51 protein-coding genes and 7 pseudogenes are annotated in these 55,208 nt (G+C 68.4%); 33 read left to right on the top strand and 25 right to left on the bottom strand.

Annotated elements, in window-relative coordinates:
- Positions 1–124: 124 nt before the first annotated feature.
- The gene (locus ACIF83_RS41605) at positions 125–949 is read left to right on the top strand and encodes a hypothetical protein (protein ID WP_399735320.1); all 825 of its coding nucleotides are present in this window, start codon (positions 125–127) and stop codon (positions 947–949) included.
- A 349-nt stretch (positions 950–1,298) separates the two neighbouring features.
- Here ACIF83_RS41605 and ACIF83_RS41600 read toward each other — a convergent pair whose 3' ends face one another.
- Positions 1,299–2,378: an alkene reductase gene (locus ACIF83_RS41600; RefSeq protein ID WP_399735342.1), complete on the bottom strand. Its 1,080-nt coding sequence runs from the start codon at positions 2,376–2,378 to the stop codon at positions 1,299–1,301.
- A gap of 344 nt (positions 2,379–2,722) precedes the next feature.
- On the opposite strand from ACIF83_RS41600, the gene ACIF83_RS41595 reads away from it, so the two are divergent.
- Positions 2,723–2,857 (top strand): hypothetical protein, encoded by a 135-nt coding sequence (locus ACIF83_RS41595; protein ID WP_399735317.1) that lies wholly within the window; start codon positions 2,723–2,725, stop codon positions 2,855–2,857.
- A gap of 221 nt (positions 2,858–3,078) precedes the next feature.
- On the opposite strand, the gene ACIF83_RS41590 is transcribed toward ACIF83_RS41595, so the two are convergent.
- A complete protein-coding gene (locus ACIF83_RS41590) occupies positions 3,079–3,585 on the bottom strand; it encodes a MarR family winged helix-turn-helix transcriptional regulator (RefSeq protein ID WP_393484875.1) in 507 nt (168 codons plus the stop codon).
- 119 nt (positions 3,586–3,704) lie between these two features.
- On the opposite strand from ACIF83_RS41590, the gene ACIF83_RS41585 reads away from it, so the two are divergent.
- Both ACIF83_RS41585 and ACIF83_RS41580 read left to right on the top strand, forming a co-directional pair.
- Positions 3,705–3,899, top strand: a complete 195-nt coding sequence (locus ACIF83_RS41585) for a hypothetical protein (protein ID WP_399735314.1) — start codon at positions 3,705–3,707, stop codon at positions 3,897–3,899.
- 115 nt (positions 3,900–4,014) lie between these two features.
- A pseudogene (locus tag ACIF83_RS41580) lies at positions 4,015–4,531 on the top strand (LLM class flavin-dependent oxidoreductase); the annotation flags it as partial.
- A gap of 221 nt (positions 4,532–4,752) precedes the next feature.
- On the opposite strand, the gene ACIF83_RS41575 reads toward ACIF83_RS41580, so the two are convergent.
- The 3 genes from ACIF83_RS41575 to ACIF83_RS41565 all read right to left on the bottom strand — a co-directional run bounded on the left by ACIF83_RS41575 (position 4,753) and on the right by ACIF83_RS41565 (position 7,755).
- Positions 4,753–5,268, bottom strand: coding sequence for a MarR family winged helix-turn-helix transcriptional regulator (locus ACIF83_RS41575; RefSeq protein WP_399735311.1), 516 nt, complete (start codon positions 5,266–5,268; stop codon positions 4,753–4,755).
- A 691-nt stretch (positions 5,269–5,959) separates the two neighbouring features.
- The gene (locus tag ACIF83_RS41570) at positions 5,960–6,130 is read right to left on the bottom strand and encodes a hypothetical protein (RefSeq protein WP_393484872.1); all 171 of its coding nucleotides are present in this window, start codon (positions 6,128–6,130) and stop codon (positions 5,960–5,962) included.
- Positions 6,131–6,531: 401 nt separating this feature from the next.
- Positions 6,532–7,755, bottom strand: coding sequence for a PP2C family protein-serine/threonine phosphatase (locus tag ACIF83_RS41565; protein ID WP_399735308.1), 1,224 nt, complete (start codon positions 7,753–7,755; stop codon positions 6,532–6,534).
- Positions 7,756–8,464: 709 nt separating this feature from the next.
- Here ACIF83_RS41565 and ACIF83_RS41560 point away from each other — a divergent pair.
- Complete coding sequence (locus tag ACIF83_RS41560) at positions 8,465–9,637, top strand: site-2 protease family protein (protein WP_399735305.1); 1,173 nt, start codon at positions 8,465–8,467, stop codon at positions 9,635–9,637.
- A 283-nt stretch (positions 9,638–9,920) separates the two neighbouring features.
- On the opposite strand, the gene ACIF83_RS41555 is transcribed toward ACIF83_RS41560, so the two are convergent.
- On the bottom strand, positions 9,921–10,715 hold the full coding sequence (locus tag ACIF83_RS41555) for a YqjF family protein (protein ID WP_399735302.1): 795 nt from the start codon (positions 10,713–10,715) through the stop codon (positions 9,921–9,923).
- Positions 10,716–11,010: 295 nt separating this feature from the next.
- Here ACIF83_RS41555 and ACIF83_RS41550 point away from each other — a divergent pair, with 295 nt between their 5' ends.
- The 3 genes from ACIF83_RS41550 (at position 11,011) to ACIF83_RS41540 (ending at position 14,857) form a co-directional block, all read left to right on the top strand.
- The gene (locus ACIF83_RS41550) at positions 11,011–11,808 is read left to right on the top strand and encodes a MerR family transcriptional regulator (RefSeq protein ID WP_399735299.1); all 798 of its coding nucleotides are present in this window, start codon (positions 11,011–11,013) and stop codon (positions 11,806–11,808) included.
- Complete coding sequence (locus ACIF83_RS41545) at positions 11,808–13,022, top strand: glycosyltransferase (protein WP_399735296.1); 1,215 nt, start codon at positions 11,808–11,810, stop codon at positions 13,020–13,022. Before ACIF83_RS41550 ends, ACIF83_RS41545 begins: the two co-directional genes overlap by 1 nt.
- A gap of 326 nt (positions 13,023–13,348) precedes the next feature.
- Positions 13,349–14,857 carry a M81 family metallopeptidase gene (locus ACIF83_RS41540; protein WP_399735294.1) on the top strand — a complete coding sequence of 503 codons (1,509 nt, stop codon included), beginning with the start codon at positions 13,349–13,351 and terminating at the stop codon, positions 14,855–14,857.
- Between the two features lie 206 nt (positions 14,858–15,063).
- Here the strand turns inward: ACIF83_RS41540 and ACIF83_RS41535 are convergent, their stop codons facing one another.
- Together ACIF83_RS41535 and ACIF83_RS41530 are read right to left on the bottom strand one after the other, a co-directional pair.
- A complete protein-coding gene (locus ACIF83_RS41535) occupies positions 15,064–17,196 on the bottom strand; it encodes a SpoIIE family protein phosphatase (protein ID WP_399735291.1) in 2,133 nt (710 codons plus the stop codon).
- Between the two features lie 45 nt (positions 17,197–17,241).
- On the bottom strand, positions 17,242–17,526 hold the full coding sequence (locus tag ACIF83_RS41530) for a hypothetical protein (protein WP_399735288.1): 285 nt from the start codon (positions 17,524–17,526) through the stop codon (positions 17,242–17,244).
- A 71-nt stretch (positions 17,527–17,597) separates the two neighbouring features.
- Here ACIF83_RS41530 and ACIF83_RS41525 point away from each other — a divergent pair.
- From ACIF83_RS41525 to ACIF83_RS41515, 3 genes and pseudogenes are all read left to right on the top strand, one after another.
- Positions 17,598–18,117 (top strand): annotated as a pseudogene (locus tag ACIF83_RS41525) (glutathione-dependent formaldehyde dehydrogenase); the annotation flags it as partial.
- A 205-nt stretch (positions 18,118–18,322) separates the two neighbouring features.
- Positions 18,323–19,483, top strand: coding sequence for an esterase-like activity of phytase family protein (locus tag ACIF83_RS41520; RefSeq protein ID WP_399735285.1), 1,161 nt, complete (start codon positions 18,323–18,325; stop codon positions 19,481–19,483).
- Positions 19,484–20,167: 684 nt separating this feature from the next.
- Positions 20,168–21,910, top strand: coding sequence for a carboxylesterase family protein (locus tag ACIF83_RS41515; protein WP_399735282.1), 1,743 nt, complete (start codon positions 20,168–20,170; stop codon positions 21,908–21,910).
- Between the two features lie 910 nt (positions 21,911–22,820).
- Here the strand turns inward: ACIF83_RS41515 and ACIF83_RS41510 are convergent.
- Positions 22,821–23,429: a TetR/AcrR family transcriptional regulator gene (locus tag ACIF83_RS41510; protein WP_393484860.1), complete on the bottom strand. Its 609-nt coding sequence runs from the start codon at positions 23,427–23,429 to the stop codon at positions 22,821–22,823.
- Positions 23,430–23,475: 46 nt separating this feature from the next.
- On the opposite strand from ACIF83_RS41510, the gene ACIF83_RS41505 reads away from it, so the two are divergent.
- The gene (locus tag ACIF83_RS41505; protein ID WP_399735279.1) at positions 23,476–23,940 is read left to right on the top strand and encodes an SRPBCC family protein; all 465 of its coding nucleotides are present in this window, start codon (positions 23,476–23,478) and stop codon (positions 23,938–23,940) included.
- Positions 23,941–24,033: 93 nt separating this feature from the next.
- On the opposite strand, the gene ACIF83_RS41500 is transcribed toward ACIF83_RS41505, so the two are convergent.
- On the bottom strand, positions 24,034–24,489 hold the full coding sequence (locus ACIF83_RS41500; protein ID WP_399735276.1) for a GNAT family N-acetyltransferase: 456 nt from the start codon (positions 24,487–24,489) through the stop codon (positions 24,034–24,036).
- 1 nt (position 24,490) lies between these two features.
- The gene (locus tag ACIF83_RS41495) at positions 24,491–24,988 is read right to left on the bottom strand and encodes an aminoacyl-tRNA deacylase (protein ID WP_393484857.1); all 498 of its coding nucleotides are present in this window, start codon (positions 24,986–24,988) and stop codon (positions 24,491–24,493) included.
- Between the two features lie 270 nt (positions 24,989–25,258).
- Here ACIF83_RS41495 and ACIF83_RS41490 point away from each other — a divergent pair, with 270 nt between their 5' ends.
- The gene (locus tag ACIF83_RS41490; protein WP_399735273.1) at positions 25,259–26,002 is read left to right on the top strand and encodes a class I SAM-dependent methyltransferase; all 744 of its coding nucleotides are present in this window, start codon (positions 25,259–25,261) and stop codon (positions 26,000–26,002) included.
- 91 nt (positions 26,003–26,093) lie between these two features.
- On the opposite strand, the gene ACIF83_RS41485 is transcribed toward ACIF83_RS41490, so the two are convergent.
- On the bottom strand, positions 26,094–26,972 hold the full coding sequence (locus tag ACIF83_RS41485; RefSeq protein ID WP_399735270.1) for a GNAT family N-acetyltransferase: 879 nt from the start codon (positions 26,970–26,972) through the stop codon (positions 26,094–26,096).
- A 501-nt stretch (positions 26,973–27,473) separates the two neighbouring features.
- On the opposite strand from ACIF83_RS41485, the gene ACIF83_RS41480 reads away from it, so the two are divergent.
- Both ACIF83_RS41480 and ACIF83_RS41475 read left to right on the top strand, forming a co-directional pair.
- Positions 27,474–28,586: an ABC transporter substrate-binding protein gene (locus tag ACIF83_RS41480; RefSeq protein WP_399735267.1), complete on the top strand. Its 1,113-nt coding sequence runs from the start codon at positions 27,474–27,476 to the stop codon at positions 28,584–28,586.
- A 298-nt stretch (positions 28,587–28,884) separates the two neighbouring features.
- On the top strand, positions 28,885–29,667 hold the full coding sequence (locus ACIF83_RS41475; protein WP_393484853.1) for a DUF899 domain-containing protein: 783 nt from the start codon (positions 28,885–28,887) through the stop codon (positions 29,665–29,667).
- A 261-nt stretch (positions 29,668–29,928) separates the two neighbouring features.
- Here the strand turns inward: ACIF83_RS41475 and ACIF83_RS41470 are convergent, their stop codons facing one another.
- On the bottom strand, positions 29,929–30,771 hold the full coding sequence (locus ACIF83_RS41470; protein WP_393484852.1) for a hypothetical protein: 843 nt from the start codon (positions 30,769–30,771) through the stop codon (positions 29,929–29,931).
- A 496-nt stretch (positions 30,772–31,267) separates the two neighbouring features.
- Between ACIF83_RS41470 and ACIF83_RS41465 the strand changes: the two genes are divergently transcribed.
- The 3 genes and pseudogenes from ACIF83_RS41465 (at position 31,268) to ACIF83_RS41455 (ending at position 34,831) form a co-directional block, all read left to right on the top strand.
- Positions 31,268–31,936 (top strand): TOPRIM nucleotidyl transferase/hydrolase domain-containing protein, encoded by a 669-nt coding sequence (locus ACIF83_RS41465; protein ID WP_393484851.1) that lies wholly within the window; start codon positions 31,268–31,270, stop codon positions 31,934–31,936.
- A gap of 1,599 nt (positions 31,937–33,535) precedes the next feature.
- Positions 33,536–34,277: pseudogene (locus ACIF83_RS41460) on the top strand (VOC family protein).
- 263 nt (positions 34,278–34,540) lie between these two features.
- On the top strand, positions 34,541–34,831 hold the full coding sequence (locus tag ACIF83_RS41455; protein ID WP_399735262.1) for a CPCC family cysteine-rich protein: 291 nt from the start codon (positions 34,541–34,543) through the stop codon (positions 34,829–34,831).
- Between the two features lie 315 nt (positions 34,832–35,146).
- Here ACIF83_RS41455 and ACIF83_RS41450 read toward each other — a convergent pair whose 3' ends face one another.
- Both ACIF83_RS41450 and ACIF83_RS41445 read right to left on the bottom strand, forming a co-directional pair.
- Positions 35,147–35,368, bottom strand: coding sequence for a helix-turn-helix transcriptional regulator (locus tag ACIF83_RS41450; RefSeq protein WP_010981499.1), 222 nt, complete (start codon positions 35,366–35,368; stop codon positions 35,147–35,149).
- Positions 35,368–35,859 (bottom strand): DUF2975 domain-containing protein, encoded by a 492-nt coding sequence (locus ACIF83_RS41445; RefSeq protein WP_399735259.1) that lies wholly within the window; start codon positions 35,857–35,859, stop codon positions 35,368–35,370. Before ACIF83_RS41445 ends, ACIF83_RS41450 begins: the two co-directional genes overlap by 1 nt.
- 306 nt (positions 35,860–36,165) lie before the next feature.
- Between ACIF83_RS41445 and ACIF83_RS41440 the strand changes: the two genes are divergently transcribed.
- Positions 36,166–36,519, top strand: coding sequence for a hypothetical protein (locus ACIF83_RS41440; protein WP_393484847.1), 354 nt, complete (start codon positions 36,166–36,168; stop codon positions 36,517–36,519).
- A gap of 419 nt (positions 36,520–36,938) precedes the next feature.
- A complete protein-coding gene (locus ACIF83_RS41435) occupies positions 36,939–37,277 on the top strand; it encodes a transposase (RefSeq protein ID WP_399735339.1) in 339 nt (112 codons plus the stop codon).
- Between the two features lie 128 nt (positions 37,278–37,405).
- On the opposite strand, the gene ACIF83_RS41430 is transcribed toward ACIF83_RS41435, so the two are convergent.
- Positions 37,406–38,038 (bottom strand): DUF6368 family protein, encoded by a 633-nt coding sequence (locus ACIF83_RS41430; protein ID WP_399735256.1) that lies wholly within the window; start codon positions 38,036–38,038, stop codon positions 37,406–37,408.
- Between the two features lie 702 nt (positions 38,039–38,740).
- On the opposite strand from ACIF83_RS41430, the gene ACIF83_RS41425 reads away from it, so the two are divergent.
- The gene (locus ACIF83_RS41425; protein ID WP_393483967.1) at positions 38,741–39,094 is read left to right on the top strand and encodes a VOC family protein; all 354 of its coding nucleotides are present in this window, start codon (positions 38,741–38,743) and stop codon (positions 39,092–39,094) included.
- Between the two features lie 791 nt (positions 39,095–39,885).
- Here the strand turns inward: ACIF83_RS41425 and ACIF83_RS41420 are convergent.
- The gene (locus ACIF83_RS41420; RefSeq protein WP_399735254.1) at positions 39,886–40,200 is read right to left on the bottom strand and encodes a DUF6980 family protein; all 315 of its coding nucleotides are present in this window, start codon (positions 40,198–40,200) and stop codon (positions 39,886–39,888) included.
- A gap of 147 nt (positions 40,201–40,347) precedes the next feature.
- Here ACIF83_RS41420 and ACIF83_RS41415 point away from each other — a divergent pair.
- Positions 40,348–40,860, top strand: a pseudogene (locus tag ACIF83_RS41415) (transposase); the annotation flags it as partial.
- Positions 40,861–40,939: 79 nt separating this feature from the next.
- Here ACIF83_RS41415 and ACIF83_RS41410 read toward each other — a convergent pair.
- Positions 40,940–41,374 carry a VOC family protein gene (locus ACIF83_RS41410; protein WP_399735251.1) on the bottom strand — a complete coding sequence of 145 codons (435 nt, stop codon included), beginning with the start codon at positions 41,372–41,374 and terminating at the stop codon, positions 40,940–40,942.
- Positions 41,375–41,598: 224 nt separating this feature from the next.
- On the opposite strand from ACIF83_RS41410, the gene ACIF83_RS41405 reads away from it, so the two are divergent.
- Positions 41,599–42,096 (top strand): N-acetyltransferase, encoded by a 498-nt coding sequence (locus tag ACIF83_RS41405; RefSeq protein WP_393483958.1) that lies wholly within the window; start codon positions 41,599–41,601, stop codon positions 42,094–42,096.
- Between the two features lie 307 nt (positions 42,097–42,403).
- Here ACIF83_RS41405 and ACIF83_RS41400 read toward each other — a convergent pair.
- Positions 42,404–42,646 (bottom strand): annotated as a pseudogene (locus ACIF83_RS41400) (ISAs1 family transposase); the annotation flags it as partial.
- 520 nt (positions 42,647–43,166) lie between these two features.
- Between ACIF83_RS41400 and ACIF83_RS41395 the strand changes: the two are divergent.
- The 4 genes and pseudogenes from ACIF83_RS41395 to ACIF83_RS41380 all read left to right on the top strand — a co-directional run bounded on the left by ACIF83_RS41395 (position 43,167) and on the right by ACIF83_RS41380 (position 45,280).
- Positions 43,167–44,336, top strand: a complete 1,170-nt coding sequence (locus ACIF83_RS41395) for a chaplin family protein (protein ID WP_399735248.1) — start codon at positions 43,167–43,169, stop codon at positions 44,334–44,336.
- Between the two features lie 91 nt (positions 44,337–44,427).
- Positions 44,428–44,727 (top strand): annotated as a pseudogene (locus ACIF83_RS41390) (transposase family protein); the annotation flags it as partial.
- Between the two features lie 74 nt (positions 44,728–44,801).
- Entirely contained in the window at positions 44,802–44,999 is a 198-nt protein-coding gene (locus tag ACIF83_RS41385; protein WP_399735245.1) for a hypothetical protein, read from the top strand.
- Entirely contained in the window at positions 44,996–45,280 is a 285-nt protein-coding gene (locus tag ACIF83_RS41380; protein ID WP_399735242.1) for a hypothetical protein, read from the top strand. The genes ACIF83_RS41385 and ACIF83_RS41380 overlap by 4 nt, the downstream gene beginning before the upstream one ends.
- Before the next feature lie 604 nt (positions 45,281–45,884).
- Here ACIF83_RS41380 and ACIF83_RS41375 read toward each other — a convergent pair.
- Positions 45,885–47,489 carry an FAD-binding oxidoreductase gene (locus ACIF83_RS41375; protein WP_399735239.1) on the bottom strand — a complete coding sequence of 535 codons (1,605 nt, stop codon included), beginning with the start codon at positions 47,487–47,489 and terminating at the stop codon, positions 45,885–45,887.
- A gap of 68 nt (positions 47,490–47,557) precedes the next feature.
- On the opposite strand from ACIF83_RS41375, the gene ACIF83_RS41370 reads away from it, so the two are divergent.
- The 3 genes from ACIF83_RS41370 to ACIF83_RS41360 all read left to right on the top strand — a co-directional run bounded on the left by ACIF83_RS41370 (position 47,558) and on the right by ACIF83_RS41360 (position 50,538).
- Positions 47,558–48,196, top strand: a complete 639-nt coding sequence (locus ACIF83_RS41370) for a TetR/AcrR family transcriptional regulator (protein ID WP_393483945.1) — start codon at positions 47,558–47,560, stop codon at positions 48,194–48,196.
- A gap of 585 nt (positions 48,197–48,781) precedes the next feature.
- The gene (locus tag ACIF83_RS41365) at positions 48,782–49,282 is read left to right on the top strand and encodes a VOC family protein (protein ID WP_399735236.1); all 501 of its coding nucleotides are present in this window, start codon (positions 48,782–48,784) and stop codon (positions 49,280–49,282) included.
- Between the two features lie 461 nt (positions 49,283–49,743).
- Positions 49,744–50,538, top strand: coding sequence for an SDR family NAD(P)-dependent oxidoreductase (locus tag ACIF83_RS41360; protein WP_399735233.1), 795 nt, complete (start codon positions 49,744–49,746; stop codon positions 50,536–50,538).
- A gap of 438 nt (positions 50,539–50,976) precedes the next feature.
- On the opposite strand, the gene ACIF83_RS41355 is transcribed toward ACIF83_RS41360, so the two are convergent.
- Together ACIF83_RS41355 and ACIF83_RS41350 are read right to left on the bottom strand one after the other, a co-directional pair.
- Positions 50,977–51,549, bottom strand: coding sequence for a dihydrofolate reductase family protein (locus tag ACIF83_RS41355; RefSeq protein ID WP_399735230.1), 573 nt, complete (start codon positions 51,547–51,549; stop codon positions 50,977–50,979).
- A gap of 239 nt (positions 51,550–51,788) precedes the next feature.
- On the bottom strand, positions 51,789–52,007 hold the full coding sequence (locus ACIF83_RS41350; protein WP_399735227.1) for a hypothetical protein: 219 nt from the start codon (positions 52,005–52,007) through the stop codon (positions 51,789–51,791).
- Between the two features lie 58 nt (positions 52,008–52,065).
- On the opposite strand from ACIF83_RS41350, the gene ACIF83_RS41345 reads away from it, so the two are divergent.
- On the top strand, positions 52,066–52,263 hold the full coding sequence (locus ACIF83_RS41345) for a hypothetical protein (protein ID WP_399735224.1): 198 nt from the start codon (positions 52,066–52,068) through the stop codon (positions 52,261–52,263).
- Positions 52,264–52,274: 11 nt separating this feature from the next.
- Here the strand turns inward: ACIF83_RS41345 and ACIF83_RS41340 are convergent, their stop codons facing one another.
- A complete protein-coding gene (locus tag ACIF83_RS41340; RefSeq protein ID WP_393483928.1) occupies positions 52,275–52,724 on the bottom strand; it encodes an Lrp/AsnC family transcriptional regulator in 450 nt (149 codons plus the stop codon).
- A gap of 120 nt (positions 52,725–52,844) precedes the next feature.
- Between ACIF83_RS41340 and ACIF83_RS41335 the strand changes: the two genes are divergently transcribed.
- Positions 52,845–53,537, top strand: coding sequence for a hypothetical protein (locus ACIF83_RS41335; RefSeq protein WP_399735220.1), 693 nt, complete (start codon positions 52,845–52,847; stop codon positions 53,535–53,537).
- A gap of 383 nt (positions 53,538–53,920) precedes the next feature.
- On the opposite strand, the gene ACIF83_RS41330 is transcribed toward ACIF83_RS41335, so the two are convergent.
- Positions 53,921–54,445 (bottom strand): NUDIX domain-containing protein, encoded by a 525-nt coding sequence (locus tag ACIF83_RS41330; RefSeq protein ID WP_399735217.1) that lies wholly within the window; start codon positions 54,443–54,445, stop codon positions 53,921–53,923.
- A 275-nt stretch (positions 54,446–54,720) separates the two neighbouring features.
- Between ACIF83_RS41330 and ACIF83_RS41325 the strand changes: the two genes are divergently transcribed.
- Positions 54,721–55,062 carry a hypothetical protein gene (locus tag ACIF83_RS41325; RefSeq protein WP_399735215.1) on the top strand — a complete coding sequence of 114 codons (342 nt, stop codon included), beginning with the start codon at positions 54,721–54,723 and terminating at the stop codon, positions 55,060–55,062.
- Here the strand turns inward: ACIF83_RS41325 and ACIF83_RS41320 are convergent.
- Positions 55,043–55,159: pseudogene (locus ACIF83_RS41320) on the bottom strand (IS5/IS1182 family transposase); the annotation flags it as partial. The gene ACIF83_RS41325 and the pseudogene ACIF83_RS41320 overlap by 20 nt on opposite strands.
- Positions 55,160–55,208: the final 49 nt, after the last annotated feature.

The raw sequence follows: 55,208 nt of genomic DNA, 5'->3' as shown, positions 1-55,208 counted from the left end.
TCCCTCGTTCGGCCCCTTGGGGGCATTTTTCCGATATGTGCGACAGGGTGGCCATGGAGATAGTGAGTGCGTTGAGTCCCGTGCCGACTGCCCCGGCCGACCCTTCTCAGACAGGAGAAGTTGCATGCGCAAGACCCGGTCCACCGCTGTCACCGCGGCCGCCGTGGCCCTGGCCGCGGGCGGCATCACCTACGCCTCGGCCTACTCCGGGCCGACAGCCCATGCGCCGGCAGCCCACGCGCCAGGCGCCCACGCTTCGATCGCCCATGCGCCGGCGGCCCCGCAACCGAATGCCACCGGCGATTCTTTCCTCGGCACGGGCACGGGCACGGGCGCCGACACCGACACTGGTGCCGGCGGCGTTCCCGGGCCCGACACCGGCACTGGCGGGGCTCCCGGTACCGGCGGCGCTCCCGGCACCGGCGGTGGCACCGGCACCGGCACTGGCGGCGGCAACGTTGGTGGCAACGGCGTTATCGGTGGCACTGGCGTCATTGGTGGCACCGGTGTCATCGGTGGCACCGGCGTCGTTGGCGGGACCAGTGCCGGAAAGGGCAATGAGGGCGTCATCGGTGTCGGGGGGATTTCCGGCAACGTGGGTAACGTGCGCCGTAACAACGAGGGCAACAGGGGCCACGAGGAGAGGGAGGAGGAAGGCCGGATCCAGATCAACGAGCGGACGTACAGCAGCCACCCGGGTGACTGCATCGCCGTGGTCCTCCTGAACGACGCCACGTCCTTGAACGTCCGCAACGACAGCCGTCGTGCCGTCGAGGTGTTCGACGGGCCCGTCTGCGACAGCGGTGCTCCCGTCGCCGTGGTTGGGCCCCATGACGAAGCCTTCGGCGTGCCCGTGACACCCCCCGCCCCCGGCACCTTGGCCAGCTTCTGGGTGATCGACGAGCGTCGTCGTGGTCGGGATGATCGGGACAAGGGGGATGACTGGTGAGCCGGTGCAGGAGGCCGAACGGGCCTGGTGCGCGCTGTCCGCGGACGGGAGCCCGTTCGCCGGTGAACGCCACCGGATGAGCCGGATGTGATGCCTGTACCTCACTGCTGCCAGGCACCCAGCCGGCTACGCAGACGCTGTCCCGCGCATGTATGACGAGCGAATGTCACGCAGCACCCGGCACCTGCCCGCGCCTCCACCCCTGGGCGACGGGTCTTGTCCCACACCGGGCCGACAAGCGCCGACACAACCGCCCAGTCACCTCTTCCCGTTCCGAAGGACGCCGCGACGCCCCGGGCCGTAGGCCGTTGGGCGTCGCGGTGTGCCAGTCGTCGTTTCCGGCCGGGTGTCAGTCGAGGGTGGGGTAGTCGGTGTAGCCGGTGTGGTCGCCGCCGAAGGAGGTGGCGCGGTCCGGGGTGTTGAAGGGGCCGCCCTGCTTGAGGCGGGTGGGGAGGTCGGGGTTGGCGAGGAAGAGGCCGCCGTAGGCGATGAGGTCGGCGGTGCCGTCGTCGATCAGCTTCAGTTCCTCGGGACCGGTGGGTTCCATGCCGGTGAAGGGGTTGAGGATGAAGGTGGTGGGCCAGGCCTTGCGCAGGCGCAGGGTGAGGTCGCGGACTTCGGGGGCTTCCATCTGGTGGAGGTAGGCCAGGCCGAGGGGGGCGAGGGCGTCGACGAGGGCGGTGTAGGTGGCGTCGACGTCGGTGCGGTCGGTTTCGGCGATGTCGTTGTAGGGATTGGCGGGGGAGATACGGAAGCCCGTCTTGTCGGCTCCGATCGCCTCGGCGACGGCTTTGGCGGTCTCCACCGCGAAGCGGATGCGGTTCTCGGGGGCGCCGCCCCACGCGTCGGTGCGGGTGTTGGAGTTGGGGGCGAGGAACTGGTGGATGAGGTAGCCGTTGGCGCCGTGGAGTTCCACGCCGTCGAAGCCGGCCTCCACCGCATTACGGGCGGCCGTGGCGTAGTCGGCGATCGTGGCCTGGATCTCGTCCTCGGTGAGTTCCTGCGGGGTGACGAAGTCCTGAGGGCCGGTGTGGGTGTAGACCTGGCCCTTGGCCTTGACGGGGGAGGGGCCGACGGGGGTGAGGCCCATCAGGGAAGGGTGTCCGACGCGGCCGGTGTGCATGAGCTGCAGGTAGATCACGCCGCCCTTGGCGTGGACGGCGTCGGTGACCTTGCGCCAGGCGGTGATCTGCTCCTCGGAGTGGATGCCCGGGGTGTCGGGGTAGCCCTGGCCGATCACCGAGGGCTGGGTGCCTTCCGTGATGATCAGGCCGGCGCTCGCGCGCTGGGCGTAGTACTCGGCCATCAGTTCGGTCGCCGACTGGCCGGGGCCGTAGGCGCGGCTGCGGGTCATCGGTGCCATCACGATGCGGTTCGCCAGACGCTGGCCGCCCAGCTCGGTCGCTTCGAACGCCTTCGACACGATCATCATCCTTGCTCGCGAAACATGGGTCGCGTCGAGGGCGACCCCTTGTCGACAGACCCGGGCGCGTACAGCACCCGAGCTATTTACTGTCCGAACAAGTAAACCTCGGAATCTCATCCTGGCGCGCATGTGATCCCGATCACATGAGGATGGGGCTGGGCGTAAGCAGCAAGGGTTTTCGGTGTGAAGCTCAGCAATTGATGACGGGCCGCTCACTAGTTGGTCGACCATGGGATGGGATCTGATGGCAGATCTGTTGGTCGGCATCCGAGGTGGCACCGTAGGTGCGGGTGAACACCGGGCGAAGTGGGGCCGGTCCGCGCAGCCGATGTCGTCGGCCGCCGAAGATGGCGCTGCGCCTTCGCGCCACGCTGACCCTGGTCGCGTGGGGCCTCGGCTGCCTCACGCTGCAGTACGTGCTCGACCGCGTTGCCGCGCACGCCGGAGCCACCCCGCCGATGGCGGTACGGGACAACGGGTGACCAAGTAGGCGTTTCTCCCAGGCGGCTCGCGTTGTCTACAAGGGATCTGTGGTGTGCTGGCTGACCAGCGAGCGCGACCGCGGGATTCGGCAAGTGAGCGTACGGCAGCGGCTTCTGACGGAAGGGCTGCGTTCGTGACGGGAAGACGCCCGTGCGTCGGGGCGTCGACCTGGGTCAACCGCTCCTGCGCAGTTATCCGGGCGAATGGGCCGGCCAGGCGATCAGCAGAGGACCGAGGAATCGTCGGCGTCGGAGGACGTCGCGGTGAGGTTTGCCTCGATCCGGGTCAGCACCCGCATGGCCTGTTCGTGCTCCTCGGCCGAGAACCCGGCGGCGGTGATCGACTCCAGGTCGCGCCAGGCCTGCAGGACCCGGTCACGCAGCGCCTGGCCGGCGCGGGTGGCGTTCACGACGACGGCCCGGCGGTCGATGGGGGAGGGGCTACGGGTGACGAACCCGGACTGCTCCAGGCGCTGCAGCATCTTGGTGACGGTGGAGGGATCGAGGCCCAGCGTCTTGATCAGATCGGCCTGCCGTTGTTCGCCCTGTTCCCACAGCTGCATCATCAGCAGCTCCTGCCCGGGGTACAGGCCGGTCGCTCGCAGCAGATTGCCCGCCATGATCCGGTGTACCCGGGCGGCGCGGAAGATGGCCTCGCTCATCGGAGCGTCGGCGACGGTCGGTACCGCCTCGTCTTTGCCCTGGACCGATTCGGACGCCGGCGGCATGGTTGCTGTTCCTCCTGCAGGGCAGAGCGAGTTGCTTGCCTGAAATCATCTCACTCATACTAATTGGTCGGCCAATAGAGTGCTGCGTGGCGACAAGCCCTGGCCAGTGGAGTGAACCCATGACCCTGCCTGTGCTCTTTGGTGCGCACGTCGATCCGGTGTGGGGAGAGGGGGATCAGCCCCTGCGGTACACCCTGCAGGCGGACCGCGCCGGCCTCGACCTCGTCACCATTCAGGATCACCCCTATCAGCAGGCGTTCCACGACACGTGGACCTTGATGGCGTTCCTCGCGGCCCGTACCGAACACGGGTGACCTTCGTCCCCACGGTGGCCAACCTGTCGCTGAGGCCGCCGGCGATGCTGGCCGAGGCCGCCGCCGGCGACCTGCTGTCGGGCGGGCGGGCGCCTCCAGTTGTGTCTGGGTGCCGGTGCCTTCTGGGAGCCGATCGCGGCCATGGGCGGTCCCCGCCGGGGCAACCGGCAGGCCGCCGACCGAGCGGGAGTGGCTGAAGGCGATGGTCGCGATCGCGGTCAAGGTCGAAGAGGTCGGACTCGACGTCTTCGCGACCGGCGAGCACCACAACCCGCCGTTCGTCTCCTCCTCGCCGACCACCCTGCTGTCCCGCATAGCCGCGAAGACCAGTCGGATCATCCTGTCCACGTCGACGACGCCGATCACCACCAACGACCCGGTCAAGGTCGCCGAGGACTACGCGGTCCTCCAGCACCTCGCCGACGGCCGCCTCGACCTGATGCTGGGCCGCGGCAACACCGGCCCGGTCTACCCCTGGTTCGGCAAGGACGTCCGCCTCGGCATCCCGCTCGCCATCGAGAACTATGCGCTGCTGCACCAGTTGTGGCGCGAGGAGTACGTCGACTGGAAAGGGGACCTTCCGTACTTTGCTGCAGTCCTTCACCTCGGTCCCCAGGCCGCTGGACGGCATCGCCTATCGGCCCCTCGGTGTCGCTGCCGCCGTCGGGGTCGTGCTCTTCTTCGTCGGAGCGGTCGGCGCGCGTCTGCGCGTCAAGGGCGGGAAGGGGGCCGCGTTCCCGATGATCCCGGTCGCGGTGTCGGCGGTGCCGGTCCTCTTCGGCTTCGCGTCGGTCTGACGGCGCGTCCTCGGGAACCTCGCGTACTGCCGCAGGAGGCGCCTGACCGCGACCGCTCAGGTGTCCTGCGAGGTGGCGCGGGCGAGGCTCTCCTCGATTCGGCCCAGAACTTCGATGGCCTCGGCCTGCTGGGTCGGCGTCATGTCTTCGGCGACGCTGCGTTCGAGGTCCATCCAGACCTGCTCCACCTCGTCGCGTAGGGCGTTGCTGGCCGCAGTGGGCTCGACGATGGTGACCCGCTTGTCGGTGGGGGAGGGCTGACGGCGGACGAAGCCCGCGTTCTCCAGGCGCCGGATGGTGCGCGTCATGGTGGCGGCGTCGGAGCCGAGCAGGCGGACCAGGTCGGTCTGTCGTTGGGGTCCGCGATCCCACAACTGCATCATGACCAGTTCCTGGCTGGGGTGGAGGCCGACCCGGCGAAGTAGCTGGCCGGCGAGCATGCGGTGCAGGCGGGCCACGCGGAGGATGGCGTGATTGATGGCGCCGGCCGCAACGGAGTCCGGCAAGTCCGCCAGCCCCGTGCTGTCGGTTGTCGTCGACCGACGGGCGTCCGTGCTCTCCGGCTGGCTCATGGGTTCCTCGGGTGGCCTGTGCAGTTGCTTGAACAAGTAAAGGGTACAGCGCTGACGGTTATGTAGGATTTGTTGGGTTCACTTGTTCGGACAGTAAATGGCTTGCCTCCGGCCGGCCGCCGGGCCGGAAGCACACACCAGGCGGTCAGGGCATGAAGAGAGGGGCGGCGCCGGCGAAGACCTGTATCTCGACAACGCCGTCGAGTGATCGATCCGCGCGGTGTTCACCAACTCGGGCCAGGCCCCCACGGTGGGCACCGGCAAGGACCAGAAGGCCCGGCGCCCCCGCGAGGAGATCTTCGACCCCTTCGTCGTGGTGATCCGGTTCGTCACCTAGGCCGAGGCGATCGAACTGGCCAACTACACGGCATACGACCTCAACGCGATGCTGTTCACGGAGATCCTGTGCTGCGCACACCGGGACGCGGTGGCGCCGCGGGCGGGGACGGTGTGGGGCAACTGGAGTTGCCCGTGCGGGTGGTGTGCTGCGGTGCAACGCCGCCCTGGCTCGCGGCCCCGCTCGCGACCGGAACCGGGCACGCGGGGTCCGGGATCCGCGGGGCGGGGCTGCGGTCGTTCCCCGGACAGGGAGTCGCGGGGTGGTGAGGCCTATACCCCGGCGGGATCTCGTCGTCCTCGGGGTGTGTCACTCGCTGGGCTTCATTCAGCTCTCTTAACGCCCTTAAGTGACTTACCGGACAATACGTGCGACCGCCCCGTGCTCCGGGTCCCCGTACTTGGAGATCAGCTGCTCGTCGCTCATGCGGTCGACTTCTTCGCTTCGTGCGACGGGAAAGATCACGTGGGTGTCCTTGTCCGTCCAGTACTCGACGACGCGGACTGTCGCGGTGGCTCGGCTCATGCTGTGCTCCCTTGCGGCGCGTGGGACTCAGGGTGCGTCTGTGCATGTCGAGGGTCAAGAGAGAAAGGGTCTTCCGTTTCAGCCATCGGAAGCGTAGGTTCCGTTTACCCCGCGTCGGTGCCCTCCGGGACACCGGCCCGCCGATCCCGGGAAGGCGGGCCCGCGGGGGCCAATCGCCTGGCCCTGGCCGCGTGCTTCAGCCCGTTGAGGGTGGACGCTCCGGCCGCGCACCGGCCGTAACTGAAGAATCGCGGATCCCTGCACATGACAGGGAGCGGCGGTTATGTCGACGCCGGAAGCCGGGGCCTGCTTCGAGCGGGAGGCCTACGGCCGGTTCCTCCCCGCGGTGTATACCCGCCGGAGGCCCTGGGGCGCTGACTCTCAGGTCGGCGTCGAGGCGTTCAGTCGAGGGTCGTGAGGTGGTCGGCGGCGCCGCCGAGCCACTCGATCATGAACAGGGTGGCGTCGTCGCTGGTACGCCCGCTTCGTTCCATTTTCAACGTGTGGGAGAGTCGGCGCAGATCCGCCCGCACTTTCTCCTTCGGTTCCGCCCCCAGACGGTTGACGCAGTCGATGAGGCGTTCCTCGCCGAACGTCTCGCCGTCGGCGACACGCTCCTCGATGATGCCGTCGGTGTAGCACAGCACCCGGTCGCCCCGCTGGAGCGTGTGTTGTCTGATCCGGGGCTCTTCACCGCCGAAGCCGACGGGCAGTGTCGTCGCGCTGTCCAGCTGCTGCTCGACCCGGCCGTTGCGGATCAGCAGCGGCGCGGGGTGGCCCGCGTTGACCAGTTCCATCTCGCCGGTGGCGATGTTCACGTGCATCAGCTGCGCCGTGACGAAGTGGTCGGGGCCGAACTGCCGGGAGATGGCGTCGTCCATGTAGGCGTACTTCTCGGACAGGCTGACCAACACGCGTCGGGCGTGACGGTAGGCGCCGATGGCCACGGTCGCCATCGTGGCGGCGTCCAGACCGTGACCCATGGCGTCGATGACAGCCACGTGCAGGATGTTGTCGTTGAGGGCGTAGTCGAAGCTGTCGCCGGCGACGCGGTAGGCGGGTTCCAGTATGCCCGCCACCTCAACCTGCGGCACGGACATGGCCAGCGGCGGCAGCAGGCTCCACTGGATCTCGGCGGACACGCTCATCGGCTCCCGGCGCCGGGCCTGGAAGAACTGGTCGGTGTAGGCGTTCTTGGTGACCAGCATGTCGGCGACCAGCGCGGCGAGCCGGCGCAGCAGGCGCCGGTCGTCGTTGCTGACAGCGTCCAGGGTCAAGGCCATCACACCCACCTGATCGCTCCCGTCCAGCAGGGGCAGATACATGCGGACGCCCTCGGCCTGTGGCACCTCGACGACGTCCGCCCGCAGGAAGGCCTTGCCCGCCGGGGAGTCGGCCATCGGCTCGGGCTGGCCCACGTGCAGCTTCCCGCCCGGAAGCGGCACCAGCACCTCCTGCGCATAGTCCTGGAGCAGGATGGAGACGTCTCGGCCGCCGATTCTGGCCACCTCCTCCGCGATCAGCGGGGCGATCATCTGCGGCGGCATCAGCCGCGCCTTGTCCAGCAGCAGGCCGAGCAGCCGCTCGCCGAAACCTTCCGCGCGGTCCAGGCTCTCCTCGCCCATGACCCGGTTCGCACCTCCTCGCTGCTACCCACGCCGGTCATCGCCTCCGCACAAAGTGACCTGGGAAGCCACGTGTGCGGCTCATTACGCCATGCGCGGCATGTCGGCCCGAGCGGGCCGCGGCCGTGCGACAGCCCCATCGGTACGGCCGACGTGGGCAGGAGAACCAACGCGGCCGAGGCGCGTCGGAACCCGGCAGCTTCGACCAGCGGGCCCAGGACGGGGACACGCACTCACACCCTGCGGGCCGATCACGGTCCGCTGCACCACCCTGGCGTGTTCGCCATGACGGGCGCTCCCTCACAGGAGGGAAGCCCGCAGCTGATGCCCCTAAGCGTTGAGCACCGGGCAGCCCTGGGCCGAGAGGGGCGGGGAACGAGCAGGGGAGACAACCAGTGCGTGCATTCGGCCGGTACACGCCCGCAGTATCGGATCCACCGAACGGGCCCGTGCCATCGCTGGGCTACGCCTTGTTCGCGACCCGATGGCTTCAGGCCCCCTCGTCCTTCCGCTGCGACTCCTTCGCCGGGAAACAAGGAGCTGTCCCGGAAGGTTTCCGCCGCATTCGTCCCGGGCTCCCTTCCCCACGCGGACGGGGCTGCCCGCACCGGCGGAGATCGTTTCCGTTTGGAGGGGTGTCGGACGGACCATGGAAGGGGCGGACCACGGCCGTCGGGTCGCGTGCCCCGCCCGGTCGGTGGTGAGGGCGATGAGGGGTTCGATCAGGATCGGGAGTGTGTGGGGGGTGGCAGTGCGGGCGCACTGGAGCGTGCCGTTGACCATGCTGCTCTTCGCGTACGGTCTGGCCGACCGGACGCTGCCTGCGTACACCCCTGGTCTGGCGTCGGTCGCGTACGCGACGGCCGGGGTCGTCGGCGCACTTCTGCTGCTCGTGAGCCTGGTGGTGCATGAGGGAGCACACGCCCTGATGGCCCGCCGGGCGGGGGTACCGGTGCGGGACATGACGCTGTGGGCGCTCGGCGGGATGACCCGGATGGATCGGCCGACGACGGCACGGACGGCATTCGCTGTCGCCGTCAGCGGACCGCTCGCCAGCCTGTTGCTCGGCGGGGCCGCCATCGGAGCCGCAGCCGGCGTGCACACGACGCTCGGCTGGCGACTCCCTGTTGCCGTACTGGGCTGGCTCGGCGCCACCAATGTGCTGCTCGGCGTCTTCAATCTGCTGCCCGCCGCACCGCTGGACGGGGGGCGGGTGCTCCAGGCCGCGCTGTGGTGGCGTACCGGCGACCGCGAACGGGCCCAGCGGGCGGCCGGGCGCAGCGGACAGATCATCGGCATCGCCCTGGCCGTGGTGGGGTGGCTGACGCTCGCCAGGGGGGTGACGGGCGGGCTGTGGCTGATGATCGTGGCCCTGTTCGTGGCCACCGCCGCAGCAGCCGAACGGCGGTGGGCCCAGCTGGCGCTGGCTCTGCGCGGGGTACGGGTCGCGGAGGCCATGACCAGCCCGGTGGTCACCGGGCCCGACTGGCTGACCGTGGACCGCTTCCTCTCCGACGTGGCCGCCCGGACACGGCATTCGGTCCTGCCGCTGCTGGACTTCGAAGGCCGCCCCAGCGGTGTTGTGCAGCTGCGCCGGCTGATGGCCGTGCCACCCGGGCAGCAACAGGCGCTGCCTGTACGGCGCCTGGCGACCCCCGTCTCTCGGTGCACACTCGCCGCACCGGACGAATTGCTGACCGCGGTCCTGGAACGCCTCGGCGCCGGCGGCGGGCTGCCCGTCCTGGTCATGGACGGCGCCCACCTCCACGGCATTGTCACCGCGCACGACATCCAACGGTTGTTCCAGCGCCACACGACGTGCAAGAACCATGGGACAGCAGCGAATGGTGGGGGAGCGGGCCGCCAAGGGATCGCTGCATAGCTGCCGGGCCGGCGAGCACACACAGGTGCGGAGGTCAGGACCTCGGGGCCGTCGAGCCGGTCGAACTGATCGTGTCCGGGGCCCTGATACCACTGGCGCAAGGAATGCCGCCGCCTCGCTCCCGCCGCGAACCAGCACCGCCCCACACGTAGTTCGTCCGCCGCGGGTGAGGGGCAGGAGCTGCGGCAGCTGGTGAGTGCCATCGGTGCCGACATGCATGCGAGAGTGGCCGGCGACGTTGAAACGCGTCTGCCATCGCAGACCCGCCACCTGAGATGAGTTCTCAGGTGGCCCGGTGGTGGGTTCGGGGGGTGGGGACGCAGGTCGGTGTGCGGGGCGGGCGCGTGAACCGGACCGGGACTCCAGGGGAGTAGAGCACGCTTGCGGGTGCTCCTACGGGTGCGGGCAAGCCTGCCGTGGTGACGAGGTTTTCGTCGCAGTGGAGGAGTTCGGCGCGGTGGAGCGGCCAGCGAGGGTGAGCGTTGGGCAGGTACAAGGGGCGGCCGAAGAAGGCACTGTGCATGCCCCAGCGGGCGGTGAGGAAGTGTTCGAGTTCGGTCGGTGCCTCGACCCGTTCGCCGACCTGTATCGCGAGGCTGCTGTACACGTTGCGTGGGCCGGGTCGGCGACGGCTGCTGGTGTAGGTGATCGTGGTGCCCTGCTGGTGGATCTTCATCCGCGACCAGACGTAGGGAAGCCGGAAGGCGATTCGTCCGATGGCGACGGGGATCAGGCGAGAAGCGTCGAGCGAGCGGAAGACGACGCCGCGTCGGCCGTGGGCGTCCACGGAGTACAGACGCACATTGGTCTCGGGGAAGGAGCCGAGGTAGGGGATGCCGGGGAGGCGGAACCATCCGACGCGGTGCATCCGGAAGGCGACGAGTCCGATGTAGGTGATGCCGTGGAGCGTGTCCGGTCGGGTGCCGGCCGGCAGGAGCGGCGCGACGTCTGCCGGGTCGGCGGGCCAGTGGAGGAAGGCGAGGTCGAGCCAGGACTGGGTGAGCAGAGGGCGGTCTGCGCAATGAGGCGGGTCGACGGTTATCGGTTCGGGTTCCACGCTGAGCGAGGGCTGTGGCATCGGGCCAGTATCCCGAAGCGCCCTGCACGGCAGCCCACGGCGTCGCCCCGTTCCGGCGTGCCCCTGTCGTTCACCGAGTCGTCAGTGGTGGGTGCTGTGCCGGTCGGCCGTCATCCGAGCTCAGCACAGAGGCGCGCCCCGCCGCCGTACAGCACTTGCCCTTACGCACGCGCCGGGGCTTGCGTGTGCCGGCCGTCCGGGTGTCCGCGAACGGACTCCCAGAAGCAGGGCGGGAGCGAGTTGACCCTCCCCTTACGTCAGGCTCAAGGCTGTGAGCCGACGAAAGGACAGGTGGATGAGCTACTCCGTGGGACAGGTCTCTGTCTTCGCCGGGGTGACGGTGCGTACGCTGCATCACTACGACAAGGCGGGGCTGCTCTCGCCCAGCGGCCGCAGCCGCACCGGCTACCGCCTGTACAGCGACGCGGACCTGGCCCGACTCCAGCAGATCCTCTTCTACCGCGAACTCGGCTTCACACTCGACGAGATCACCGAGATACTGAACGATCCGGATGCGAACGCCCTGGAGTATCTGACGGCCCGGCAGCGGCAGTTGAGTCAGGAGATCGCCAGGCTGCAGCAGTTGTCCGAGGTGGCGGAACGGGCCATCGAGGTCCAGCGGACCGGGGTGTCCCTGACCCCACAGGAACGCTTCGACGTCTTCGGCGAGATCACCTTCGACCTGAGCTACGCCACCGATGCGGAGCTGAAGTGGGCGGACTCGGAGGGACAGCGCGAGTCGATGGCGCGCGCGGCCGCTCACACCAAGGAGGACTGGCGGCAGCTCATGGGCGAGGCCGGCGCTTGGCGCGCGGAGCTGCTCGCGGCCTTCGACGAGGGCGAGCCTGCCGACGGTCAGCGGGCCAGGGACCTCGCCGAGGAACACCGCTTGCACATCTCCCGCTGGTTCACCTCCTGTCCGCCCGACATGCACCGGCGCATCGCGGACGACTTCGTCGCCGATCCGCGCGCCTTCGCGCTGGTCGTACCGCCGTCGCAGCAACGCCCGGGTCTGGCCGCCTACCTGCGCAAGGCGGCGCACGCCAACGCGGCCCGCCACGCAGGCGGCCGTACCGACTCCGAGGAGAAGTGATGAGGATCCTGATCGCCGCGGCCGGATCGCGTGGTGACGTCGCGCCTTACACGGGCCTGGGCGCGGAACTGCGCCGGGCCGGGTATGACGTCGCCCTCGCAACCACGGACGCCTTCGCGCCCCTTGTGCGCGACGCCGGGCTGCAGTTCCGCGCCCTGCCCGCCGACCCGCGGATGCGCGGCGAGGGGACGGGGCGACGCGAACTGATGCGTACGGCGGCCGCGTTCGTCACCGAACTGGGTCAGGGATTCGCTGACGCGGTGTCCGAGGGCACGGACCTGCTCCTGCTGTCGACCACCACGGCCCCGCTCGGCTGGCAACTCGCCGAGGCGACAGGCATACCGAGCCTCGGCGTGTACCTCCAGCCCACCGCACCGACCGGTGACTTCCCGGCCACCGTCATGAGCACCCGCTCCCTGGGCCGCGCCGTCAATCGCGCGACCGGGCGCTTCGCTCTCCGCATGGCCGACCGCGTCTGCGAGCAGGCGGTCGCCGAGCTGCGCCACCGCCTCCAGCTGCCCCCGGCTTCCGCCACCGCGACACGCCGACGTAAGGAACAGGCGAACTGGCCCATCCTGCACGGCTTCAGCACGGCACTGGTGCCACGCCCCGCCGACTGGCGCTCCGGCCTGAAGGTCGTCGGGAACTGGTGGCCCCACCACGACCCGGCCGCACGACTGCCCGGGGACCTGGAGGACTTCCTGCGGGCCGGACCTCGGCCCGTCCTCATCGGCTTCGGGAGCATGGCGGCCGGGGACGGCGAGCGGCTGAGCGAGGTCGCCGTACGAGCCCTGCGCCGCACCGGGCTGCGCGGCATCCTCCAGGCCGGCAGCGCCGGACTCGCGGCCGACGGCGACGACGTCATCACCGTCGGGGACCTGCCGCACACCCTGCTGTTTCCTCGGCTGGCCGCCGTGGTCCACCACGCCGGAGCCGGCACCTCGGCCGCCGCGCTGCGCGCCGGGGTTCCCGCGGTCACGGTACCGGTGACGGCGGACCAACCGTTCTGGGCGGGACGACTCGCCGCGCTCGGCGCCGCCCCCGCCCCGATCCCCTATCGATCCCTCACCGCCGAACGGCTGGCCGACGCGCTCGACCAGGTCGTGAAGCAGCAGACATACGCACGAGCCGCCGCGAAAGCGGCACACCACATGGCGACCGAGGACGGAACAGGCCAGACCCTCAAGGCCATTGAGCAGCTGACCCGCGAATGACACTTCGATCATGTACGACTCCAGCTCGGTGGGCATCTCGATGTCCTCGCCGTCGCCATCGCCATCGCCGTCGCCGATCCGCCTGACCGCCGCGTCCCGTCGTGCCTGCGCGGCCGGGCCGCCCCGAAACGGTACACGCGTACCCCGTACAGTCCTGGCCCCTGCAGCACCAGCCACTGTTCTTCAGGCCCTCCCCGCACCTCCTGGTCCGACAGCGGCCTACGACTTGGGTAGCGGAACGCGCAGACCGGGAACACCAACCGGGGCGTCAGGGCGGACACTCGCCCTGCCCCCCGGCCACCACCCCGTCAGCTCGCGGAGGAGCCATGTCAGCCCCCCGTCCCGTGATCGCCATTGCCGGTCTGGGCGTGGAGTCGTCCACGTTCTCCCCGGCCCGCACCGAGGCGCCCGCCTTCCATCCGCAGCGCGGCGCCGACGTTCTCGGTCGCTATCCGTTCCTGGCGCCCGGACGGCCCCTGCGCGCTGCCGCCGACTGGCGCGGGGTCCTGGTGGGCAAAGCCCTGCCCGGCGGCACGGTGACAGCATCCGCGTACGCCGACCTGTCCGGTGAACTCATTGCGAGGCTTGAGGAGTTAGGGCCGATAGACGGCCTCTGGTACGACATCCACGGTGCCATGGCCGTCGAGGGCATGGAGGACGCGGAGGCGGAGCTGCTGGCCCGTATCCGCGAAACCGTCGGCTCGGAGGTTATCGTCTCGACCTCCATGGACCTGCACGGCAACGTCTCCCGCGCCCTGGTCCACCTGACCGACCTGATCACCTGCTACCGCATGGCCCCGCACGAGGACGCCATGGAGACCAAGGAGCGCGCCGCCCGCAACCTCGTCGGCCAATTGGCGGGCGGCGGACCTCGTCCTGTGAAGGCGTGGATCCCGGTGCCGGTGCTGCTGGCCGGCGAGCAGACCTCGACGCGCATCGAGCCCGCCAAGAGCCTGTATGCGGCCGTCGAAGAGGTAGAGACGGCCGAAGGGGTGACGGACGCGGCGATCTGGGTCGGCTACGCGTGGGCGGACGAGCCGCGCAACCGGGCTGCCGTGGTTGTCACCGGTCCCGACGAGCGTGTCGTCACCGTCGGAGCCGAGCGTCTGGCCCGCGCTTTCTGGGACGCCCGGCACGACTTCGCCTTCGTCGCGCCCACGGGCACCCTCTACGACTGCCTCGACACGGCGCTCGCCTCCACGGCGCGGCCCTACTTCGTCAGCGACACCGGCGACAATCCGACGGCGGGCGGAGCGGGTGACGTGACGTGGAGCCTCCGAAACGTATTGGCCCGCCCGGAGTTCCAGGGGTCGTCCGGCCCCACGGTGCTGTACGCCTCCCTGCCGGGGCCGGCCGCGGTCGACACGGCCGTGCGTGCGGGTGTCGGCGCTACGGTCACTGTCACCGCAGGCGCGGAGGTCGACGACCGGCACGCCGCGCCCCTCATCATCACGGGCGTGGTGCATGCGGTGCGCCACGGCGACCGGGACGCAGGGACGGAGGTTGTACTGCGTGTCGGCAGCGTCTATGTGATCCTGACCCGGCTGCGCAAGCCGTACCACCACGAACACGACTTCACCGACCTTGAGTTGAATCCGCGCACGGCCGACATCGTCATCGTGAAGATCGGCTACCTGGAACCGGAGCTCTTCGCCATGGCCGCGGACTGGAAGATGGCACTCACTCCCGGTGGTGTCGACCAGGACCTGCAGCGACTCGGCCACCACCGTATCCGCCGGCCGATGTTCCCGTTCGACCCGCGGATGGCTGAGCCGGACCTCAGGGCCCGGATCATCGCCCCCTCGAGCCGGCCGCTTGGCGGGTCGGGTGAGTGACATCACGAGGGCCCGGGAGTGCCACCGCCGAGAGGCCGACGCTGCCCCGGTACAGGTAGGAGGCCGTGTTGCACGCGCCGGCCAGACGCGAACGTGATGCCGACCAGGCCTTGCGCGTGCTGTAGTCAGCCGCACCCTGAATCGGGCAAGAAATCCGACAGGTGGTCGAGGGTCGGAGGACCGCCGCTCGAGACCGGCACGGCCCTCTAGGCGCTCGAACCGGCCGACTTGTCGCTGCGCGGTCGACGGCCTGAGCCGCAGGCAGCCGGCATGGGCTCTGCGTGGGCGAAGAGGAGGGCGACGTCGTCATGACCAGAGGGATCTCGGAGCCGTCGCAGGAGGCGTTCGCAGGTCTCCTCCGCGGATTGGTACGGCGGTGCCAGCAGATGCAGGAGGTCTTCCAGTCGTTCGTCGATGGGGTCGTTGCGGGTTTCTACCAGTCCGTCGGTGTACAGGAGGAGTTGATCGCCGGGATTCAGTTCGATGGTGGTGTCCTCAAAGGGGACGCCGCCGACTCCCAGCGGGATGCCGGTGGGCAGATCGAGTAGTTCGGGCGGCTTGCCGGACCGCACCAGGACCGGAGGCAGATGACCGGCGGAGGCCACGCGCAAGCGGCAGTGGTGCGGGTCGTAGATCGCGTACACGCACGTGGCGAAGTAGGGCTCCAGACTGCGGGTGATCTTGTCGAGATGGGTGAGGATGCGGGCTGGACCGAGGCCGAGATCGGCGAGGGTCGAGGTCGCCGTGCGGAGGCGACCCATGGCGGTGGCGGCCGGGATACCGCTGCCCATGACGTCGCCCACGGTGAGGGCGGTCCGGTCGTTGTCGAGTGGGATGACGTCGTACCAGTCGCCGCCGACCTCGCTGAATGTCTGAGCGGGCCGGTACAAGGCGGCGACCTCAAGACCGGGATGGCTGGGCGAGAGCTGCGGAAGCAGGCTGCGCTGAAGTGTCTCGGCGGCGCTGCGGATGTGCTGGTGCAGGACGGCGTTGTCGATGCTCAGCGCGGCGCACGAGGCCAGCTCGCAGGCGAGGGTGAGGTCGTCCTCGTCGAACGGCAGAGGGTTGCGGGCGCGAGCGAGGCCCATGACACCGATGACCTGTTCACGGGCGATGAGCGGGACTGCCATGTCGGTGTGGATTCCGGCCTGGGCGAACAGACGGGCAGCCTCGGAGTCCGCCGCGATCCGGGTGAGGTCACCGCCTTGCAGGTGTGTGATCAGAAGGGGGCGGCGGGTCCGGATGCAATGGGCCGCCGGGTGATCTGCATGGTAGGTCGTGAGACGGCCCGGCATGACGATCCCCTCAGCGGCATCGGTGGGGTAGGCGGTCTTCACCGCCAGCGCGCGGAACAACGCCGGGCCCTCACCGACGTCCGTACGGCCCGTCTGCAGGACGGAGTCCAGGAGGTCCACCGCGACCATGTCGGCCAGGTCGGGCACCACGACGTCAGCCAGTTCCCGTGCGGTCCGCTCCACCTCCAGGGTGGTGCCGATGCGGGCCGAGCCGTTGGCCACCAGGCGCAGGCGCTCCTGGGCCCGGTCGGCCTTGCGGGCTGCCCGGTACCGCTCGGTCACGTCCACCACCACGTTGGCGATGCCCAGAACCTGACCGTGATGGTCCTCCAGCCGGTACAATGACACCGTCCAGGCACGATCGTGGTCCGGGTCGGCCGGAGTACGGCCCACCACCCGCCGCCCCAGTACGGGGACGCCGGTCTCCAGGACCTTCCGCATCGCGAACTCCGCATCCGGAAATGACGGACCGGGCAGGACCTCCCGGAAACTCCGGCCGACGTGGTCGGCCTCGGAGACGCCGTGGATGGACGCCAGGGCCGGGTTGACGACCACGTACCGCAGATCCGTGTCCAGGATGGCCAGCCCGATCGGGGCCTGAGTGATCAATCGGGTGGACAGAGCCACCTGGCGCTCCACCTGCCGCAATGTGGACCGGTCGGTGGCCAGCCCCAGCGCGTAGTGGTCGCCGAGGCTGTCGGTCAGCCGCATGTTGCGGAATTCGACCACCCGCGTGCTGCCGTCCTTGTGCCGGACGGGGAACGCACCCGCCCAGCCCCGGCCGGTCTCCATCAGCTCGGCGAACTGCACGATCGCCGCATCCCGGTGTTCGGGGTGAAGGAGCAGCGGCGCCGCGTACTGCCCGACCGCCTCGCTCCGGGTGTAGCCGAACAGCTCCTCGGCCTGCGGACTCCACATGTCGATCCGGCCGTCCGCCTCCAGCAGCACTGCGGCGACACCCAGCAGATCCATCAAACCGCTCGGGCCCGACGCCCCGTCCTCCGGACGATCCGCCTGCTCAGGACGCTGATTCGCTCGGCTCATTGCCCTCGCTCCACGAGCCTGCCATTGTCGTCGTACTGGAATTCGCTAGGCACTGCGAGGACGGCGGCCGGACAGGCTTTTCGCAGTGACCTCTTTGGCAGGCTGCCTTTTCGCGGCCGCCTTCTTCGTAGGCTTCGGCAGCTCATGCACCTCGGCCGACCCACAGCGGGAGACCTTCGCCTGCTCAGCGCTCGCGTTCAGGGCAGCAGCCATCAGGGCGGGCACCTGTCCCGGCTGCTCCGGCTCCGGCGCCTCCGGCAGCACCGGCACGCCCTCCCGTACCCGCGGCAGACCGGGCCGCTCCCTGCCGGACCAGCTGGTTCGGGGCATGTCAGACCTCCGCAGTAGCCCCGAGCACCACCAGCGTATGAGTGTCACAGGTTGGGCACCAGGCAGGACATGGCCAGTCGGTGTCCAGGGCAGGCGCGCCGCCGGCGCTCAGGACGGCTCGCGTTGCTACGAGCGGGACTGCAGGTGAGCGGGTGTTCGTTGTCGACCTGGTGCCCGAACGGCTGGCCAGGGCCGGCCTCCGCGCGGCGTGCGGACGTACGACCTCAGGGCCTTCGACGACGAGAGGGCGCTTGTCACCGCGAACCGCGACGCGACCGTCGGCCGGGGTCCGGACTCCGTGATCGATGCCGTCGGCACCGAGGCCCACGGCAGCGCCGCCGCCAAACTCACCCAGACGGCCTCAGCGCTCCTGCCCCGCAGGCTCAGCGGGCCGCTCGCGGAACGTTTCGGCATCGACCACCTCGGAGCCCTACCCATGGCCATCGATCACATGGCCGTCGATCTGGTCCGGCGCGGCGGCACGGTCTCGCTCAGCGGCGTGTACGGCGGCACGGCCGACCCGCGATGCCCCTGCCCATCCTCTTCGGCAAGCAGATCCAGCTACGGATGGCGCAGGCGGCAACGCCCCGGCCGTTGACGGTTCGTCAAAAGTCGTCAGTGGGGCAGCATTCGTCAGACCAGAGCTGCCCGCAGGTGCAGAGGCCGGAGCGGGGGACCGGCAGAGCGGACATCCGCAGGTCGTGGTGGGGCAAACTGCTCTCCCGCCCTGCTCCATGACGGCATTACCCGGATGGGTGACTGCGCTTGGTGTGCATGCCGGGCCAAGATCGAATACATGAAATCCTCCTTGATCCGCCGCGTAGGTGCGGCAGCCCTGGTGCTGGCGACGACCATGACCCCCGCGGTGGCTGCCCAGTCGCACGACACCGTCACACGGTCCGGCTTTGGTGTGCGGGTTCGGTTGCTGGGCGAGAAGATCGTTCCGCACAAACTCTCCTTTCAGGACACGACTGTTGGTGGGCTGTCCGGCATCGACCGCAATCCGTGCACCGGCGAATACGTCTTGATCAGCGACGACCGCTCGTACCTGCAGCCCGCCCGCTTCTACACCGCGAGGATCAAGGTGGACGGCGCCGGAGTGCACTCCGTCGACTTCACCGGCACCCACCCGTTCCTGCAGCCGGACGGCTCGGTCTACCCGCCGCCGAGCGCCGGCGACGGCAAGGCTGTGGACCCGGAAGAACTGCGGGTCGACCCGTTGAGCTGCGAGTTCTGGTGGGCGCAAGAGGGTGACCGGCCGGCGTCATCGAGTGGCCCGGTGATCCAGCCGTCGATCCAGTTCGCCGCCCGTTCCGGCGCCTACCGTGGCCAGCTGCCGCTGCCGCCCAACTACGAGGTCACCCTGGGCGATCGGGGCCCGCGGCGGAACAAGGCTGTGGAAGCGATCACCTTCGGAGCCAGGAGCAGGGTGCTCACCAGTGCTGTCGAGGGTCCGCTGCTCCAGGACGGCCCGGAGCCCGACCTGGAGCACGGCGCGCTGATTCGCGTCACCCAGCAGAGCCGGAAGGGCGACGTGCTCTCGCAGTTCGCCTACCCCCTCGAGAAGATCTTCACCGAGCCCGACCCGTCCAGCCCGTGGCCCCCCGACACCGGCGTGCCCTCGATCCTCGCCTTCCCCGACGACTCCAGCCGCTACCTCGTACTCGAACGTACCTGGGTGGCAGGGGCGGGCTACAAGATCCGCATCTACGACGCCACCACCCGAGGCGCGACCGAGGTGCACAACATGGACTCCCTGGCCGGACAGAAGATCGTACCGATGCGCAAGAAGCTGGTCGCGGACTTCCACGACCTGGGCTTGTCCACGGTCGACAACACAGAAGGCATGACCTGGGGTCCGACCCTGCCGGGCGGCGAACGAACACTGCTGCTGGTCAGTGATGACAACTTCGCCCAGGACGAGGTCACCCAGATCGTCGCACTCGGCATCCGCTGAGAGGCCGGTCACGGCAACCCGCAACGGCAACTGCCCCGAACGGGCTGAGGTTTGGCTCCACAGCCCGTTCGGCCCATGCGCCGCAGCAAGCTCCGCGCACTCGGGCACACCCGCTGACCGGCGAATGGGCGCAAGCGGGTGCCCGTCTTCGGCGGTGTCCGGGCAGAACGTCGGAACGCGCTGTACGAGGTTGTTGGCGAAGCCGACTTGACTCCAGGACGGTGTCAGTGGCTGGGTGTTCTCCGCCTCGTCCGTGGCGCGGACGCTCACGACGTGGTTGCCGGGGACGGCGGACCACATGAGGGAACACCGGACCACACGGGATTGCGCACGGCTGTGGCACGCAGCGTTCCGTCGTGGAACAGCGGTGCCGCGCGACGCATCGTGGTGCACTCCGAGACGCCCGGGACGCGGCCGACCGTGCGCCGCTAGGAGCGCGACGAGACGCGCGGGGAGGCCGGCATCGCGGCGGCGATTCGGCGGCCTTCTTCATTCAGAGAATGGCTCAATTTCTCCATATTCCTAGATTGCATGTCCTCTATTCATGCCTCAAGGTATTCCTTCTGGCTCAGATAGATGCTCCCGGGACGCAGAGCAGCCGAGACGAGAGAGGCGAATACGGCCGCGTCGCCGGTCGATGAGCTGCGTTTCGCGCCGCCACAGCCGTACCCGCGATGTACCGGCGTGAGGGAGGCGGTGCAGGCCGGACCGGCTGTCCCGCAGGCGGCATCCCGGCTGGAACAGGTGATGGGGACCCGCGTGCCGGACTGGTACGACGGGGGCAAGCTGGCCGCACTGGGCGACATCGTGGTGGTGACCGCCAACTACCGGGTGGGCCCGCTCGGTTACCTGTACCTGCCGGAGATCGGCGCCGCCAACCTCGGCCCCCAGGACCAGGCCGCCGTGCTGCGCTGGGTGCGGGACAACGTCGCCTCGTTCGGCGGTGATCCGCGCAATGTGACGGTCGGCGGGCAGTCGGCCGGAGCATACTCGGCCCTGTCACTGGCGCTCGATCCGCAGACGACGGGCCTCGTCACCCGGGTGCTGCTGCAGAGCGGCCGCTTTGGCCTGCCGCCTCAGGACCCGCAGAACGCGGCCGAGAACGCCGAGGCATACCTGCGGCTGCTCGATGTACCGGCCGGAGCGGACACCGCAAAGGCACTGCGCGCACTGCCCGTTGAACAGCTGCTGTCCGCCTACGGCCGGCTCGCGGGGCTCCTCGCGCGTCCGGGCAACGCTGCCCCGCCGATGTATCCGGTGCTCGGCGGCCCCGGTCTCCCATGCGCCTGGCAGCGGGCGCTCGCGGACGGCGCCCTGGAGGACAAGGCGCTGCTGATCGGTACCACCCGGGACGAGGCGACGGCCTTCTTCGCCTTCGGCCCGCGCATCCAGCACCTCACCTCCGTCGGCGCGCTGGACATCCTGACCGGCCAGATGGGCGAACAGGCCCACGAGGTCTACCAGCGGCATGCCGCCCGGCTTCCACAGGCCACTCCGGCGCAGATCTTCACCGCGGTGCAGACCGGTGAACTGTTCCGCAACGGCTCACTGCAGATCGCCGACCACCATGCGGTCGGCGGCAACGCGACGTACCTCTACCAGTTCGGCTACCAGCCGGCCGAGGACGAACACGCCCTGGGCGCAACCCACTGCGTCGAACTGCCCTTCCTCTTCAACACCTTCGACGCCTACCCCCACAGCCGATGCTGGGCACGCCCACAGACGTCGAGCGGGCCCTGGGACGCACTTTCGCCACCGCGGTCGCCGAATTCGTCACGACCGGCTCGGTGTACGGCTGGCCGCCCTACGCGCCCACAACGACTACCCGCATCCGGTACGTCGGCTGAGGGAGGAGACAAGCGCGAAACGCATGTTCCGCCGTGCGGCGCGACGCGCACCCGGGGGACGGCGCTGTGCCCCACAGCGAAGGACCGTGGGACGGGCCTGACCGTACGCCGGTCAGGTCAGCCCGGCAAGCGGGTCGGTGGGCTTCCAGACAGCCGGGAGCACTACATCGACACCGTCCCGGCGGGCCAAAGGCAACAGTTGGTCCATGGCCGTGTCGAACCGGTCGGCGAAGTAGCGCATCGGCCGCAGCGGTCGGTCCAGACTGGTGAAGAAATCGTCCCAGTGCACCAGGACGACCCGGCGTGCTCCGGTCGCGCCCACGACCTCGTCCCAGTATGTGCGCACGAACTCGGGCGATTGTCTACCGAGAATCCCTACGCCGAGGTAGACGACGTCAGCCTGGTGGTCGGCGAGCATTCCGGGCCGGTGATTCGCGCTGGCGTGCAGCAGCACGTTGCCCCGCGGGTGGGAGACGTGCACGGAGAAAGCCGTGCCGGTCTTCCAGGTACGCGCCCGGGCGGGCGGCACCAGTGGTTGGTCGACCGTGCCCGGGTAGTGGTCGCCGGGGCTGTGCACTGAGTCCAGGAAGGTCAACTCGAAGTGGCCGTAGGTGAGCACGTCGCCGCCCCGGACCACCTTCAGCGATGATTCGGGCACGCCCACACCGCGTCCGACGTTGGCCGTCGACTCCGAACCGACGAGATCAGCACCCGTCTCCAGACACCACACCGGAGCGTCGAGAGCGTGGTCGTAGTGAGTGTGCGCGCAGAACACCGCCGCGAGTGAGTGGGCGTCCGACCGCTCGATCGCGTCCCTGACCAGCGCCCGATCAGGTGTGATCCGGCTCAGCAGGACGCGCAACAACCCGGGCCTGGTGACGAATCCGTCACAGAGCAGTGTGGTGTCCCCATCGGAGAGCAACAGCGAACTGGTTCCCAGGAAGCGCGCGGTCAGACCATCAGGAGTGAGCACCGAACGCTGCATGTACTTCTGGTAGGGGCGCAGGCTCGGACGCCCGATAGGCAGTCTCATGGCGCTGTCACCACCACCCACACGGCTGGACCGAGACGAGCTGCGGCCCTTCGAGGCGGACGTGGCTGGTGCGCGGCCGCACGTCGGGCCACGGCTCCGGGCGCACCGGTAGTGGCTGCGAGCACCACAACCCCAGTGGGCCGGCGCTGTCCGTCATCGTTGTCTCCGCAAGGTTCGGTGTGAGGCTGGAGACGATATCGGCCCAGGGCGCGGTTCGATCAACCATGGCTGACACTGCCGCAGTGTGTCGATGGGCGATGAGGCGGCGCAGGCGAGAGCTGCGGTCCGCCGTTCATGGGCCCCCAAACGGGGCACGTGGCAGTTGGCGTCCTCCCGCTCGAGGCCCCCGTCGAGGTCGAAATCCACTGCGACCTCGCTGATTCAGTCGACTTCGGTGGCCCGGGGGATGTCCGGCTGCCGCGTCTGGTGCACCGGCTCGTCCCGATCGGCGGCACTGTCACTCCGAGCCGTAGTACAGCCGGAGGAACTCCTCCATCGCCGCGTCGACGCCGGCGCGGTCCCCGGTGGCGAGCAGGTCGAGCAACAGACCGCGGACGGTGGCAAGTCCCAGCCTGGCGCGGTTGTGGGCCGTGCCAGGATCCGCCCCTGTGGCCATCTCGGCGGCCGCCAGCGGCTCGAGCCAGTCCGTCACGAGCCCTTCGAGGACCGGGACGGCCTCGGGGCGGCCCCGTAGTGCCTGGCCGCAGATCTCGAAGAAGAGCCGCTCCTGACCGGCCAGTCCAGGGTCTGTGAGTTGCTGCCACAGCCGCCGCGCGGCATCGGCGGGTGAGAGACCGGGTTCCAGCTGGAGCCGGGACAACAGATCGCGCTGGCGTCGCTCCGAAGTCCTGACGATCTCGACGAGCAGCTGTTCCTTTGAACCGAAGTAATGGATCAGCATGCGGTGACTGACGCCGATCGCGGCGCCCAGGCGGCGCAGGCTCAGGTCCGCGATGCCGTGTGCTGAGACGTGATCGACGGCCGCGTCCACCAACTGTGCGCGCCGGTCCCCGACCGTGCCATGCGCGGCCTCGCCCTCTGGGCGCGAGTCATCCGTATTCACCACGTCGCGAGTGTACCAATCGGTACATGGGGCATGTACCTTGTGGTACATGCAGTCTGTCACCGTGTCCGTCGACGTACCGCAGACGCCCGAGCAGGTCTACGACTTCCTCGATGTCATGGCTCACCACGAGCGATTCACCAGCCACTACCTGACCCACTGGCGCTACAGCGGCCCCAGCCGCGGCGTCGGATCGGGTGCCACGGTCACCGCCGCGTTGGCCGGCACGAAGACCGACGTCATCATCGAGGTCGTCGAAGCCGACGCGCCGCTGCGCATCGTCGAACGCAACGTCAGCGCGGCCGGTCGGCGCCTGGCACACGGCACCTACACGATCGAACCGCTGCGAACCGGTGGGAGCCGCGTCTCGTTCACATACGCCTGGGTGCGCGCCCCTCTCGCCGACCGTCTGCTGGCACCTGTCGTCCGGGCCACGATGCGGCGCGCCAACCGCACGGTCATGCAACGGCTGGCCACCGAGTTGGCCCGCCACGTCTCCAGCGTCGGCTCCTGACAACGGTGCAGCCCGACATTTCCGCCCGACCAAGCATCCGAGCCCCGCTGCGGAGCAGCCCGGGCAGCCCGATGTGAACCGGCTGACTGTCAGTCAGGATCCAGGAGTCGTTGACCAGCACGTAGTGGACCACTTGAGATGAACGGCGGTCTCGTGGAACCCCAGACCGCGATAGAAGTCGGCCGCCCTGCGGGTCGGCACGGTCACCTCGACGTCCTCTGCCTCCCGGGCCCTTGCCTGTGCGGCCCGGATCAGCGCGGAACCCGTACCGCGCCCACGCGCGGGCGCATCCACGGTGAGCTCCAGCAGTTCGAGGATCGTTCCGCCGGCGAAAAGGGTGGGCATGCGCAGCCCGAGCAGGTACCCGACCACGCTCGAGTCCTGCTCGGCGACGAGGAACTCGGCTCTGCCGTCGGCGGCGGCCACGATGATCCGGGGGAACGTGACGTCGTCGAAGACCGCTCGGTCGGGCGCGTAGCTCGTCACGAAGCCGCTGAGCAGACGGTAGATGTCATCGGAGTCCGAGGGTGTGGCGTCGCGGATGGTCATGTCACGCCGGTTCGTCCGCCGGGAGGTCGGCGATCGATGCCGTCATGGCTGCCGGAACGGCGGCCATGAGCTTCGCCGCTTCGATCTCGATACTGCTGTCGGGCCGGCCGCTGCCGCAGTGCACACGTCCCAGGCTGCCGACGGACTCGTCGAACACCACCACCGCAGCCCGGTCCGCGGACACCGGGCACACCCCGCCCGGCTGCATCCCTGCCCGCGCCAGCCGCCCGGCGTCGGCGGGGGACAGGTCGCCCCGGCGGATCCCGGCCGCTCGGGCGAGGGCGCTGTACCGCAGCCGTGCATGTCCGGGCAGCGCAGCCAGCAGCAGGCGGTCCTCGGAGGTGACGAACGCCAACGTCTTGACGGTCCGCTCCAGCGGAACGCCCAACGCAGTGCACACCTCCACGGGGCTGACCACGTCAGGGTGTTCCCGCAGTCGGAAGGGCACGCCGAGCGCTGCGAGGACCTCCGGCGGACCAATGGGGGTGGGAGCGTTCACCGTGTCGAGACTACCGTGCAAGGAGGAGAGTTGATCCCCTTGCGTGGAGCAGAAGCCGGCACCATGTGTGCTGCGCTCGTCACCGAGCAGATCGCCTTCGAGGGTATCCCGGCCGCTTTCAAGAACAGGCTCGAAGGCAAGGGCAGACGTCTACCGCGAGAAGATCCGCGTCCGCGGCACCGTCGCGGCCATCGACCGCCGTGACACCCCGGATTCAAGTGACATCTTCGAACTTCCCTGGACGGAAGGCGACTTCGCATACTGATCGACATGGCCATCTATGACTCGATCGGTGCAACGTATCCCCGGACACGACAGCCTGATCCGCGGATAGCCGCGCAGGTCCACGCCGCACTCGGGAACGTCACCGACGTGATCAACGTCGGGGCCGGCACCGGCTCCTACGAACCACCGCAGACGGCCCTCGCGGTCGAACCCAGCCAGGTCATGATCGCCCAGCGCCCTTCGGGTTCCGCGCCTGCGCTGCGGGCGGTCGCAGAACACCTCCCACTGCGTGACAACGCCGCCGACGCCGTGATGGCCCTGCTGACCGTCCACCACTGGTCCGACCTCGCAGCCGGAATCGGCGAACTGCGCAGGGTCGCCCGCCGCCGCATCGTCATCCTGACATGGGACCAGCAGATCTTCCGTGAACGCTTCTGGCTCGTCCGGGACTATCTCCCGGAGGCAGCCGCGTTCGACGACACCCGCGCCACCCCGACCGACCAGCTGGTTGACCTGCTCGGCGGGGTGCGCCAAGAGCCGGTCTGGATCCCTCATGACTGCACGGACGGATTCGGCGCCGCCTATTGGCGCCGTCCCCGGGCCTACCTCGACCCGCAGGTGCGCGCGGGTATCTCCATGCTCGCCCAGACCGGCGAAGACGCCCTCGAGCCCGGCCTGACCCGCCTCGCCGAGGACCTGGTGACCGGCCGTTGGCACACACAGCAGGCTGAGCTGCTCGCGCTCGACACCATCGACGTCGGGTACCGGCTGCTCGTGGCCGACCACTGACCCACGTACGTGGCCCCAGGAACGACTGCCGAAGAAGCCTCAATCTGTCAGCGGCGGCAAGTGCGTTTCGTGCCGGCCGTCGGTCGTGTTCCTAACCGGCTTCCGGACCACTGTCGGAGAGGTTGTACCCGGTGAAGTAGGTGACCGGGACGTATCCGATGCGCTGGTAGAGGGCGTTGCTGGTGGCGTTGTCCGGGTTCGTGAACAGGACTACGTCCGTCGCGCCCGCGGTCAGCGCGGCCCGGGTCACCTCGACCGTCACGGCGCCCGCGTAGCCGCGACCCCGGAGATGAGCCGGGGTGTAGACGGGGTCCACCCGGATCATGCCGCCGACCATCGAAGTCGAGCCTGCCATGGAGACGGGAGTGCCGTCCGGGGTCTCCCAGAACGTGAAGTGCTTGTCGGCGAAGCGTGACCTGGCAAAGGATTCGGTGTCCAGGGTGGGGGCCTCTCCGACGTCGGCGGCGAACTCGTTGCACCACTGGACGAGTTGCTCATGGTCCTGCGCGCCCAGGACGCGACCCCGGCCGTCTGGGCGCGGCTCCGGCGGGGTGAGCGTGCCGAGTCGGTAGAGACGCCCCCGCCAGTCGCGGACCGGCGCTGTGCCTGTGCGCCGATGCCATGCCTCGGCGAAAGCGGCGGCGGTGTCGTGGTCCGCGGTGACGCCGGAGAAGGAGTGGCCGAGGTCGGCCAGGTGGGCGGCGAGGGTGTCGGCCTGCTCGGGGGAGAGGGGGGTGAGGGTCAGGCGGCGGGTCGCAAGGCGGTAGAAGATGGCGCGGACCTCGCCCGAGTGCTCGAGGTGGCCGAAGAGTGTGGCTTCGGCGCCGTATGCGCCCGTCCCACCCCTTCGCAGTCTCTCGATCGTCGTCAGGGGCGTGTTGTGCAGGGCGGGGCGCGAACGCAGGAAGTCTCCGGCGCGGGCGAGAAAGCCGTCGATGCCTTCGGTGAGGTGCCAGTCATCAGGGCGCATGCTTCATGCTCCCTGATGCCCTCGACTCGGCGAAGCGCTTTCCCGGAGGGGGCCGCACCATGAGCATGGGGTTGAGGCTCGGCTCTACGCGATGTCGTCGGCAGCAGACGGCCAACCGATGACCTCGTCCAGTTGGACGTTGCGCAGGATCGCTCCCTTGAGGCGCACTCCGGTGACGTTGTCAGGCCGTACGGTCGTCTGCCGCTGTGCACCCGGCCGAACTTGGCCTCGATGAGATCAGCATCGCGGAGGTCGGCATCACGGAGATCTCGCAGCCCGACAGTCACACACCGCGAAGCAACAGACGTGGTCTCCTGAAGTCTGGCAGCTCAGTGAACAAATAATCGGTTGCCTGTTGGCGATGGGGGTGGATGCAATGTCCGGCATGGTCACCCAGGTGCGCCCGCCACGGCGAGATGAGATGAACGCGTACCACCGGGCCTTGCCACTCTGCGATCCGGGCAAACCGCATCCGAATCGCCACACGGGAGACGCCCACGCATGAATACGCCACCATCGCCACCTGGGGCGGAGCGGACTGACGGATCATCTGTCCGTATCGGCGTTCTCGTCCCGCTGTCTCGGCCTGGCTGGGTCGAGGCGGGCCGACACCTGCTCGCCGGACTCGAGCTGGCCGTTCGCGAAGTCAACGACGCCGGCGGGATCGACGCAAGACCACTCGAGCTGGTGGTCCGTGACACCGCGGCTGATCCTCGGAGGGCCGCGGCGGCCGTAGACGAATTGGCTCGCCTGGGCGTGGCTGCCTTGGCGGGGGAGTATCACAGCGTCGTCGCTCGCGCCGCTGCCGCCAGGGCCGACGCCCTCGGTCTGCCGTTCCTCTGCTCGTCGGCGGTTCTCGACGCGCTCACCGAACAACCGACGGATTGGGTCGCGCGCCTCGCCCCGGCGCAGTCTCACGGCTGGCAGATCTACGCGGAATTCCTCCTCAGCGCGGGCCACAGCCGTATCGCAGTAGCAACCGAGCCGAGTGTCTACTGGGCGTCTGGGGCCCGCATTCTGCGGGACTACCTCGCTCCACGCGGCGGCACCGTCATCGAACTCGACATGCGCGCGCTCCCTCCCACAGCCGTGTGCGACGAACTCGTCGACCATCGCGCGACAGCCCTCCTTCTTCTGGTCGGCCACCCGGAGCCGGCCGTGCCGATCGTCAAGTCTGTCCGCCGCGACCAGCGCCTCACCGAGATCATGATCGGCGCTCCGGCCGGGCAACCGGAGTTCGCCGAATGGGCGACGTTGCTGGGCGACGACGGCGCCGCGATCCCGTTCTTGCGCTACCTGCCCCAGCGCCTCAGCCCACTCGGTGCACGAGTCGCGACGGCCCTGAGCGAGCGGCTCGCCGAAGCGCCCTCCTTCGTCGCCTTCGAGGGCTACGACACGGTCGCCGTCCTCGCCGATGTGCTGCGTTCCCACGGCGCGGACCGGGCGCGCACTGCCGAATCCTGGCCGCGCGTTGCAGTCGAGGGAACCCGCGGGCAGATCCAGTTCTCCCGCACGCCAGGCATCAGCGTGTGGCAATGGGCGTGGACGCCGGTCCAAGTCGTTGACCGAGACCCGGCGGAACCCGGCCGCTTTCGGATCCTCCACGCCGGCTGAGAGAGCACGGAGGTCCGACCGCCCAGACGTGTCCGAACTCGAGGCTGTCTACCCATCCAAGTGTTGATACGGGCTCTCAGCTTCTCCACGTGTTAATACGGGCTCTCAGCTTTGCGGCGGGGGCCCTGACCGCATTCTCGGAGCGTGTCCGTGAACTCGTCAGTCCGACGGGGTCCGTGCAGGCTCGGCCGAGGGCGCCCCAGCCGCGATGAGTTCCGGCCGGGTCGCGAGTCTGTTCTGGTGACCGTCGTAGGACGGCGTACGACGCTGCCCGGCACGAGACACCACGGAGGACACCATGACGACCACACCGAGTGACCCGACCACCGCGCTGCCCGGCCGCCCGCCCGTCGTCGACCTGGCCACCTGGCAGGCCGCCCGTGACGAGCTCCTGGTCCGCGAGAAGGCATACACCCACGAGGGCGACGCCCTCGCCGCGGCCCGCCGCCGACTGCCGATGGTGGAGTTCGACGGAACGGTCGAGGTGGTCGGACCCGACGGCCCGGTCCCGTTCCTGGACCTGTTCCAGGGCCGCGACGAGCTCGTGGTCTACAAGCACATGTGGTACGACGGCACGCCGCACCAGGGGCAGTGCGAGGGCTGCACCACCACGGCCTGGCACCTGAAGGACGCCGTCTACCTCAACGCCCGGGGCGTCTCGTTCGCCATCCTGACCACGGGCCAGTGGGACGAGGTGGCCTCCTACGTCGAGTTCATGGGCTACACCCAGCCCTGGTACTCGGTGCGCGACGTGGAGGAGCCGGTCGGCGGCGACATGGGTTACATCACCTGCTTCCTGCGCGCGGGCGACCGCGTGTTCCTCACCTACTCCACGACGGGCCGTGGCAACGAGCGGGTCAACGGGTCCCTGGGCCTGCTCGACATGACGCCCTACGGCCGCGGCGAGGCGTGGGAGGACAACCCCGAAGGCTGGCCCGAAGGCGGCAACCCGTGCTGGTACTGGCGCTCGGACTACGACGGGAACGCCACCTGGGGCCCCACCAGCCGCCCCGTACCGCAGTGGACCCGCCCCGGCGCGACCCCCGTGGAGACCCTCGGCCGACACGGCCACCACCACTGACGCGCCTCCGTCGGCGGCGTAGGCGAAGGTGTCAGGTGCCGGGCGGAGCCTCCGGACGCTGCGCACGGCCCCACGCGCTCGATCGCTGGGCGGTACGCCCGGCAGTTCAAGGACTCCCGGCAGGTGACGGACTCCTGGCAGGTGAGGGGCTGGCCGGCCTTGCCAGTCCGACCAGGAGTCCGGGTGTACGGACTGTCGCGCGGCAGCCGACGCTGGCAGGGGGCGGTCCAGAGAAGCCCCGCGTCGCTGCCACGCGCGAACCTAAGGGTGTTCGTAGAGTTGGAGGAGGCCGCCGAGTGAGAAGCACAGGGCACCGAGGAGGGTGCCCCAGTTGGCGATGCCGGCACTGACCAGGCTTCCGGTGGCGGGGCGGGTGAAGGCGGCGACCGCTGAGACCATGAACAGGACGGACCCGAACTGGTTCACGGCGACGATCCACCAGCCGAGGCTGTGTGGACGGACACAGGGCCGACCGTGGCAGATCTCGACGAAGCCCAGGTGCCCGGAGACCAGGAAGAGCACACAGCCCACCAGGTCGGGCGCCCAGATCAGCCGGTTGACCTGCTGGACGCTCAGACCCCGCAGGAACGAGTCCAGCAGGGAGACGGCGAAGACGAGTGTGCCCACGAAGAGGACGAACGCGCTGAGCCAGTCCACCCGCATCGGTTCGTAGCTCCACCACCGCCATCGGTGGGTCACCAGTCGTCCTTCGCCACCGGCGACGTGGCGGGGTGAGTTGATCACCTGAAGCAGCGAGACGTAGCCGCCGGTGTTGAAGAACAAGCCGCCCACGAAGTAGATCGAGGCGCACTCGGTGGCGTCGCCGGAGCCGAACTGGGCAACGGCCGCGCCGGCGGCGAAGAGACCCCCGCCGACGACGAAGGCGATCGCCGCAATGACATTGAGTCTGCGCAGCCGGCCGATGGCAACGGCGTCCGCACGGGTAGGCCGGCTGTCCGCCGCACCGGGCGGACGGACGGCGAGCATTCCGCGCCGACGCGCGATCCGTGATTCCCACACCGCGGTGCCGCCACCGGGAGGGTGCCAAGTAAGCCTGGTAGTGAACGGTCCGGCGCCCTCGGCGCGCTGCTCCGGCTGCCCCACGGGCCGAGCCTAGACCTCGAACGGGACCGGAAGGCGCGGGAAACGCCGTCCCGCCGTCCCACCGAGCCGTCGGAAAGCCTGTGGGGACAGGGGCGGCGGCACGGGCGGTCGAATCGGTCTCGAGGTTGGCCGCCGCGGTCAGGGCGCGTTTCCGTGGGTGTTCGTAGAAGTAGCGCACCCAGAACGCGATCACCGAGTTCAGCGCCCCGAAGTAGTCCCCGTCCCAGTCCCCCGTCCCGGTCCAGCTTCTCGATCCCGGCTTGGACAGCGGACCGGATGCGTGCGCTCGCCGGCTCGGCGAGACAGGCGTACATACCGCCTTGACCGCGAAGTGCCGGAACAGGCTTCCCTTCGAGACACCGACCGCGCGGCAGATGGTGTTCGGGCTGCCGCCGAAGCCGCGCCTCCTCCGACGTCTTGACTCATTGCCCCCGGAAAAACGTGTGTGCGAACGGGATCACGGGCGTGCCAGGATGGCGACGGGAAGCGAGGTGTCGTGGACGAGTTGAGGCGATTCCGCCTGGCGCTGACCGCGTGGGCGGCCGGCGGACCGCAGGCGGATGCGGCCGCCGCGGTCGCACGGGAACTGGCCGGCGGCGATGTGCGGACGATCGTACTCGTCGAGGGGACCAGTGATCAGGTCGCGCTCGAAGCGCTGGCCACGCGCTACGGCCGAGACCTCGGTACAGAAGGCGTCGCGGTGGTTTCGCTCGGCGGTGCGACGAACATCGGGCGTTTCTTGGACGTGTGCGGTCCTCCGGGGCTCGGCCTCCCGCTGGCCGGTCTCTACGACATAGGTGAGGAGCGCCATTTCCGGCGCCACCTGGAGCGGGTCGGGCTCGGGTCCGGTCTCGCAAGCGCCGAACTGGAGCCACTCGGGTTCCATGTCTGCGTCGCCGACCTGGAGGACGAGCTGATCCGCGCTGTCGGCGCCGAGGGCGTGCAGCAGGTGATCGAGGCCCAGGGCGAGATGCGCCCCTTCCGCACGTTCCAGGGCCAGCCGGCACAGCGGGAACGGCCCGTGGAACACCAGCTGCGGCGCTTCATGGGCACGCACAGCGGCCGCAAGGCGCTCTACGCCCAGGCGCTGGTCACGCATCTGCACGTCGACCGTGTTCCCCGGCCGCTGGAGCTCCTGCTCACGCACGTCCGAAAAGCGTTTTGACGCATAGCGATGCGAGCCCGCCCGAGTTCCGCTTGACCTGCCGAACGTGGAGCTACCGTAAGCCGCTTGTTGCTGTCGTTGTGCTCTGTGCCGGGGTCCGCTGCGCCCTGGCGTTGTCGGGCGCGGTGACCGCGGAGCGTGCTTCGGCGGTGGCAGTGGTCGCAGGTGCTGGTGTTGCGTCAGTCAGGGCAATCTTGGCCGAGCAGCAGCGAGATGATCCTGCCTCACGAGCTTCTTGGAGGCCCTGGCAGCATGGATCGACGACGCGGACGGCTGGTACAACAACGCTGGCCGCAACCTGCCTGCCAGCGGTGACTGGAGCTTCTTCGCACGAGCTCTGCGAGCTGCGACCACCTACGAGTAGTCCGTCGCTCACGGCAGACGCACAGACCAGACGGCCGCGCCCGTGCCAGTCGCGTGCCAGAGCGTGAGGGGGGACCACGGGAAATGGCGGAGAACAAGCCTCCGGGAGGCAATGCCACTCGTAGCAGCCCATCTCGCGAAGATCGAGCGGGCGATTGACCGGACCCGCGCCCCACATGCGGGACAGCCGTTTGCGGCGGTCCATCAGGCACTCGCCGAAGCCCTGCAAGACGAGGACGCTCACCATGTTGTGCCCCAGGTCGTCGAGGAGCTGGCACGACGGATCTCCGAGGCTCCTGCAAGCCTGTGAGCAGCGCCTGGTGGCGTAGGAGTTGACTGTGACTTGGCACTTCATCCGGCGAGGGAGCAGTTCACCTGGGAGGGCTGAGCGCACTGGGTCATTTCTCTCGGATCTCCCTCGGGGTGTGCAGTAGGCGGCCATAGAGTGGTCTGATGTTCGATCGGTTGGAGATCAGAGTGCTGCCCCCGGGACCGCGTTTCCCTGCCCAGCTGCGACTCTGGGTCAACGGCGAGGACGTGGTGGAGCAGGCGGTGGGTCCTGGGGGCTGCGGGCCTCTGGCAGCGGAAGCGTTGCCCGTCGGGCTCCCCAGCCCGCTGCGGGCGACGTCCGAGCCGCGCCGTGTGCAGGTGGGCGAGCCGGAGTGCACCGGGGGGTGCTGCGGTTTGCTCTCCGTGGTCGTGCAGCGAGTAGGGAATGTCGTCCAGTGGATGGGGTGGCAGGCTCCTCACCCGGGGAGCCGACCGCTGGAATTCGACTTCGACGCGATCGAGTACGACGCAGAGGTGGCCCGGGCCGAGGCAGCTTCCGGGTGGCAGTTCTTGGCGTAACTTGGCGAGCCGGCCGGGAGAAATCGGCGGGTGTGTACCCCCCGCCGACGATCGGGTCCTTGGTCTGGACGTGGCGCGAGGCGTATTCGTCCCAGGCAATCCGCTGGGACCTGCGCCGCCGTGGCATCCGCGCGATGATCCCGCAGCCGGCGGATGTTGAGCGGTGCATCAACCGACCCAAGTAATGGCGCGGACCGACCACCCGCTACGAGAAGACCGCCACGATCTCCCTCGCTGGTCTTCACAACGCCGGCATCTTCCTCTGGTCCGCCCGCCGATCCAAATGAAACCGCCCAGTTGGCGAGCTGACCATTGCGTTGGAAGAGTTGATCCCTGATTGGCGAAGGTGTGGATGTCGTTGCAGAGCGGGTGCATAGAATCGCCGGCATGGCACTGCGACCTGTGCAGGTGAACATAAAGGCTCTTGATGGCTCGGCGGTCGGCCGGTTCTGGGCGGAGGCGCTCGGCTGGAGTGCTTACAGCCCCGGCGTGACCACCTACGTCGGACCCGTCGGCGGCCTCGTTTGGCCGGACCCGGTCGCGGTCTGCGTCGACGTCGTTCCCGTCCCGGAACCCAAGACAACAACAAAGAACCGTGTGCACCTCGATCTCGCCACCACCTCTGCGGCCCATCAGACGGAGTTGGTCGCGCGACTCCGGGCTCTCGGTGCGACGCCCGCCGACGTGGGCCAGGGCGAAGTGCCGTGGACGGTCCTCGCCGACCTTGAGGGCAACGAGTTCTGCGTGCTGGAGCCTCGGGAGATCTACCGGGACACCGGGCCGATCGCCCGGGTGGTGGTCGACTGCGCGGATCCGCGGGCCATGGCCCGCTTCTGGGGTGAGGCGACGGACTGGACCCTGCACGAGGTGACCGACGATCATGCGGTGTTGCGCTCCGCCAAGGGTGTCGGCCCGTTTCTCGAATTCCTCCGCACGCCTGACGTGAGGACAGTCCCAGACCGCGTCCATCTTTGACCTGCTGCCTTACCCCGGTGACGACAAAACAGCGGAGGTGGCCCGGCTGGGGGCCCTCGGCGCCACCGACCTCGACCTCGGCCAGGGCGACGTCCCGTGGACGTGCCTGGCCGACCCGGAGGGCCACGAGTTCTGCGTCCTCGCCCCGTCCTGACGCGAAGCCATGACCACACCCCGACACGTGAGCCCTGTCTGCTCATGCGCCATGACCCCGGGCGGGTTGGGCTGCGAAAGGCATACCAGCCCAAGAAGCAGCCCCACCCGAGTTGCTTTGGGACGAAGAGAACATGCCAGAACGTGCGGGGCCCGGTAAACGGCTGCCAAATCATCTTGCCTTCCCAAGCTCGTGGCCCAACTGAGCAGGCAGTCCATGTCTATTGGCTCGCGATTGACGGCACAGCAGGGCAGGATGCCGTGGTGGCCACTCCGTTCGTCAACAACCATGGGAAGGCCGAGGACGGCCCGTACCCCTGCCCCTGCTGCGGCTTCCTGACGCTCGATCAGCGTGGCTGCTTCGAGATCTGCCCTGTGTGCTTCTGGGAGGATGACGGCCAGGACGACGACGATGCCCACCGGGTTCGAGGCGGTCCCAACGGCCGACTGAGCCTCACGGAAGCCCAAAGAAATTTCCGTGCTCTGGGGGCGAGCGACGAGCGACGCGCCAAGTTCGTACGCGCTCCACTGCCGAACGAATACCCCACGGTCTGACACCACCAGCTGACTTCAACGTCGCCAGACGGCGACGCAGATCGTCATGAATCGGCGTCAAGCGAATACGGCGAAGCCCTGATTGCCCGCCCAACGACGAACCCCCGCCCTTCCGTGCTGGAAGGACGGGGGGTTGCGAAGGTCACGTTCGCAGGTCGCGACAATCGACCAGGACGGTGCGGTGCAGGTCAACCGGAATCTAGCCAACGGGGTCGGCACGGTGCTGCGGGTGCTCGGCGATCCACGTCCATGCGGTCCATGTGCCGTGTCACGGGCCGGTGGTGCCGGGCGTTTTCACGCCCGCCCTGGGGCACGTCATCCGCCTGCGGCGTCCTCGGCCTCCCAGCGCAGCAGGTCGCCCGGCTGGCACTTGAGCACCTCGCAGAGCGCGGCGAGCGTAGCGAAGCGCACCGCCTTGGCGCGGCCGTTCTTGAGTACCGCCAGGTTGGCGGGCGTGATCCCTACGCGGTCCGCGAGCTCGCCCACGGACATCTTCCGCCTGGCCAGCATCACGTCGATGTCGACGGCGATAGGCATCAGATCACCTCGTCCAACTCGGCCTGCATCTGCGCCGCTTCGACGTCGCGCGCGACGGCCTGGGCGAGCAGCATCCGCAGCACGAGCACGATGAGCGCGACCCCCAGGATGGCCACGCCGACCCCGCCCATGATCACGGTGACGCCCGGGTCGTCCCGCTGGCCCGGCGCGTTGAGGGCCGTGATCGCGAACCACACGAGGGCAGCCGCCACGATCGCGCCGATCACGCCGTCCACGTACCGGAAGGCGGCGTGGGAGAACACGGTTCCGCGGCGCACCATCGTCACCAGCCGCCATACGCAGACCAGGGCGACCTGGACCGACACCATGCCCAGGATCGTGATCACGCGCAGCGGGGTCAGCGGTAGCGACCCGTCCTCCGGGTCGCTACCGCTGACCAAAGCCCACGCCATCCCTGCCTGTACGAACACGGTGCCGGCGAACACCACCACGAGCACGGCACGCAGTGCGCGCACTGCCAGTTTCCCCACGACTCATCCTTCCATCGAGTTGCGATGGGAATCTATCGAATTTCGATAGGTACGGCAAGGGTTGGGACGGAGGATGGGAGGCATTCGCCGGGACCGTTGCTTTGCGGCAGCGAGAGGGTGTCATCGATGACCGCTGGCCGCAGAGGCTTGGGCGTCAGCCGTCTCATGTCATGGACGGCGACTTCCGGCCTCGCCAGTCCCAGCCCACTCCACCACCAAACGGCTACCAAGCGCCCCTGACGGAGCAGAACGCCCTTTTAGGCTCTCCGGTGCGCGACGCCGCAGCTCGAGTGGAAGGATCAGGGGGTGTCCGTCATCACCAAGCTGCAGATCAAGCCCGGTCAGAGTCTTGCAGTACTGGGCAAGCCCAACGACGTCCACCTGGAGATCGAGGCCGCGGGTGACGCGGCTTCGGCCGATGCGGTGCTCGCCTTCGTGACCGACTCCGGTGATCTTCTCGGAGTGGATGTGCAGGCGGTGCTTTCGGCCGCGCAGCGCGATGCCCTCGCCTGGGTGGCCTACCCGAAGGGCGGAAAGCTCGGAACAGATCTGAACCGCGACACCCTGGCCGCCGCGCTGTCCGAGCGAGGCGTGCGGCCTGTTCGGCAGGTTGCCATCGACGACACCTGGTCGGCGCTGCGGTTCCGACCCGGCAACTGATCTCCGGCAGCGCTTCACGAGACGGTCGCTGCGTTGCGGTCGTAGCGACTGCCGAGTCAAGGTGAGTCGAACGGTTGCTCGGACGGCTGGCCTATTGCAGCGCTTGGCGATACTGCCGGCCTCCTGGAGTAGACCGATCCGGCACTCGACGCGGTACCTGGCCCTGTACTTCTCGCGGTCGAACCCTGTTCCCCGTGACGTTGTGACGCGCTTGCGCGTCAGGAGGTGCCTTCCTGACTGTTGCCCTCGTCGGTGCAGCTCGCGTTGTTCGATGAAGGGGCTGCTGGTGAATGCGGGGATGGGGGAGGAGGGAGGAGTGCCTTCAGCGTGGGATACCGGATTTCCGGCGGCTGACCCGGCTCGGGTAACGAGGTCCGTCGCGTTTGGGTCGGTGTGACTGTGCGCTGTGGTTGGCCCATGTGCGTCTAGGAGCTCTCCGGGTGATCACGCGTCTGTCGTCTGATCGGCTCGCTGTTACGGGTGTGGGGCGGGGTGAACGCGGTGATCTGTCGCATGCGGAGTGGGAACGGCTGCGGCCATCCCTGCCGGTGAGAAACGGTCAGTGCGAGCGGTGGCGTGGCCATCGGCAGGTGATCGACGGGATCCTGTACCGGGTAAAGACCGGTGTTCAACGGCTTGACCTACTGGAGCGGTTCGGACCGTGGAAGAAGGTCTATGAGCGCCACCGGCTTGGGTCGGGGAAGGTACCTGGAAACGTCTCCGCAGAACATGCGGGCCGCGGCCGACGCGACGGGTGAGGTCGTCTGGGACGGGGCGGTGGACCGAGCAGGGCCTGCGCCGGCGCCACCAACCCGCTCTCAGGCGTGACCAGGCAGCCTGGCGAACGCTCCTGGGCCGGCATCACCCCCGCCGCGCTCGACCTGCGCTACTTGACCAGCCGGAAGCCGGGCTGCCCGACCCAGGCGCGCAGGAACTCCGCCGTGCCGAGCACCACCCATTCTTCGTCCGCGATCCCCAGCACCCCCGGAAGGCCGGCTACGACCGACCTCTGTCCGTCCAGCAGTTCGGCCTTCGCCACACCGCCGACGACGTCCATGACGGCGGCGGTCAGCAACGCCGTGGCCGCATGGTCGATCCCACGATTGCAGCAGGCGCTGACATTGATGGCATGGGTCGGCCTGAAACCGAGGACGGTCTCCACCTCGGGCTCGTCCGCATGCTCGGCCTCGAAGATGTCCTCGTCACCGACACCTGGACCCATCAGGTAAACCAGGAAAGGCCGATGCCAGTCCACGCCCTGCGGATTGAATCCCGCCAGGGCCCTGAGCTCCTCGTCCACGGAGGTGTTGCTGAGGAGGGGAGGTGAGAACGGCTTTCGCCAGTCGGCCTCTCGCCTGTCCTCGACGCCTAGTCGCTCAGCGGGCACGTTGACGTCGAAGTATCCGGGTCGCTTCTCCTCGAAGTGAGAGGAGAGCCCCACCATCAACTCGCGAAGCTCCCGCAGCGCAGCCGGGGAGACGGGCTCCGCCAAGTCGATCACCAGCGTCGGACCAGACATGCCGGGAGCCTAGTACTTCGACCGGCTACGCCACCGCTCAGTTCTTCCTGCACCGAATCCAGCCGTTCCGAGCACCACCGTCGCCGACCCGGCGAACCTTTCCGGTTCTTTTCAGTCCAGCAAGCAGTACGTGATCGGCCGGGCAGGTCCTAGTTGGGCCGGGTGAGCATCGGAGGTGTTGGCCCTGGCGCGTTGACAGCCCAGTCCACAGAGAGGAATCGGAACGGTGGCGACCTGCAAGAATCGCCGGACGGGCAAGACTGAGCTGAGCGACGTCGCGTATGCCTTCGTGTTCGATGTGTGAGAGGGGGATGGACGTATGGACAGCCGAAACCGTCGAGTGCTCAGAGTGCGGAGCCAAGGACGGTCCGTGGACCGTGATCTGCGATGGGCGTCAGGCCGCGTGGGCTGCCCCTGCGGGGTGGTGAGTCGCGGGCAGGCCTTTCCTTCTCCGACATCCGGCTCGTGCTGCCGGAGCTTGACTGGGCATTCGAGTCCGGCCGTTCGCGGCCGGCCCCTTGCCCCGGACGATCAAGGCGCCGGTCCGTAGTTCAGGCCGTCGGCCCCTCGGCCCAACGAGTGGCACCCTGAGGACCGACTTGGCCGGACAGGCCAACCAGAGCGCTCAGCCAGAGAAGGGTGGTGAAGTGGGCGATGGTGTGGTGCCGGCCCATGCGATCGCCGTCCTGGCAAGATAGCGGCATGGAACATGTGCTTGGAATCGGTGGTTACTTCCTGCGAGCCGCCGACCCGACGGCCCTGAATGCGTGGTATCGCGATTGCCTGGGCCTGGATGCCGATGAGAACGGCCTCTGGCGTCAGGGAACCGGGCCGACTGTGTTCGCGACGTTCGAGTCCGAGACCGACTACTTCGGTACCCGCGCCCAGCAGACCATGCTCAACTTCCGGGTCCGCGACCTGGATGCGATGCTCGCGCAACTGCGGGCCAAGGGAGCAGACGTGGCCGAAGAAACGCAGGACATGGACGGTGTTGGTCGATTCGGCTGGGTCACCGACCCTGAAGGCAATCGGGTCGAGCTGTGGCAGCCCGCCTGACCGTGTCTTCACGCAGGCGATGACGTGCTGGCGCACCACCAGTTTGTAGTGGTGGGAACCGTGGTCAGGCTGGCGCGGCCATATCCCATTGCGCCATCTGCAGCTTCCAGGGCAGCCCTGCCGACCTGACAATCCCGCTCTCCGCCGCCGCACGTGGTTGCCCGTCGTACGCGTACTGCGGACCCGTCGACATGGCCCGACGTGGACGCGGTGGCTGGCCCCTGCATCGTCCCCCCCCCGAGCGGCTCTCCGCCCTCCATTTCCCCTTGGTGCAGCCCCTGACGGACGGGGAGACTCTAGAAGGTGACTCCAACTCAGAGCCATCCCAAAGTGATTGGGGATAGCGGCGACTCACCGCTGCTCGGGGGGACCCACACATGAACCAGCAGTCACCACCAGACCCGCGCCCGATCGTGGCCGGGCTGCTCGGTGACGAGCGGCTGCTACGTGCCTGCGCCGAGGCGTGGCACCCGGATTCATGTGCGCTCGCCGGTAGTGACCCGCAGGACGATGAGGCCCTGGGCGTCGGCGGGAGTGCCGAGCTCGGGGCTGTTGGCGTCGGGTGGGGGTGCGGGGTTCCCGCGCGGAGTGGCTGACGCAGGTCCAAGCTGCTGGGCGGGCCAGTCGAGTCCAGGTGGTGGTTGTGGGCCGGGCGCAGACCTCGGCGCAGGCAGGCGGCCAGCAGCAGTCGGCCGCGTATGGGGTGCCGTAGCTGCCCCGTGATGCGTGGGAACGGTGGTGGCGGCATGCCCAGGTAGAGCCTGGGAGCTGCAGCCTCGGCATGTGGATCGTTACTCCTGGCGCAGAGCGGTGAGCCAGGTGTCGTCCTGGAACTCGGCAGGCACCTCGTCCTCCCACGGATCGATCCCGCGGCGTTCCAGCTCGTCAAACCACTGCTCCCGCTGCGACTCGGGGAGACGTCGTCCGCACCAGGGACAGAAGTCGATCGTGATGCTCGACGTGCCGCCGTCATGGATGATCAGCACGTACTCCTGGATCTTGGCGCTGAAGCCGATCAGTGCGTCCGGGCAGGCGAAGAGGTCGTCGTGCTGGTCGCAGCGTACGTCGACGCGGCTGGTCATCGCCGGGCAGCAGTGATTGGTCATGGCCGTGGCTTCTTGTTGATCTGCACCATGAGCAGAAGTAGATCACGGTCTGTGTCTTGGACGGTGCCGGGCTTTTCGTGGCGGCACGGGCAAGGGAGCCGTGGGACCGGATCGCGTCAGTGATCATTAACCGGGCCGACACATCCGATCACACTGGAGGACCGGGTCCTGCTAGTAGCGGCCCACTGGCGTACCAACTTGACGCTGCGGCAGCTTGCCCCGCTGTTCGGGGTGTCCAAGTCGGCCGCTGACCGCGCCATCGGCCACCTCGGGCCGTCGCTCACGTTCCAGCCCCGCAAGCGGTACCCCTGACACGTCGTCGCCGTCGATCGGCCGGTCACCGGCAACCGCAACGACTGCAAGGCGTGGGAACTATCGGGTGCGAAGGCCGCCGTCGGCCGGACCACGGTCATCGCGGACGGCGGCTACCGCGGCACCGCCCTGGTCATCCCGCACCGCCGCGTACGCGGCCGAACCGAACTGCCTGCATGGAAGGAGGAGCACAAAACGTCCCATCGCAGGATCCGGGCGCGCGTCGAGCATGTCTTCGTGCGGACGAAGACCTGGAAGATCCTTCGCGACTGCCGCCTGAAGGGCGAGGGCATTCGCACCGCGATGCTAGGCATCGCCCGACTTCACAACCTCGCCCTCGCAGGATGACTCCCGCCCCACACGAGACCACCTTGAAGAGAGGCCCGAGGGAGACGGCTCCCGCCGATCTCGTCGTCGCGGAGGATGCTCAGTCGAGACAGAACTCGTTGCCCTCGATGTCCTGCATCAGGATGCACGACTCGTTGTCGTCATCGGCAAGCAGCGTTCGCACGTGCACCGCACCGAGCGCAACCAGTCGTGCGCATTCGGCCTCCAGTGTGGCGAGGCGCTCATCACCCACGAGTCCGGTGCCGGCCCGCACGTCGAGATGCACCCGATTCTTGACGATCTTCCCTTCGGGAACGCGCTGGAAGAGCAGACGTGGGCCCACACCCGAGGGATCACTGCATGCGAAGTAGGTGACCTGATCCTCAGGCGGCAGCGAGCGATGGTAGTCCTCCCAAGTGGCAAACCCATTCGGGATCGGCGGTACGACGTACCCCAACACCTCGCACCAAAAGCTGGCGAGGCGCGCAGGTTCTGCGCAGTCGAAGGTGACTTGGAACTGCTTGATCGATGACATCGGCGCACCATAGCAGGGGGACGCTGTTGCTCATCTCCCGGCGTGGATCCGCATGTTGTCGGGAGTACAGACAGCTCCTGCTGGCCGCTGCCGTGTCGAGCGGTCGCAGGGAGGAACCGATGTCGATGCCTCCAAGGGGTTGCCCGCCGTTCCGGACCCGACCGCGGCCCTCGCCGCGTTTCCCGACGGCAGCCAGCGCGGGCGGTCTTATAACCTCGGCCCTTATGAGTTGGCTGCCTGACGACTTCGTCCACCCCGTGTACGTGCCCGTGCCCAACACCGCGCTTCACCTGCGGCCGATCCGGGAGGCGGACACCACGCTCGACTACCCCGCCGTGATGGGATCCCGAGAGCGCTTGTGGGAGATCTTCGGTCCGGCCTGGGCTTGGCCCAAGGAGACGATGACCTATGAAGAGGACCGCGTCGACTTGCTGCGGCACGAGAGGGAGATAGCCGCGCACCAGTCGTTCAACTACGCGCTGCTGGACCAGGGCGAGACGGCGATCCTCGGCTGCGTCTACATCGATCCGCCCGAGCGCATCGGCTCCGACGGAGAGGTCTCCTGGTGGGTGGTGGACGACCTCGTCGGCAGCGAGGTGGAGCGCGCGCTCGACGCGCTGGTGCCGCAGTGGATCGCTGCCGACTGGCCCTTCCAGCAGCCCCGTCATCTGGGCCGCGACATCACCTGGCAGGACTGGCTCGCGCTGCCGCGCGCCTCATGACGCGTTCGCGGCTGTTCCTGGATCGCGCCTTTGAAGATTGCTGCTTGGGCAACGGCCCACGATCATCCGCCTCTATGACGGTGAGCTCTTGTGCCTCGTCGACGACGATGTGCCCGACGGCGTGCTCATCGTCCAGGAAGTCGGCGCGCACGGCGTCGGGGTCCAACTCGTCGGCTCTGTGGCGGGCGCGTGGTCAACACCGAGGCGGCGTGACTCCGGATCCGCTACGAGATACGCGCCGACCTCACCTGCTGCTCCGACTAACCTGCAGCATCATCGGCTTGAGGCGACCCCAACCTCATTCCTGCCACTTCCTGGCGCCGATGCGGCGGCGCTTGCGGTGGATGCGTACGACCTGACGGGCATGGGAAAACAGCAGCCCGTCGACGGTGACGACCTCGACCTCGCGGACCTCCTCGCGGCCGTGTCCGCGGGTGCGGGAGCGGTCCAGGACGGGGATCTGTTTCCAGGGCAGTGTCCTCAACTGGCTTGCGAGCGTGGGCTGGTTGTTCTTCACCGATAGCAGGTAATGGGCGCCGCGTTGCTCGACGGGACCCTGCAGCTGGTCTGCCGCCCTGATCATCCGCGGGATCAAGAACAGCCAGCCGGAGAAATTGACGGATTTTCAGGGAAATGGAAAAGAGCCCCAAATAGCCGCTCGTTGCGTTTGCGGGATTTTAGTACATGCTCACAACCTTCATTGTATGTTCGGCTAGCGCAGTGAAAAATACAATCGTCGAGCTCGTCGGCCGCCTGCTTTTTGGGATGCGTGCTGGAATGCGGGCAGCCTTCCTTTCTGGGTGCATGGCAAATGGTCAGGGCTGCCCCATGTCTGTGTGATGCCTGCTCGTGTCCCCAGTTGCCTGTACGCCGTGTCGAGTAGAAAAGAGGTACGGGAAATTTCCGCAGTGAAGATTTCTTGGCGCGCGCGAACTGTATCGGTATCCCTGACGGCACTTGCGATCACGGGTACTCCTCCGGCTGCTTTCGCCCAGGCCCAGGTCATGCCAGCGGGTGTGAACGCGATCCACGCAACCGGGACTCCAGGGGTCCCACAGGCCCCGGTCACAATGTTCGCCGAGGACTTCGAAAACGCAGGCGACACCCCGGTTTTCCTGGAGAACTACATTGGGGCTCCACCGCTGAACGAGACGTACACGGCCGACCCGCCATGGCTTGACCACGGACAGTGCAACGGCATCATCCTGAACCAGGCCGGTGCTGATGAGCCCGGCTGTCGGTGGGTACCTCAACTGAAGGACATGGCCAATGCGCTGGGGCAGGTCGGCGGGACGAATCCGTCGACCAACCACGCGGTGTCGGCGTACACGGACACTGTAGACCCCGGCGCCGACCGGGTGGAGTTCCGGACCGAGAAGCCGATCCCGATCGCGAAGCCAAACCGCTACATCACCTTCGCGGTGGACGTTGCGGCGGACAATTGCCAGTATGAGGATCCGCTGCTGAAGTTCTACCTGACTGGGAGCGGTCCGGACATCCCGACCTTCACCAACCCCATCAATCCCTGCTCCGACCCCAACTCCAAGCCCTACCCAGGAGGAAGGAGCGGGCTGAGGGCCGGGTCGTTCGCCGGTGACAAAGCTGTACTGTTCAACGGCACCCAGTTGGGCATCATGATGCTCAACGGGCAAGGCAGCTGGGGCGGCAATGACCACGCCTTCGACAACATCCGGATCCTGGACGCGACTCCGCAGTTGGACAAGGCGTTCAGTCCTGCCACAGTCGATCAGGGTGGCACCTCGACACTCACCATGACGGTGACGAACACCAGTGAGTTGGCGGCGAAGGACGACTTCGGCTTCACCGACAGCCTGCCCGCCGGGGTGAGGGTGGCCTCGAACGCGAAGGCATCGACGACGTGCGGCAACGGAACCGTCTCCGCGGTGGCGGGGGGCTCGTCCGTTGCTCTGGTCGGCGGCGACTTGGCCGCCGACCAGAAGTCCTGCACAGTCACGGTGGATGTCACTGCTGACAAGGCGGGAACCTATGTCAACCGCCCTGAAGCGATCACCACGGTTGGCCTGAATCTCCCGGCCCCCGCGCCCCTGACCGTCAAGAAGAAGGCTACAGCCGTGGGCACCGCGACGGGCTCGGCCGGTCTGCTGTCCGGCAATGTCGTTCAGGCACCGATGGACATCCCGGTCAACGCTTGCGGCAACACCGTGAATATCATCGGACTGCTCAACCCGGTAACGGGAAACGCCTGCGTCAACGGCTAGCCCAGGACTCCAGGAATGTCGCGTTGATTCGGCTTGATCACGTGACGTCAAATCTGCCCAGGATGCCGAGCGAGCACGACCCCTCGTGATCATGAAGGTCTCGACGCTTCATGGTCTGCAAGGTTGCCGTGCTCGTTGCTCCGCATCTGCCACGTCCGGCGTGCCGGATACGGCGCCCCCGTCCGTCTCCTCGCCACCGGTGGCGGTGCTGCCAGGCCTGCTCGAGGCTCTCGCCCGGCTGCCCGATCCGCGCAACCCGCGCGGCGTGCGCTACCGGCTGGCCACGCTACTCGCGATGGGGGCGTGCGCGATGTCCAGCGCCGGGCACAACTCCCTGACCGCGATTGCCGAGTGGGTCCAGCGCTGTGACCAGGCGATACTGGCCCGCCTGGGCTGCCCCTTCGACCCGTTCAGCGGCCGCTTCAAGGTCCCGGGTGAGCGGACCTTGCGGACGCCTTCGGCAAGGTGGACGCCGCCGCGCTCGCCCAGGCCGCCGCGCTCGCCCAGGCCGCCGCGCTCGCCCAGGCCGGCTTCGCCCGCCTGGCCGCCCTCGCACCGGCATCCCCCACCGACGCCGTGGTCACCGTGGATGCGCTGCAGCCCAGACCGGCTACGCCCGCTACCTCGTCGAGCAACGCGGCGCCCATTACCTGCTGTCGGTGAAGAACAACCAGCCCACGCTCGCGGGCCAGTTGAGGACACTGCCCTGGAAACAGATCCCCGTCGTGGACCGCTCCCGCACCCGCGGACACGGCCGCGAGGTCAAGGTCGTCACCGTCGACGGGCTGCTGTTCCCCCATGCCCGTCAGGTCGTACGCATCCACCGCAAGCGCCGCCGCACGCGCGCCAGGAAGTGGCAGACCGGGACGGTCTACGCCGTCACCGACCTGACCGCCCACCAGGCCGACGCGGCCGAGATCACGGCCGGGGCCCGCGGCCGTTGACCATCGAGAACACCGTCCACTGGACCAAGGACGTCACCTTGCCGAGGACGCCGGCCAGGTTCGCCGCCACTGCACCCCCTCCGTCACGACCGCCCTGCGCGACCTGGCACGCGCGACCCTTCACCGGGCCGGCTGGACCAATATCGCCAGCGCCTGACGCGCGCACAGTCACCCCGAAGCCGTCCTGGCCCTCCACGGCATCCGGTGATCAAAACGGGCGGACGCGACTCTCCCCAGGGCTCTGTCTATCAGCCAGAGTCGATCGAATCGCCGGACCACGACTCGACTACGCCACAACCCTCATGAGGACCACGAACTTGTGGCCAGAGCCGGTTTCCGGATTCCCCATCAGGGTTCGGGGCACTTGATTTCTGTCTCGGTCACTGTTCGCGGGATGCGGCGGTATGGCGGGGGTTGGGCTTTGGGCCCGGGCTGTGGGCGGCGCCCGGGAGGGAGACGCCGAGGCTGGGGGTGTTGGTGGTGGTGTTCGACCGGAACGCGAGTGGGCGGAGAGTGTTGCCGTCCGTGGCACGTTGCCGGGGTGCCTCAGTGTGATTGCTGTTGGGGCAGCTGACGCGATCCCTGTCTGTGTGTGGGCATGTTGTCAGCCGATGAGGACGCCTGGGTTGAGGATGTGATGGGGGTCCAGGGCGCTCTTGGCTGCGTGTAGCGCGAGCGTGAAGGGTTCGGGGCGTTGGAGGTCGTAGGCGGGGCGGTGGTCGCGGCCGGTGGCGTGGTGGTGGGTGATGGTTGCGTGGTGGCGGTGGAGGACCTCGTTTGCGGCGGCTTTGATGTCGTCCCAGATTTCGAGTTCGTGCCCGGGTCGGCCGGCGACGGCCACGGTGAAGTAGGGGGCGGCGCCGTCGGGGTAGAGGTGGGTGAGACGGCAGTTGATGGTGGCGGGGTGTCCGGTGGCTTTGAGGGCGGCGGCACTGACCTGGGTGCGGACGGCGTCGATGAGGGCGGGGATCTTGTCCCAGGTCGCGGCGGTCTCGAAGGTTTCGACGACGGCGCCCATGCGAGCCAAGCCGTCGCGTAGGTAGGGCATGCGCAGGAAAGCGGAGCGCCAGGCGGTTACGGCCGTGTCGGCTGGGGCGTCCCGGTCAGTGGTCGGTGTCCCGGCGCGGCCCCCGTGGGCGCGGGCCAGGTCGAGGGCGTCGGTGAGGCGGTCGTCGACGCGAGTGGTGGCGGATTCGAAGCCGAGGATCAGGACGGCGGAGCCGTCGTAGGAGGCGCCGGAGAGCAGTGCTTCGCCGGGGTCGAGGAGGCGGCAGTTGGCTGGGGCGAGGTCGGACTGGGCGATGGCGCGTACCGCGTCGAGCGCCTGGTGGAAGTCGGTGAAGGTCACGGACGTCGAGGCTTTGTGTCGCGGGCGTTCCTGCAGGCGCATCCAGGCCTCGGTGATGACGCCGAGGGCGCCCTCGGAGCCGAGGAACAGGCGGTCGGGGGAGGGGCCGGCACCGGACGCGGGCAGGCGCCAGGATGTGCCGGCGCCGGCGGGTGTGATCACGTGCAGGGACTGGACGAAGTCGTCGATGTGGGTGTGGCCGGTGGCGTAGTGGCCGCCGGCGCGGGTGGCGAGCCAGCCGCCGAGAGTGGAGAACTCGAAGCTCTGCGGGAAGTGGCGCAGGGTGAGGCCGTGCGGGCGCAACTGGTCTTCCAGCGCGGGTCCGAGCGCGCCGGCCTGGATACGGGCTGAGCGGCCGGTGGTGTCGATCTCCAGGACCCGGTTCATCGAGGTGAGGTCGAGTGAGAGGACGGCGCGGTGGGTGTCGCCGCGGTACTCCACGCCGCCGACGACCGAGGAGCCGCCGCCGAAGGGGATGACGGCCACGCCGTGCTCGCCGGCCCAGTCGAGCAGGTCGGCGACCTCCTGGTCGTCGGTCGGTCGGGCGACCAGGTCGGGGATCCTGCCGGGCCGGCCGCGCAGGGCCCGGATGACGTCGCGGTAGGCCTTGCCCATGGCGTGGGCGGCGCGCGCCTGGGGATCGTCGGTGACCAGGTGCGCCAGTGCGGGCGGGGGTGTCTCGGCGGGGCGCGCGATGGGCAGGTCGGTGACCTGGGGGATCGGCAGAGGGCGGGTGAGCATGCCCGGCAGCAGGGCGCCCATGGCGATGCATTCGGCGTCGTCGGGGTGGGCGTCGGCATAGCCCCAGCCCCACCAGGAGCGGGTGCGGGAAGCGTCGGGGTGGGACGGGGTGGCAGGCATGAGTGTGCTCCCAGCGAGGTCCAGGTAATTTACCCAACGGAAAATTACCCTAGGGTAATATCGAGTCCATGACAACGCTCCCCTCCAGGGCCGGCACCAAGGGCGTGCCCAGGGCCGCACGCGAACGACAGGTCCTGGCGGTGGCCACCGAGGAGTTCGGCCGCCACGGCTACGAAGCCACCACCGTTGCCGCCGTCGCCGCCCGCGTAGGCGTCACCAAGCCACTGCTGCACCACTACTTCGGCAGCAAGCAGGACCTCTTCCTCGCCTGCCTGAACCCGGTGGGCGACCGACTGCTGGACGCCATCCGCACCGCCATGGCCGAACACGCCTCCGACGCGCCGCCCACCTCCCTGCGCGTGCTGCACGCCCTGTTCGCAGCCCTGGACGGACAGCGCGAGGCGTGGTTCGTCCTCTACGACGCGACACTGCCGCCCGACAGCGACGCCGCCCGACGCGCGGCCCACTACCGCAGCGTCATCGACGACCTCGCCGCGACCGGCACCGCCGACCTCCTGCAAGCGACCGGCTCCAGCGACCCGCTCGACGCCGACGCCCTCAAATACGCCTGGCGCGGCCTGTGCACCGCCCTGGTCCGCTGGTGGGTCAACCACCCCGACCAGTCACCCGAAGCCATGACGCAACGCTGCGCACGGCTCTTCGCGGCCGGCCGCACCATCCTCGCCGCCGGCGACGAGACCGCGTGAGTCGGACCGACACCGTTCCTGGAGACTGCGCGGGAGTGAGCGCCACCCTCGTCGGCGGTGGTGACGGAGCGCCGTAGTCGAGCCGTTGGGCCATACAGTTGCTCGGCACCGGGCCCGAGCCGACGGCGCTGTCAGCGCCGTCCGACAGGATCCGCCCGTTCGCCCCATGGACGATCATCCGATGGAGCTGGGCGCGGTTTCGGTCGGGACGCTGATCACCGACCGAGGCTCCTGCGCCCGGACACGCCGCGCACCTTCCCGCGTTCTGGGCGTCCAGGGCGCACAAAGGCCGCCGTGCCCCAGTCGTGCCCGATCCAACGGGGAACCCCGGGGAAGAGCGGCTACTCACAGGCAAGGCCCAATACAACGGTCTCTGGCCGATTCGCCTGGTCAGGGGCCGTTCACCTGCGGTGGGTATGGGATGTGAACCCACGGTCACATCGCCGCGACGACGGTTCCTGGCGGCGGTGTTGTCGCGGCTGGGTTCAAGAGGGTGCTTCACGGCCCAAGTAGGACAGGATCTGGCCTCAATGCTTCCTAGAGTTTTCACTGGTTGAGGCATCCGCACGCATGGAGGTAGTTCTCATGTCTGTAAAGCCGGTACCCGCGGGCTATCACACCGTGACGCCGTGGATCATCTCTCGCGACACGGTGCGGCTCATCGACTTCATGAAGAGGGCCTTCGGTGCCGAGGAGCTCGCGTGCCTGGCCGGTGAGGACGGCAGTATCGAGCATGCGGAGGTGCGAATCGGCGACTCGGTGGTGATGCTGTTCGACGCGCGGCCGGAGTGGCCGCCGACTCCCGGCTTTCTTCGCCTCTACGTCGAGGACGCCGACGCCGTGCACCGGCAGGCCGTTGAGGCCGGCGGTACCTCGGTCACCGAGGTCACCCACCTGTTCTTCGGTGACCGGGTCGGCCGGGTGCGCGATCCGCTGGGCAACCTGTACTGGATCCAGACACACGTGGAGGACGTGAGCCCGCAGGAGATGGAACGCCGCCTCGACGAACCGGAGTTCACCGAGGCGATGGAGGACGTCCAAAGCGCCGAGTTCTTCCCGGACCGGGCTGCGACCGCGACTGAGTGACTGTCGATGGTGCGCCCTCCGCATCGCCGGCGCCGCATGGATCTGCTGATCTGGCGGCGGACGGTCTCGCGCTCGTTGTCGGTGACGGTGGCACAACGACTCCGTGAGGGTGAACGGGTCGTACGTGCTGTTCGGCATCGACCGCCCACCGGACGTATTGGCTCGATCTCCGCCGCCGTATCGCCCAAGGAGAAATGCGCGCGGGTGACCTGCGCAATCAGCGGCAGATGAGCTGCCCCAGGTGGTCGGTGGTCGGCTGCGACCCCGAGCACAGGCCGGCTCCGCCATCTGGGGCATGGCGAGTGGCCGACTGCGGAGATGCGTACCGCTCCGTGGGCCGGCCCGTGCGGTTGGCGGGTGAGGGATCGCCGCGCGACCGAGGGAGGCCGCTCGCCTGAGCCGTCGCTGCCGGTTCCGCGTACTCTCGACATATGCGGTGATCAACACAGAAAAGGAGCCCCATGGACCTACAGCTCAAAGACAAGGTCGCTGTCGTCACTGGGGCAAGCAAGGGCATCGGCCTCGCCATCGCCGATGCGTTCGCTCGTGAAGGCGCGCACGTCGTCGCCGGCAGCCGTAGCGTCACCCCCGAGCTCGAAGCGCTCCATGAGGGCTACGGCGTCACCGCAGTCACGGTCGACCTGTCCACCCCGGACGGGCCGGACACGCTCGTCAGGCTCGCGGCCGACCAGTACGGCAGGGTCGACATCCTGGTCAACAATCTGGGTACAGCGACGTCCCGTCCGAGTTTCCTGGACATCGACGACGCCGAGTGGCAACGGATCTTCAACATGACCCTGTTCAGCGCGGTCCGGGCCAGCCGCGCGGCGCTTCCTCACCTGCTGGACGCGGGCGAGGGGTCCATCATCAACATCAGCTCCATCAACGCGCGCCTGCCGTTCCCCATGGTCGCGGACTACTCCGCGGCCAAGGCCGGGCTGACCAGTCTGACCAAGTCGCTGTCCGAGGAGTTCGCACCGCGGGGCATCAGGGTCAACGCGATCGCCCCAGGGCCGGTCCGCACTCCCTTCTGGACCGCTCCGGGCGGTTTCGCCGATGCGACGGCGGCCCAGGCCGGCACCACCGCACAGGACGCCATCGATGTAGTCGTGCCACAGAGCATGGGCATCTCCACCGGTCGGGTCACCGAACCTCACGAAGTCGCCGATCTGGCTGTCTTCCTCGCCTCGCCGCTCGCCGGCAACATCACCGGCGCCGAGTTCACCATCGACGGTGGCCAGGTCAAGACGGTGTGATCTCTTGCCCGCCCGAGGCTCTGCCGCGGACGGTGTTTGGGCATCCTGGCATGTACCGGAGGGACACCCCGGATTGCGCAAAGCTGGTTGGGCGGCCGTGTCGGCCTGCTCCAGCTCGCCCGGACAGGGAGTGCGATGCCTTCGTCTGAGCCTGCTCGCGATCGAGCGCGCCCTCGTCCGCTCCGGCCCGCATGGCCAGGTACGTGCCAACGACACTGTGGCCGGCGAGTTCATCGCCTACGGCCCGCCAGGGCGCGCAGCCGTGCTGGCCGAGGCCGGCGCATACCTCGCCTGCCGTGTGGCCGAGCATGCCCTCTGGCTCGGCGAAGGGCCGCTGTCCCCGCTTGACCATCCGGTTCGACAGCGCATGTGCGGGAGCGGACGGCCTTCCGCCGCCCGCCCGGAACAGACGGCGGAGAGTGAGGTAGCCGCTCCTTGTCAGCGGACCACGTCGAAGACCTGCTTCTGCAGGCCGTTGGCGTAGACGTCGTGTTCGACCAGCTTCAGCTTCTGGGCGTCCTTGTCCGTGGTGCTGAACAGGCGCTTGCCGGCGCCGAGCAGGAGTGGGAAGACGAGCAGTTGGTAGCGGTCGATCAGACCGGCGTCAGAGAGGCTGCGGTTCAGGGAGGCGCTGCCGTGGATGATGATCGGGCCTCCCTCGGTCTCCTTCAGAGCGGCGACCTGGTCGAGTGAGCGCAGGATCGTGGTCTCGCCCCAGTTCGAGACCAGGCTGTCCTGGGTGAGTGTGGTGGAGACGACGTACTTCGGCATCGACTTGTAGTCGGCGAATTCCTTCATATCCGGCCACACCGGGCTGAATGCCTCATAGCTGACCCGGCCCATCAGGATGGCGGCGGCCTCCTGTTGCTCCCGTTCCTTGATCTCGAATGCCTCGGGGACGAACTCGACGTTCTTGAAGGTCCAACCGGAGTTCCGGTAGCCGGGCTCGCCGCCGGGGGCCTCCACGACGCCGTCGAGCGAGATGAAGGAAGTGCTGATCAGGGTACGCATCGGTCATTCCTTGATGTCGTTTGTGAGCTCTTGGCTGATCGGTGCCCGCTCCGGCCGTGTTCGAGGCGGAAGGGTCCCGCTGCTGCGGTGCCGGGGACCGCAGCGGGGAGCGGATGTTGCGGCGGCTCGGCAAGCCGTGCAGCCGCGGGTGGCGCGTCGGTGTGGACCGGCCACCGGATGCAGCGCCTCGCTGCGGCGCGTTCTTCGACCGCAGCGACGCCCGGCACCGTTACAGCCTCCTACCGACAAAAAAGTTTGTCAAGACAGTCAATGTTGTCGGCCGGATCGCGGCGCGGCGCGGTCACGGTCAGCCGAGTGCTTCGTAGCCGGCCCGTCTCCAGCGGAGGGTCGTGGCGGCGGCGCTCGATGACACCAGCGACCAGGCCGACGAAGCCGATCGGCGCCACGCCCCCCGAGGAAACCCGGACGTACTCCGAAAAATGCAGCAGCGCATCCAACTCGAGGGCGTGCAAGGTACGCCGACAACCGGGAATCCTCGCCCTGCCGGGGCAGAGCGTGGACAACACTTCAGGAGTAGATATCGTCGCGAGCTGCCGAGACTCGGACGAAGAGACCAACGACGCGGTGGACGCCGCCCGCCGCGCCAAGTGCCGCCACTACGCCACCTACATGATCAAAGCCGTCACCTGCCCCCAGGACGTTCTCCACCACGACCACGATGCGGCTCCTCGCGCGGCGATCCCGCAAGGCTGATGTGACAGCCGTCAGGGCTCAAGGACGCGGTCCGGCCCCAACGGCACCTCGTGCAGGAGGAGCCGGCTGCGCAACTCCCTCACCCCGAACTCTGCCTTGAGCCGGTCGATGACCGTTTCGAACTCCCGGGCGTCAGTGCAGGCCATGCGCAGCTGGTAGTCGTAGTCCCCGGTCAGCCGCATCGCGCCGACGACCTGCGGGACTTGGTGCAGCTGTGCCTCGAAGGCCTTGCGGTCCACGCCCTCACGCAGGCGGACATCGCTCAGCAACTCCAGTCCACGCCCGAACGCCGCCAGGTTCAGGTCGGCCCGGTACCCACGGACGATTCCGGACGTCTGGAGTCGTCGTACACGGTCGGCGACGGTGTTGGCCGAGAGCCGGACCTGGCGACCCAGTTCCTGGTAGGTCGCCCGGCCGTCGCCGAGGAGGATCGTGAGGATCTGCCGATCGATGCGGTCCATAGCGCCACTTTACAAATACTCGGGCTGACATGGGTATGACCGAGTATTCCGCGGCAATCTGGCGCCAAGTGCCGAGAAGTCCGAGCCAAAATCGGCGATGTCGGTGCCAGGCTCGAAGGCATGGAAATCCTGCTTCTCAGGACCGCCCTCGCCCCTTCCCTCGTGCTTCTCGTCTCCGTCGCCGCCCGTCGTTCGGGCCCGCGCCTGGGCGGACTCCTGCTGGGCGCCCCGACGACGTCGGGACCGTTTCTGGCGCTCATGTGGCTGGACGGAGGGAGCGACGTGGCCGCGCACGCCGCGCGAGGCAACGTCGCAGCACAGCTGGTGGTCGTGACCTTCTGCCTCACCTACGGGCGACTCGCGCCCGCCCTGCGTCCGACGCCGACGCTGACCGCGGCCCTGACCTGCGCGGTCGGCGCCGCTCTGGTCGCGGCAATGTGCGCGAACCTCTGGCTCACAGCGGCCCTGGCCCTGGCCGTGACCTTCACCGGTCTACGGACCTGGCCCGCGCCGACGTACGCGGACCGGCCATCGGACGGCGCCAGGGGCTGGGAGATCCCGGTGCGGATGGCGGTGTCGGTCGTGATGGTCGTCCTCGCGGTGAATGCCGCTGACACTCTCGGCACCTTCACGGGCGGCATCCTCGCCTCGCTCCCGGTACTGCTGGCCGTGATCGCCCCCTCGACCCACCGCTCGACCGGCGCGGAGTCCGCCGCCGCGATGATGCGCGCCGCACTGACCGCAGCACCCGGCACCCTTGCCTTCCTGCTGGTGCTCCATACGGCATTTGCCGCCTCCGTGACGAGGAATTAGGCCCTCGATCGCCAGCAGTACAGTGCGCCGCAGTCGGCAACGCGGCTACGGGTCCGCGGTCGTGCATCTCGTTGGGTCGTGGGAACACGCCAAGGCCAGCCGCATCCGGGGGAGTTGAACGAGAGGGGGACGGTTGTATGTCTGCGTCGTGGTCGGTGAGGGCGTCCCGGCGGTGACCCTCGCCGCCCTCATCGGCCTCCCCTCGGCTGTCGAAGCCCTCAGACGGCTCCGTGCTTTCACGCGGACTCCATCGAAGCAGCCGTTGCCGCCGAGGGGGCCTCGTATCGATGGTCCGGTGGAACATCACGGGCCCGGAGGCCCGATTGTGGAGCTGTCGCAGCCCGCCAAGTCCGTCCGTAGGACCACCGGGCACGGGATGCTTCCTATGAGCCGCCGGATGCCTCACGCAGCCATCGCGCATACCGGCGGATGCGGGACGCGTCCTCGGGGAAGTAGCTGGCCCATTCCTCGTTCAAGGACGTCCAGGCCGCTGGCTGTCCGCTCTCCGCGACCAAAGGCGCAGCAGCATCCACGACCGCAACGAACGACAGCCCAAGAGTCGCCGGCCACCCCGGGCGATAGGAACGCACCGTCGCCGCCGCGGGCTCCGGCAGTAGCTCCACCTCGACGCCGGTCTCCTCGAAGAGCTCACGGCGAGCCCCTTCTCGGGGCGTTTCACCCGGCTCGACGCGCCCGCCCGGCGGAACCCAACCCCGCCAGCGGTGATGAACCAGCAGCACCTGCGCGAGATCCTCGTCGAAGACCCACACCTCTGCGGCAAGCGGCTCCGACAACTCCTGGCCGAGGGCCGTCAGCCACTCGCCAGCACCGTCGAACTCCATTCTCGCCAGCCGGACATCGGTGGCAGTGGCCTCTATCACCCGGTGCTCAAACCCATCACGAATCACCGGGACAACATAAGGTGACGGTCTGACACCAGCATGGCGCCGGACACTGTCCCGGACGCCCACATGATGCCCCGCGCAGGTCATGGACGATCCGAACGGCAGGCAGATCGGCAAGGCCGGACGCGACGATTTGTGGCGACTCTGCCTCACGCAGCCCAAGTGCCGGGCGTTGGCCAACGGCTCATCGGCGTTTCGTCGAGTGGGCCTAGTGCGTGTCTCCTTGAAGGCGTTACCCTCCGGCAGCCGAGTCATCCTGCCGTGCGAAGCTGCACGCCATGGCACCTTCGACAGTCCGTGGACTTGCTCTGCCCACCCGACTGACGTCCCTTATCGATCGCGGCCTCTGGCGTCACCCGGGTGATGCCGCGTTGGTGGAGGTCATCCCGTGGTTCGAGGACCCGCTTCATTTCGTGTCAGACCCGGAGCAGATGGAGTTCGCGTCCCAATCGATGGACATGTTCGCGGACGATCCGCACTGTGTCTTCTTTCGCCAGGCACGCGGAAGCAGGGCCACCGCCCCATTGGAACTTCCGTGGCTTGATGTTGAACAGGCAGTGCTGATTGCCATCACTTGGCTTGTAGATGCCGTGGCCGTCCTCATCTGCGTGCCCACATGAGGACGGTGGCGAGGCGGAGCGCGAGCTGGTACTTGGTGGCGAGCTTGTCCGTTCGCATGGCCGAACCGCGCCACTGCTTGAGCCGGTTGATGCAACGTAGACATGGAGGGCCAGGAGCCGTGCATGTGAAGGCAGCGCCCAGTGAC

The organism is Streptomyces sp. NPDC085866, from assembly GCF_044541035.1.
Taxonomy (GTDB): Bacteria; Actinomycetota; Actinomycetes; order Streptomycetales; family Streptomycetaceae; genus Streptomyces.
Note: the sequence above shows the minus strand (reverse complement) of the source record. Positions and strands in the feature narration are given on the sequence as shown.

Coding starts and splice junctions, on each gene's coding strand:
- ACIF83_RS41605 (WP_399735320.1), top strand. CDS start 125: ATGCGCAAGACCCGGTCCACCGCTGTCACCGCGGCCGCCGTGGCCCTG.
- ACIF83_RS41600 (WP_399735342.1), bottom strand. CDS start 2,378: ATGATCGTGTCGAAGGCGTTCGAAGCGACCGAGCTGGGCGGCCAGCGT.
- ACIF83_RS41595 (WP_399735317.1), top strand. CDS start 2,723: ATGGCGCTGCGCCTTCGCGCCACGCTGACCCTGGTCGCGTGGGGCCTC.
- ACIF83_RS41590 (WP_393484875.1), bottom strand. CDS start 3,585: ATGCCGCCGGCGTCCGAATCGGTCCAGGGCAAAGACGAGGCGGTACCG.
- ACIF83_RS41585 (WP_399735314.1), top strand. CDS start 3,705: ATGACCCTGCCTGTGCTCTTTGGTGCGCACGTCGATCCGGTGTGGGGA.
- ACIF83_RS41575 (WP_399735311.1), bottom strand. CDS start 5,268: ATGAGCCAGCCGGAGAGCACGGACGCCCGTCGGTCGACGACAACCGAC.
- ACIF83_RS41570 (WP_393484872.1), bottom strand. CDS start 6,130: ATGAGCCGAGCCACCGCGACAGTCCGCGTCGTCGAGTACTGGACGGAC.
- ACIF83_RS41565 (WP_399735308.1), bottom strand. CDS start 7,755: ATGGGCGAGGAGAGCCTGGACCGCGCGGAAGGTTTCGGCGAGCGGCTG.
- ACIF83_RS41560 (WP_399735305.1), top strand. CDS start 8,465: ATGAGGGGTTCGATCAGGATCGGGAGTGTGTGGGGGGTGGCAGTGCGG.
- ACIF83_RS41555 (WP_399735302.1), bottom strand. CDS start 10,715: ATGCCACAGCCCTCGCTCAGCGTGGAACCCGAACCGATAACCGTCGAC.
- ACIF83_RS41550 (WP_399735299.1), top strand. CDS start 11,011: ATGAGCTACTCCGTGGGACAGGTCTCTGTCTTCGCCGGGGTGACGGTG.
- ACIF83_RS41545 (WP_399735296.1), top strand. CDS start 11,808: ATGAGGATCCTGATCGCCGCGGCCGGATCGCGTGGTGACGTCGCGCCT.
- ACIF83_RS41540 (WP_399735294.1), top strand. CDS start 13,349: ATGTCAGCCCCCCGTCCCGTGATCGCCATTGCCGGTCTGGGCGTGGAG.
- ACIF83_RS41535 (WP_399735291.1), bottom strand. CDS start 17,196: ATGAGCCGAGCGAATCAGCGTCCTGAGCAGGCGGATCGTCCGGAGGAC.
- ACIF83_RS41530 (WP_399735288.1), bottom strand. CDS start 17,526: ATGCCCCGAACCAGCTGGTCCGGCAGGGAGCGGCCCGGTCTGCCGCGG.
- ACIF83_RS41520 (WP_399735285.1), top strand. CDS start 18,323: ATGAAATCCTCCTTGATCCGCCGCGTAGGTGCGGCAGCCCTGGTGCTG.
- ACIF83_RS41505 (WP_399735279.1), top strand. CDS start 23,476: ATGCAGTCTGTCACCGTGTCCGTCGACGTACCGCAGACGCCCGAGCAG.
- ACIF83_RS41500 (WP_399735276.1), bottom strand. CDS start 24,489: ATGACCATCCGCGACGCCACACCCTCGGACTCCGATGACATCTACCGT.
- ACIF83_RS41490 (WP_399735273.1), top strand. CDS start 25,259: ATGGCCATCTATGACTCGATCGGTGCAACGTATCCCCGGACACGACAG.
- ACIF83_RS41485 (WP_399735270.1), bottom strand. CDS start 26,972: ATGCGCCCTGATGACTGGCACCTCACCGAAGGCATCGACGGCTTTCTC.
- ACIF83_RS41480 (WP_399735267.1), top strand. CDS start 27,474: ATGAATACGCCACCATCGCCACCTGGGGCGGAGCGGACTGACGGATCA.
- ACIF83_RS41475 (WP_393484853.1), top strand. CDS start 28,885: ATGACGACCACACCGAGTGACCCGACCACCGCGCTGCCCGGCCGCCCG.
- ACIF83_RS41450 (WP_010981499.1), bottom strand. CDS start 35,368: ATGCCTATCGCCGTCGACATCGACGTGATGCTGGCCAGGCGGAAGATG.
- ACIF83_RS41430 (WP_399735256.1), bottom strand. CDS start 38,038: ATGTCTGGTCCGACGCTGGTGATCGACTTGGCGGAGCCCGTCTCCCCG.
- ACIF83_RS41425 (WP_393483967.1), top strand. CDS start 38,741: ATGGAACATGTGCTTGGAATCGGTGGTTACTTCCTGCGAGCCGCCGAC.
- ACIF83_RS41420 (WP_399735254.1), bottom strand. CDS start 40,200: ATGACCAATCACTGCTGCCCGGCGATGACCAGCCGCGTCGACGTACGC.
- ACIF83_RS41410 (WP_399735251.1), bottom strand. CDS start 41,374: ATGTCATCGATCAAGCAGTTCCAAGTCACCTTCGACTGCGCAGAACCT.
- ACIF83_RS41405 (WP_393483958.1), top strand. CDS start 41,599: ATGAGTTGGCTGCCTGACGACTTCGTCCACCCCGTGTACGTGCCCGTG.
- ACIF83_RS41395 (WP_399735248.1), top strand. CDS start 43,167: ATGTTCGCCGAGGACTTCGAAAACGCAGGCGACACCCCGGTTTTCCTG.
- ACIF83_RS41375 (WP_399735239.1), bottom strand. CDS start 47,489: ATGCCTGCCACCCCGTCCCACCCCGACGCTTCCCGCACCCGCTCCTGG.
- ACIF83_RS41370 (WP_393483945.1), top strand. CDS start 47,558: ATGACAACGCTCCCCTCCAGGGCCGGCACCAAGGGCGTGCCCAGGGCC.
- ACIF83_RS41365 (WP_399735236.1), top strand. CDS start 48,782: ATGTCTGTAAAGCCGGTACCCGCGGGCTATCACACCGTGACGCCGTGG.
- ACIF83_RS41360 (WP_399735233.1), top strand. CDS start 49,744: ATGGACCTACAGCTCAAAGACAAGGTCGCTGTCGTCACTGGGGCAAGC.
- ACIF83_RS41355 (WP_399735230.1), bottom strand. CDS start 51,549: ATGCGTACCCTGATCAGCACTTCCTTCATCTCGCTCGACGGCGTCGTG.
- ACIF83_RS41340 (WP_393483928.1), bottom strand. CDS start 52,724: ATGGACCGCATCGATCGGCAGATCCTCACGATCCTCCTCGGCGACGGC.
- ACIF83_RS41335 (WP_399735220.1), top strand. CDS start 52,845: ATGGAAATCCTGCTTCTCAGGACCGCCCTCGCCCCTTCCCTCGTGCTT.
- ACIF83_RS41325 (WP_399735215.1), top strand. CDS start 54,721: ATGGCACCTTCGACAGTCCGTGGACTTGCTCTGCCCACCCGACTGACG.